50 protein-coding genes and 1 tRNA gene (2 of these 51 cut by a window edge) are annotated in these 57,671 nt (G+C 69.1%); 28 read left to right on the top strand and 23 right to left on the bottom strand.

Annotated elements, in window-relative coordinates; genetic code table 11:
- Positions 1-1,531, bottom strand: the 5' portion of a protein-coding gene (gene metG / locus AC4HOU_RS18735; RefSeq protein ID WP_194991656.1) for a methionine--tRNA ligase. 32 nt of this gene lie to the left of the window's left edge; the window shows 1,531 of its 1,563 coding nt (coding positions 1-1,531); it begins with the start codon at positions 1,529-1,531; the stop codon falls past the left edge of the window.
- A gap of 92 nt (positions 1,532-1,623) precedes the next feature.
- Between metG and AC4HOU_RS18730 the strand changes: the two genes are divergently transcribed.
- The 4 genes from AC4HOU_RS18730 to rsmA all read left to right on the top strand — a co-directional run bounded on the left by AC4HOU_RS18730 (position 1,624) and on the right by rsmA (position 6,023).
- Positions 1,624-2,451 carry a TatD family hydrolase gene (locus AC4HOU_RS18730; RefSeq protein WP_490724838.1) on the top strand — a complete coding sequence of 276 codons (828 nt, stop codon included), beginning with the start codon at positions 1,624-1,626 and terminating at the stop codon, positions 2,449-2,451.
- Between the two features lie 156 nt (positions 2,452-2,607).
- Positions 2,608-3,735 (top strand): resuscitation-promoting factor, encoded by a 1,128-nt coding sequence (locus AC4HOU_RS18725; RefSeq protein ID WP_490724837.1) that lies wholly within the window; start codon positions 2,608-2,610, stop codon positions 3,733-3,735.
- Positions 3,736-3,900: 165 nt separating this feature from the next.
- Positions 3,901-5,052: an alpha/beta fold hydrolase gene (locus tag AC4HOU_RS18720; protein ID WP_194991653.1), complete on the top strand. Its 1,152-nt coding sequence runs from the start codon at positions 3,901-3,903 to the stop codon at positions 5,050-5,052.
- An 89-nt stretch (positions 5,053-5,141) separates the two neighbouring features.
- Entirely contained in the window at positions 5,142-6,023 is an 882-nt protein-coding gene (gene rsmA / locus AC4HOU_RS18715) for a 16S rRNA (adenine(1518)-N(6)/adenine(1519)-N(6))-dimethyltransferase RsmA (protein ID WP_163811354.1), read from the top strand.
- A gap of 138 nt (positions 6,024-6,161) precedes the next feature.
- On the opposite strand, the gene AC4HOU_RS18710 is transcribed toward rsmA, so the two are convergent.
- Together AC4HOU_RS18710 and AC4HOU_RS18705 are read right to left on the bottom strand one after the other, a co-directional pair.
- Positions 6,162-7,049: a DUF8832 domain-containing protein gene (locus AC4HOU_RS18710; protein WP_490724836.1), complete on the bottom strand. Its 888-nt coding sequence runs from the start codon at positions 7,047-7,049 to the stop codon at positions 6,162-6,164.
- Positions 7,049-7,255: a heavy-metal-associated domain-containing protein gene (locus AC4HOU_RS18705; RefSeq protein ID WP_163811358.1), complete on the bottom strand. Its 207-nt coding sequence runs from the start codon at positions 7,253-7,255 to the stop codon at positions 7,049-7,051. The genes AC4HOU_RS18710 and AC4HOU_RS18705 overlap by 1 nt, the downstream gene beginning before the upstream one ends.
- A gap of 134 nt (positions 7,256-7,389) precedes the next feature.
- Between AC4HOU_RS18705 and AC4HOU_RS18700 the strand changes: the two genes are divergently transcribed.
- Positions 7,390-8,352, top strand: coding sequence for a 4-(cytidine 5'-diphospho)-2-C-methyl-D-erythritol kinase (locus AC4HOU_RS18700; RefSeq protein WP_490724835.1), 963 nt, complete (start codon positions 7,390-7,392; stop codon positions 8,350-8,352).
- A 236-nt stretch (positions 8,353-8,588) separates the two neighbouring features.
- Entirely contained in the window at positions 8,589-10,406 is a 1,818-nt protein-coding gene (locus tag AC4HOU_RS18695) for an ABC-F family ATP-binding cassette domain-containing protein (protein WP_163811362.1), read from the top strand.
- A gap of 4 nt (positions 10,407-10,410) precedes the next feature.
- On the opposite strand, the gene AC4HOU_RS18690 is transcribed toward AC4HOU_RS18695, so the two are convergent.
- Both AC4HOU_RS18690 and AC4HOU_RS18685 read right to left on the bottom strand, forming a co-directional pair.
- On the bottom strand, positions 10,411-11,319 hold the full coding sequence (locus AC4HOU_RS18690; protein ID WP_194991325.1) for an Abi-alpha family protein: 909 nt from the start codon (positions 11,317-11,319) through the stop codon (positions 10,411-10,413).
- A complete protein-coding gene (locus AC4HOU_RS18685) occupies positions 11,310-12,584 on the bottom strand; it encodes a DUF445 domain-containing protein (RefSeq protein ID WP_280212414.1) in 1,275 nt (424 codons plus the stop codon). Before AC4HOU_RS18685 ends, AC4HOU_RS18690 begins: the two co-directional genes overlap by 10 nt.
- A 322-nt stretch (positions 12,585-12,906) precedes the next feature.
- Here AC4HOU_RS18685 and AC4HOU_RS18680 point away from each other — a divergent pair, with 322 nt between their 5' ends.
- Positions 12,907-13,782 carry an Abi-alpha family protein gene (locus AC4HOU_RS18680; protein WP_490724834.1) on the top strand — a complete coding sequence of 292 codons (876 nt, stop codon included), beginning with the start codon at positions 12,907-12,909 and terminating at the stop codon, positions 13,780-13,782.
- A 173-nt stretch (positions 13,783-13,955) separates the two neighbouring features.
- The gene (locus tag AC4HOU_RS18675; protein WP_163811370.1) at positions 13,956-14,492 is read left to right on the top strand and encodes a nuclear transport factor 2 family protein; all 537 of its coding nucleotides are present in this window, start codon (positions 13,956-13,958) and stop codon (positions 14,490-14,492) included.
- Positions 14,493-14,541: 49 nt separating this feature from the next.
- On the opposite strand, the gene AC4HOU_RS18670 is transcribed toward AC4HOU_RS18675, so the two are convergent.
- Entirely contained in the window at positions 14,542-16,185 is a 1,644-nt protein-coding gene (locus AC4HOU_RS18670; RefSeq protein WP_163811371.1) for a peptide chain release factor 3, read from the bottom strand.
- A gap of 443 nt (positions 16,186-16,628) precedes the next feature.
- On the opposite strand from AC4HOU_RS18670, the gene AC4HOU_RS18665 reads away from it, so the two are divergent.
- Positions 16,629-17,234, top strand: a complete 606-nt coding sequence (locus AC4HOU_RS18665; RefSeq protein ID WP_194991328.1) for a 50S ribosomal protein L25/general stress protein Ctc — start codon at positions 16,629-16,631, stop codon at positions 17,232-17,234.
- A 22-nt stretch (positions 17,235-17,256) separates the two neighbouring features.
- Positions 17,257-17,832: an aminoacyl-tRNA hydrolase gene (gene pth / locus AC4HOU_RS18660; RefSeq protein ID WP_194991329.1), complete on the top strand. Its 576-nt coding sequence runs from the start codon at positions 17,257-17,259 to the stop codon at positions 17,830-17,832.
- Here pth and AC4HOU_RS18655 read toward each other — a convergent pair.
- The 3 genes from AC4HOU_RS18655 to AC4HOU_RS18645 all read right to left on the bottom strand — a co-directional run bounded on the left by AC4HOU_RS18655 (position 17,829) and on the right by AC4HOU_RS18645 (position 21,954).
- A complete protein-coding gene (locus AC4HOU_RS18655) occupies positions 17,829-19,475 on the bottom strand; it encodes a fatty acyl-AMP ligase (RefSeq protein ID WP_195006794.1) in 1,647 nt (548 codons plus the stop codon). The two genes, pth and AC4HOU_RS18655, sit on opposite strands and share 4 nt — an antisense overlap.
- A gap of 375 nt (positions 19,476-19,850) precedes the next feature.
- Positions 19,851-20,768: a ribonuclease Z gene (locus tag AC4HOU_RS18650; protein WP_194992833.1), complete on the bottom strand. Its 918-nt coding sequence runs from the start codon at positions 20,766-20,768 to the stop codon at positions 19,851-19,853.
- Between the two features lie 13 nt (positions 20,769-20,781).
- Positions 20,782-21,954, bottom strand: coding sequence for an aminotransferase class V-fold PLP-dependent enzyme (locus AC4HOU_RS18645; RefSeq protein WP_195006793.1), 1,173 nt, complete (start codon positions 21,952-21,954; stop codon positions 20,782-20,784).
- A gap of 194 nt (positions 21,955-22,148) precedes the next feature.
- Between AC4HOU_RS18645 and egtA the strand changes: the two genes are divergently transcribed.
- From egtA to egtD, 4 genes are all read left to right on the top strand, one after another.
- Positions 22,149-23,474, top strand: coding sequence for an ergothioneine biosynthesis glutamate--cysteine ligase EgtA (egtA, locus tag AC4HOU_RS18640; RefSeq protein WP_490724833.1), 1,326 nt, complete (start codon positions 22,149-22,151; stop codon positions 23,472-23,474).
- Between the two features lie 100 nt (positions 23,475-23,574).
- Entirely contained in the window at positions 23,575-24,912 is a 1,338-nt protein-coding gene (gene egtB, locus AC4HOU_RS18635) for an ergothioneine biosynthesis protein EgtB (RefSeq protein ID WP_490724854.1), read from the top strand.
- Positions 24,913-24,921: 9 nt separating this feature from the next.
- Positions 24,922-25,743: an ergothioneine biosynthesis protein EgtC gene (egtC, locus tag AC4HOU_RS18630; protein WP_163811386.1), complete on the top strand. Its 822-nt coding sequence runs from the start codon at positions 24,922-24,924 to the stop codon at positions 25,741-25,743.
- Between the two features lie 42 nt (positions 25,744-25,785).
- Positions 25,786-26,757 carry an L-histidine N(alpha)-methyltransferase gene (egtD, locus tag AC4HOU_RS18625; RefSeq protein WP_194989328.1) on the top strand — a complete coding sequence of 324 codons (972 nt, stop codon included), beginning with the start codon at positions 25,786-25,788 and terminating at the stop codon, positions 26,755-26,757.
- Positions 26,758-26,770: 13 nt separating this feature from the next.
- Here egtD and AC4HOU_RS18620 read toward each other — a convergent pair whose 3' ends face one another.
- The 5 genes from AC4HOU_RS18620 to AC4HOU_RS18600 all read right to left on the bottom strand — a co-directional run bounded on the left by AC4HOU_RS18620 (position 26,771) and on the right by AC4HOU_RS18600 (position 30,848).
- On the bottom strand, positions 26,771-27,646 hold the full coding sequence (locus AC4HOU_RS18620; RefSeq protein WP_490724832.1) for a hypothetical protein: 876 nt from the start codon (positions 27,644-27,646) through the stop codon (positions 26,771-26,773).
- Positions 27,647-27,699: 53 nt separating this feature from the next.
- Positions 27,700-27,960 carry a hypothetical protein gene (locus AC4HOU_RS18615; protein WP_490724831.1) on the bottom strand — a complete coding sequence of 87 codons (261 nt, stop codon included), beginning with the start codon at positions 27,958-27,960 and terminating at the stop codon, positions 27,700-27,702.
- Positions 27,961-28,140: 180 nt separating this feature from the next.
- Entirely contained in the window at positions 28,141-29,121 is a 981-nt protein-coding gene (locus AC4HOU_RS18610) for a ribose-phosphate diphosphokinase (RefSeq protein WP_036539892.1), read from the bottom strand.
- Entirely contained in the window at positions 29,118-30,608 is a 1,491-nt protein-coding gene (gene glmU / locus AC4HOU_RS18605) for a bifunctional UDP-N-acetylglucosamine diphosphorylase/glucosamine-1-phosphate N-acetyltransferase GlmU (protein ID WP_163811394.1), read from the bottom strand. Before glmU ends, AC4HOU_RS18610 begins: the two co-directional genes overlap by 4 nt.
- Positions 30,609-30,777: 169 nt before the next feature.
- Positions 30,778-30,848: transfer RNA gene (locus tag AC4HOU_RS18600), tRNA-Gln, on the bottom strand.
- A gap of 269 nt (positions 30,849-31,117) precedes the next feature.
- Between AC4HOU_RS18600 and AC4HOU_RS18595 the strand changes: the two genes are divergently transcribed.
- The 5 genes from AC4HOU_RS18595 (at position 31,118) to AC4HOU_RS18575 (ending at position 39,608) form a co-directional block, all read left to right on the top strand.
- Entirely contained in the window at positions 31,118-31,738 is a 621-nt protein-coding gene (locus AC4HOU_RS18595) for a TetR/AcrR family transcriptional regulator (RefSeq protein ID WP_163811517.1), read from the top strand.
- Positions 31,739-31,914: 176 nt separating this feature from the next.
- Positions 31,915-32,562, top strand: a complete 648-nt coding sequence (locus AC4HOU_RS18590) for a TetR/AcrR family transcriptional regulator (protein ID WP_195020019.1) — start codon at positions 31,915-31,917, stop codon at positions 32,560-32,562.
- Positions 32,563-32,840: 278 nt separating this feature from the next.
- Complete coding sequence (gene mfd, locus AC4HOU_RS18585; RefSeq protein ID WP_490724830.1) at positions 32,841-36,455, top strand: transcription-repair coupling factor; 3,615 nt, start codon at positions 32,841-32,843, stop codon at positions 36,453-36,455.
- Positions 36,452-37,189 (top strand): nucleoside triphosphate pyrophosphohydrolase, encoded by a 738-nt coding sequence (locus AC4HOU_RS18580; RefSeq protein ID WP_490724829.1) that lies wholly within the window; start codon positions 36,452-36,454, stop codon positions 37,187-37,189. The genes mfd and AC4HOU_RS18580 overlap by 4 nt, the downstream gene beginning before the upstream one ends.
- A gap of 223 nt (positions 37,190-37,412) precedes the next feature.
- A complete protein-coding gene (locus AC4HOU_RS18575) occupies positions 37,413-39,608 on the top strand; it encodes an MMPL family transporter (RefSeq protein WP_490724828.1) in 2,196 nt (731 codons plus the stop codon).
- An 89-nt stretch (positions 39,609-39,697) separates the two neighbouring features.
- Here the strand turns inward: AC4HOU_RS18575 and AC4HOU_RS18570 are convergent, their stop codons facing one another.
- The 8 genes from AC4HOU_RS18570 to AC4HOU_RS18535 all read right to left on the bottom strand — a co-directional run bounded on the left by AC4HOU_RS18570 (position 39,698) and on the right by AC4HOU_RS18535 (position 47,635).
- Entirely contained in the window at positions 39,698-40,273 is a 576-nt protein-coding gene (locus AC4HOU_RS18570; RefSeq protein ID WP_163811400.1) for a TerD family protein, read from the bottom strand.
- Between the two features lie 75 nt (positions 40,274-40,348).
- Complete coding sequence (locus tag AC4HOU_RS18565) at positions 40,349-40,831, bottom strand: hypothetical protein (RefSeq protein WP_490724827.1); 483 nt, start codon at positions 40,829-40,831, stop codon at positions 40,349-40,351.
- Between the two features lie 143 nt (positions 40,832-40,974).
- Positions 40,975-41,436 carry a flavodoxin domain-containing protein gene (locus tag AC4HOU_RS18560; protein ID WP_163811405.1) on the bottom strand — a complete coding sequence of 154 codons (462 nt, stop codon included), beginning with the start codon at positions 41,434-41,436 and terminating at the stop codon, positions 40,975-40,977.
- A 109-nt stretch (positions 41,437-41,545) separates the two neighbouring features.
- On the bottom strand, positions 41,546-42,949 hold the full coding sequence (locus AC4HOU_RS18555) for an MATE family efflux transporter (RefSeq protein ID WP_490724826.1): 1,404 nt from the start codon (positions 42,947-42,949) through the stop codon (positions 41,546-41,548).
- Positions 42,946-43,980: a PLP-dependent cysteine synthase family protein gene (locus AC4HOU_RS18550; RefSeq protein ID WP_490724825.1), complete on the bottom strand. Its 1,035-nt coding sequence runs from the start codon at positions 43,978-43,980 to the stop codon at positions 42,946-42,948. Before AC4HOU_RS18550 ends, AC4HOU_RS18555 begins: the two co-directional genes overlap by 4 nt.
- A gap of 94 nt (positions 43,981-44,074) precedes the next feature.
- A complete protein-coding gene (locus AC4HOU_RS18545; protein WP_416383072.1) occupies positions 44,075-45,496 on the bottom strand; it encodes an alanine racemase in 1,422 nt (473 codons plus the stop codon).
- Positions 45,487-46,497 (bottom strand): ornithine cyclodeaminase family protein, encoded by a 1,011-nt coding sequence (locus AC4HOU_RS18540; RefSeq protein WP_175585809.1) that lies wholly within the window; start codon positions 46,495-46,497, stop codon positions 45,487-45,489. Before AC4HOU_RS18540 ends, AC4HOU_RS18545 begins: the two co-directional genes overlap by 10 nt.
- On the bottom strand, positions 46,469-47,635 hold the full coding sequence (locus AC4HOU_RS18535) for a TauD/TfdA family dioxygenase (RefSeq protein WP_324197352.1): 1,167 nt from the start codon (positions 47,633-47,635) through the stop codon (positions 46,469-46,471). The genes AC4HOU_RS18540 and AC4HOU_RS18535 overlap by 29 nt, the downstream gene beginning before the upstream one ends.
- A gap of 271 nt (positions 47,636-47,906) precedes the next feature.
- Here AC4HOU_RS18535 and AC4HOU_RS18530 point away from each other — a divergent pair, with 271 nt between their 5' ends.
- From AC4HOU_RS18530 to AC4HOU_RS18515, 4 genes are all read left to right on the top strand, one after another.
- A complete protein-coding gene (locus AC4HOU_RS18530) occupies positions 47,907-49,421 on the top strand; it encodes an ABC transporter substrate-binding protein (protein WP_490724824.1) in 1,515 nt (504 codons plus the stop codon).
- On the top strand, positions 49,418-50,347 hold the full coding sequence (locus AC4HOU_RS18525; protein ID WP_490724823.1) for an ABC transporter permease: 930 nt from the start codon (positions 49,418-49,420) through the stop codon (positions 50,345-50,347). Before AC4HOU_RS18530 ends, AC4HOU_RS18525 begins: the two co-directional genes overlap by 4 nt.
- Before the next feature lie 85 nt (positions 50,348-50,432).
- A complete protein-coding gene (locus AC4HOU_RS18520; protein WP_490724822.1) occupies positions 50,433-53,069 on the top strand; it encodes an ATP-binding cassette domain-containing protein in 2,637 nt (878 codons plus the stop codon).
- 213 nt (positions 53,070-53,282) lie between these two features.
- The gene (locus tag AC4HOU_RS18515; RefSeq protein WP_195020016.1) at positions 53,283-53,558 is read left to right on the top strand and encodes a hypothetical protein; all 276 of its coding nucleotides are present in this window, start codon (positions 53,283-53,285) and stop codon (positions 53,556-53,558) included.
- A gap of 65 nt (positions 53,559-53,623) precedes the next feature.
- Here the strand turns inward: AC4HOU_RS18515 and AC4HOU_RS18510 are convergent, their stop codons facing one another.
- On the bottom strand, positions 53,624-53,977 hold the full coding sequence (locus AC4HOU_RS18510; protein ID WP_163811418.1) for a hypothetical protein: 354 nt from the start codon (positions 53,975-53,977) through the stop codon (positions 53,624-53,626).
- 136 nt (positions 53,978-54,113) lie between these two features.
- Here AC4HOU_RS18510 and AC4HOU_RS18505 point away from each other — a divergent pair, with 136 nt between their 5' ends.
- The 5 genes from AC4HOU_RS18505 to AC4HOU_RS18485 form a co-directional block, all read left to right on the top strand.
- Positions 54,114-54,839, top strand: a complete 726-nt coding sequence (locus tag AC4HOU_RS18505; RefSeq protein ID WP_163811420.1) for a lytic transglycosylase domain-containing protein — start codon at positions 54,114-54,116, stop codon at positions 54,837-54,839.
- 142 nt (positions 54,840-54,981) lie between these two features.
- Positions 54,982-56,265: a phosphopyruvate hydratase gene (eno, locus tag AC4HOU_RS18500; RefSeq protein WP_138450834.1), complete on the top strand. Its 1,284-nt coding sequence runs from the start codon at positions 54,982-54,984 to the stop codon at positions 56,263-56,265.
- A 25-nt stretch (positions 56,266-56,290) separates the two neighbouring features.
- Positions 56,291-56,944, top strand: coding sequence for an FtsB family cell division protein (locus AC4HOU_RS18495; protein WP_195020015.1), 654 nt, complete (start codon positions 56,291-56,293; stop codon positions 56,942-56,944).
- Positions 56,941-57,462, top strand: coding sequence for a DUF501 domain-containing protein (locus AC4HOU_RS18490; protein ID WP_163811423.1), 522 nt, complete (start codon positions 56,941-56,943; stop codon positions 57,460-57,462). Before AC4HOU_RS18495 ends, AC4HOU_RS18490 begins: the two co-directional genes overlap by 4 nt.
- A gap of 40 nt (positions 57,463-57,502) precedes the next feature.
- Positions 57,503-57,671, top strand: the start of a protein-coding gene (locus tag AC4HOU_RS18485; protein ID WP_490724821.1) for a Ppx/GppA phosphatase family protein. The gene runs 779 nt beyond the window's last position; the window shows 169 of its 948 coding nt (coding positions 1-169); the start codon lies at positions 57,503-57,505; the stop codon falls past the right edge of the window.

The raw sequence follows: 57,671 nt of genomic DNA, 5'->3' as shown, positions 1-57,671 counted from the left end.
CCGGCTCCGGCGCTGGCAGTGCCACCCCCGGCTCCAGCGGCGTCGCGATATCGGCGAAGGTCCGGTTCGGTACCGCGAGCAGATCCAGGATCTTGGCCGCCGAACCGGGCATCACCGGCTGGACCAGGATGGCGACGATGCGCACCACCTCGAGGGTCACGTAGAGCACCGTCGCCATCCGGGCCAGATCCTCGTCGGTGCCGGACTTGCGCAGCGCCCACGGCGCCTGCGCGGAGAAGTAGCGGTTGGTTTCGCCGAGGGTCAGCCAGATCGCCTCCAGCGCCAGATGCAGCTGCTGGGCGTCGAATTCGGCGCGGCAGCGCTCGAGCAGACCGTTCGCCCGGTCGAGCAGGGCGCGGTCCTCGTCGGTGAACTCACCGGGCGTCGGAACCTTGGCGTCACAGTTCTTGGCGACCATGGTCAGGCTGCGCTGCACCAGATTGCCGAACTCGTTGGCCAGATCGGCATTGATCCGGCCGACGATCGCCTCGTGGCTGTAGCTGCCGTCCTGGCCGTAGGAGATCTCGCGCAGCAGGAAGAAGCGCAGCGCGTCGAGGCCATAGGTGTCGATCAGTGCCAGCGGGTCGATCACATTGCCGACCGACTTCGACATCTTCTCGCCCTTGTTGTACAGGAACCCGTGCACGAACACGCGTTTGGGCAACTGCACACCCGCCGACATCAGGAACGCCGGCCAGTACACGGTGTGGAAACGGGTGATGTCCTTACCGATGATGTGCACATCGGCGGGCCAGAACTGCTGGAACGCCGCCGATTCGGTATCGGGGAAGCCGACGCCGGTCAGGTAGTTGGTGAGCGCGTCGACCCACACGTACATCACGTGATCGGGATGGCCCGGCACCGGGACGCCCCAGTCGAAGGTGGTGCGCGAGATCGACAGATCCTTCAGCCCCGCCTTGACGTAGCTGACGATCTCGTTGCGGCGGGTCGCGGGCGCGATGAACTCCGGATGCGTCTCGTACAGCTCGAGCAGCTTGTCCTGATACTTCGACAGCCGGAAGAAGAAGTTCGACTCCTCGGTCCACTCCACCGGCGTCTTGGTTTCGGTGGAGACGCGGCTGCCGTCGTCGAGCAGCGTGGTCTCCTCCTCGGCGTAGAACGCCTCGTCCCGCACCGAATACCAGCCGGAGTAGTTGTCGAGGTAGATATCGCCCGCCTCCAGCATCCGCTCCCAGATCGCGACGCTGGCCACCTCGTGGTCGGCGTCGGTGGTGCGGATGAATCGGTCGAAGGAGATGTCGAGCGCCTTGTGCAGTTGCTCGAACACATCCGAGTTGCGTGCGGCGAGTTCCTCCACCGGGATGCCCTCGGTGACGGCGGCCTGCTGCATCTTCTGGCCGTGCTCGTCGGTGCCGGTCATGAAGAACACGTCGTAGCCGTCCAGGCGCTTGAACCGCGCGATGGCGTCCGACGAGATGTACTCGTAGGCGTGCCCGATATGCGGCGCCCCATTGGGGTACGCGATGGCCGTGGTGATGTAGAAGTTTCGCTCGCTGCGCTCGCTGCTCATGGTGCATCTACTGTAATGCGCGTGCCATCTGACCTCCGCGTGAATATCCCCTCAGCGCACCGCCGGGTCACCGCGACGGGCGGTGCGCTCCGATGAGCGCCAAGCGTCCCGCTCCCGAACCGCCCGAGCCGCTGGCCCCGCTGGTCGACGCGCACACCCATCTGGATGCCTGCGGCGCCACCGATGCCGAGTCGGTAAAGGACGTGGTCGATCGCGCCGCCGCGGTGGGTGTCGGTCGGGTGGTGACGGTGGCCGACGATCTCACGGCCGCGCAGTGGGCGGTGCGGGCCGCGCACTGGGACGACCGGGTCTACGCCGCGGTCGCACTGCACCCGACGCGCGCCAACGCCCTCGACGACGCCGCCAAGGCCGAACTCGAGCGGCTGGCCGCCGATCCGCGCGTGGTCGCGATCGGCGAAACCGGCCTCGACTACTACTGGCCGGGCAAACTCGACGGCTGCGCCGACATCGAGACCCAGATCGAGGGCTTTCGCTGGCATATCGACCTGGCCAAACGCAGCGGCAAACCGCTGATGATCCACAACCGGGAAGCCGATCACGATCTGCTCACCGTGCTGCTGGACGAAGGCGCGCCGGAGACGGTGATCTTCCACTGCTTCTCCTCCGACACGACGATGGCGCTGGCCTGCGTGGCCGAGGGGTATCTGCTCAGCTTCTCCGGCACGGTCAGCTTCAAGAACGCCCATGAGCTGCGCGAAGCCGCCAAGGTGGTGCCCGACGAGCTGGTGCTGGTGGAGACCGACGCGCCGTACCTGACCCCGCACCCGTTCCGTGGCGCACCGAACGAGCCGTACTGCCTGCCGTACACGATGCGGGCACTCGCCGAAGTGCGCGGTCAGGACCCCGCCGAATTGGCGGAAATAAGCACCGCGAATGCGCGCCGGGTATACCGATTCTGACGTTTCCGCAGGTCGAATAAAAATGTGTCTCAGATCACTTATCGCTGAAGGTTTGTGATCTACCTGCACTGTCTATATCTGATCGTAATGTGAAAAAGTGCTGCTCCACGGCGCGCTGTTGTTCCGCGGGGACGTCTTCGTTATCGTCCTGTGACCATGTCCCCTTTAGCGCGGATCAACTCGTCTCGGTCGCCGCTGTTGTACGCGGCGATCGCGGCGCTGCTGATGATTTTGATCGTCGGCGCCGTCATGGCGATCGTGAACCGCAAAACCGTCACCGTGGTCGTCGACGGCGCGAAATCGACGCAGACGTCCATGTCGCGTGACGTGCGCGGAGTGCTGAAGGACGCCGGCTACCAGATCGGTGCTCGGGACGAGGTCACGCCCGCGCCCGACGCCGCCGTCACCGACGGCGCCACCATCATCCTCGACCGGGGCCGGGAGATCGAACTGACCCTCGACGGCCGCACCGAACGGGTATGGACCACCGGCCGCACCGCCGGCGCGGCGCTGGAGGAATGGGGTATCGACCCCGATGCCTTCGTCCAGCGCGGCCGCAGCCAGGAGCTGCCGCTCGACGGTGCCGCGCTCACCGTGGCCACCCCGCGGACGGTCTCGGTGATCGACGGCACCGCGGGGCCGAGGGAGATGCGGCTCGCCGCGCCGACCGTCGGCGAACTGCTCGACCTCGCCGGGGCTCCGCTGCGCGAGCACGATGTCGTCGAGCCGTCGGCCGACACCAGGCTGAGCGACGACATGCGCATCACGGTGACCCGCAAGCAACTGGAGACGCGGACCGAGACGCTGCCGCTGGCGCCGCCGGAGAACATCATCGAAGACCCCACCATGAACATGAGCCGCACGGTGGTGGAGAACGCCGGTGCACCGGGCGTGCACGACGTCACCTTCGAGATCACCCTGGTCAACGGCGCCGAGGTGGCGCGAAGGGAGATCGCTTCGGACGTCAAGGTGCCCGCCCAGCCGCGCACCATCCGCAAGGGCGCCAAACCGGGCACCGAGGTGCCGCCGGTACAGAACGGCGAAATCTGGGACGCACTGGCCAAATGCGAGGCCGGCGGCAACTGGAAGATCAATACCGGCAACGGTTACTACGGCGGCATCCAATTCGATCAGAGCACTTGGGAGCGCCAGGGCGGACTCAAGTACGCGCCCCGCGCCGACCTCGCCACCCGCGAAGAGCAGATCGCCATCGCCGAGGTGACCAGGGCCAAGCAGGGCTGGGGCGCCTGGCCGTCCTGCACCAGTCGTCTGGGCCTGAGCTAGCCGGGTCCGGATATCGCGAGCGCCACTTCCGACGACATAGTGGCGCTCGCGGCATATCACGAGCCTGCCCACCTGCGGGTTCGCCATCGCCCATCGAGGCCGTCCCTGCTGTCGTACACTCGTCCAGATTTGTGGATACGAGGGTCGGGGCAGAGGAGTGATTCGATGAATCTGCTGCACGTGGCCGGACGGTCGATGCTCGCCGTCGCCGTATCGGCCGCAGCCGTGCTCGCCATCGCGCAGGCCCCGGCCTCGGCCGCCCCCGCGGGCTCGGTGATCTCGGTGACCGCGCAGCCCGATGGCTGGCACGGCATGAGCGGCGGTTCGGTCATCGAGTACTGGATGAGCGGCTCGGACGGCACCCCGCGCCAGGCCAGCGGAGCGCTGCTGATGCCGGCGGGAACGCCGCCGCCGGGTGGCTGGCCGATCATCGCCTACGACCACGGCACCAGCGGGCTCGGCATGGGCTGCGGTGGCATGTCGCGGCCGGAGGCCGCGCCGTTCCCGAGCATGCAAGCACGCCAGGATCTGCTGCTTCGACGGCTGGTATCGCAGGGCTTCGCCGTGGTGGCGCCGGATTACCTCGGGCTCGGCACCTTCGACACCGGCCCGCACCCGTATCTCGAGCTGCGCACCGAGGCCACCGCCACCATCGACCTGGTGCGCGCGGCCCGCGCCACCCATCCCGAACTGTCGGCCACCTGGGCCGCGTTCGGCATCTCCCAGGGCGGGCAGGCGGCCCTCGGCACCGGGCACCTGCAGTCCTCCTATGCCCCGGAACTCGACTTCCGCGGCACCATCGCGGTCGACCCGGAATCCGATGTCGAGAAGCTGCTGCCGCTGGCCGGGCCGGGTGTCCCGTCGCTGCCGATGCTGGACGACGGGCTGAGTTTCATCGTCAGCATCCTCGCCGGGCTCCGCGAGGCACGGCCCGATATCGCCGTCGACCGATACCTCACACCGCTTGGTAAATCGGTGCTCGACGATGCCGGCGATATGTGTCTCGACCGGATCATCGAGCGGGTCGACGGGCTGAGCATCGGCGATCTGCTGGCCCGCCCGCTGTCCGAGGAGCCGATGCGTACCGCGCTGACCGAGTACATGGCGGTGCCGGTGCGCGGCTACGACGCCCCGATCCTGGTGCTGGCCAACGCGACCGACACGGTGGTGCCCTCCCCGCTGCACGGTGCGCTGATCGCCCAGTTGGCCGCGAACGGCGCCGACTTCCGGACGGTGGTCGGGACCGGCGAGCACGGCCAGGTCGATGCCCGGATGTGGGCGGCGATCGATGCGTTCCTCGCGGGCATGAAGCCCTGAGGTCGCGCCGGGCCGGGTGAGCCTGGCCTGTGGCACCAAACGCCTCCCGTGCGGACGGGCCGGGGCCTGCGGGTTGGTAGGTTCATCGGGTGTCCGATGCCGAAATCTCCGCCCGCGGAAGTGCCGCACTGCTCGGCCCCGCCGAAGTGCGGGCGCTGGCCGAACGGCTCGGCGTGCGGCCGACCAAGCAGCTCGGGCAGAACTTCGTGCACGATGCGAACACGGTGCGGCGGATCGTCGCCGCGGCCGGCGTCGGGCGTGACGATACGGTGCTCGAGGTCGGGCCCGGCCTCGGTTCGCTGACGTTGGCGCTGCTCGATGTGGTCGATTCGGTGGTCGCGGTCGAGATCGATCCGGTGCTGGCGAAGCATCTGCCGGTCACCGTCGCCGATCGCGCGCCGGAGTTGAGTGCGCACCTCACCGTCGTCGAGGCCGATGCGCTGCGCGTGCGGACCGGCGATCTGCCCGCCGCGCCGACCGCGCTGGTGGCGAACCTGCCGTACAACGTGGCCGTGCCGGTGCTGCTGCATCTGCTCGCCGAACTGCCGAGCATCACCACCTCGCTGGTGATGGTGCAGGCCGAGGTGGCCGACCGGTTGTCGGCGACCCCCGGCGGCCGGATCTACGGCGTGCCGAGTGTGAAGGCGGGCTTCTTCGGCACGGTGCGCCGCGCCGGTGCGGTGGGGCGTCAGGTGTTCTGGCCGGTGCCGCAGGTGGAATCGGGTCTGGTGCGCATCGACCGTTTCGCCGAACCGCCGTGGCCGATGGACGCCGAGCATCGTGCGAAGGTGTTCGCGGTGGTCGATGCGGCCTTCGCGCAACGCCGGAAGACGTTGCGGGCGGCGCTGTCCGGCTGGGCGGGCTCGCCCGCGGAGGCCGAACGCAGGCTCACCGCCGCTGGTATCGATCCGACCGCACGCGGGGAGACCCTCGATACCGCGGCGTTCGTCCGTGTGGCGGCGCAGGGCTGACGGCCCGCCCTTCGGGGTGCTCGGCGGTTGATGTGCTCGTCGAGGCAGGGAATGCTCGGCTCGAGGCGCCACGTTGACGATCACCCTCTGCGGGGTGGTACTCATCGGGCGAATGCAGGCCCGCCCGAACGGAACGCCTCAGTTATGGCCGCCCGGGTGTCCGCCTGTGGACGGCGCCGCATCGGAAACCTCCACGGTGAATTCGGCGGTGTGCACGGATCCGCCGTGCGAGAAGTCCAGATACAGCCGGTAGGCGCCGGCACTCGGTGCCTGCGCGTGGAAACTCACCTGCGGCCCCGGCGGTGCCGTGCCGACTTCGCCCTGCGGATGGACGTGCAGGTAGGCAAGGTCCTCGGTGCGTAGCGCGACCAGATGGGCGTAGGCGCCGAGGTAGGGGTTCAGGTCGGTGACCGGGACGCCGTCGCGGGCGATGTCGAAATGGAGTTCGCCACCCGCGGTGGTCAATGCACCGGCGCGGGTGACGGTGTAGCCGTCGACGGTCGCGGTGGCCGAGGGCGGTGGAAGTGGTTGCAGTTGCACGGTTCCGGCCACCGTGACCGTCCGGCTCAGTACCAGATCGCCAGGGCTGTCGCCGGCGGCGGGCACGAAGTCGGCGAAGACCCGGTAGCTGCCTGGCGCGTCCCAGGTCCAGTCGATCGACCAGGTGCCATCGGCGGCCATGTCCGGATGGGCATGCCGGTACTCGGTGGTGTCGGAGCGCGCCACGATCAGATGCAGCTTCTTGTCGTGCTGAGTGGTGAACTCGGTGACGGGCGCGCCGTCGGGTCCGGTGATATGGAATCGCAGCGTGCCCGCCCGGCCGGGTGTCTCCGGCGCGCTGATCTCGGACAGCGTGTAACCGGCCACGTGCTCGGTGAGGCCGAGCGCGTGGCCGGCGGGCGCGGTCGGCTGCCCGTCCGGCGCCGGCTCGGTCTGGTCGCCCACCAGGGCGCCGATACCGAGCGCGACGCCGAACAGCAGCAGCAGCGCACCGCCCACCGCGGCGAACTTGCGGCGATCCGACATCAGCTCGCGATCGCGTAACCGGCCTCGTCGACGGCCGCGGCGACGTCGGCGTCGGCCAGCGGCGCCGCGCTGTCGACCGAGACGCGACCCGAAGCCAGATCGACGTCCACGCTGGTGACCCCGTCGATCTTGCCGATCTCGGACTTCACCGAGCTGACGCAGTGCCCGCAGGTCATCCCGGTGACAATGTAGGTGCTGGTGGCCATGTCCCACTCCTTCGCTCGCGGTAATTATACGGTCTGGGGGTATCCCCGACACAAGTGAACATACCCCCTCGGGGTATCGAGCGCAAGCCGTCGGCGCGCGCACCTGTCGTGATCACCCATTACGCTTGGGCCTCGTGCTGTCCGTTGTGCCGAGCCCCGTCACCGTGCGTGCGCCGTCGAAGGTGAACCTCCATCTCGGAGTCGGTGACCTGCGCCCGGACGGATACCACGATCTCACCACCGTGTTCCAGGCGCTGTCGCTCAGTGACGATCTGGAAATCGCGCCCGCGGCCTCGCTGACGGTGCGGGTCACCGGCGAGGGCGCGAGCGAAGTGCCCACCGACCGCACCAATCTGGTGTGGAAGGCGGCGGTGCGGCTGGCCCATCTGGCCGGGCGGGCGCCGCTGGTGGAGATCTCGATCAGCAAGGGCATCCCGGTGGCTGGTGGCATGGCCGGTGGCAGCGCCGATGCCGCCGCCACCCTGGTCGGGTTGAACGAACTGTGGGATCTGGGCCTGTCCCGTGAGGAACTCACCGCGGTGGCGGCCGAACTCGGCAGCGACGTTCCGTTCTCGCTGCACGGCGGAACCGCGCTCGGCACCGGACGCGGCGAGCGGCTGTTGCCGGTGTTGTCGCGCAACACCTTCCACTGGGTGATCGCGCTCGCCAAAGGCGGTCTGTCCACACCGGCCGTCTACCACGAGCTGGATCGCCTGCGCGAGATCGGCGATCCGCCACGGCGGGGCGCACCGCAGGAACTCATGCAGGCGTTGGCCTCCGGCGACCCGAAACAGCTCGCCCCGCTGCTCGGCAACGACCTCCAGGCGGCGGCGGTGTCGCTGAAACCCGAGCTGCGCCGCACGCTGCGGGCCGGGGTCGGCGCGGGTGCGCTGGCGGGTCTCGTCTCCGGTTCCGGCCCGACCTGCGCGTTCCTGTGCGAATCGGAAGAGTCCGCCGTCGCGGTGGCCGCGGAGCTGGCCGGTGCCGGGGTGAGCCGCAGTATCCGCACGGCCACCGGCCCGGTCCCCGGCGCCCGGGTGGTCGGGGGTGAGGGTCCGCATCCGCAGCCGCGGCGCGAGGGCGGCAAGATCGGCTGATCCGCGGGTCGTCGACGGGTGCAGCGAACTCGACGGCGGTCGATGCGATGGTGCGGTCGAAGGTCGGCATTCGTCCACACCTGAGTAATCGCGGTTCGACGGGCGCACGGTGGGCCCCGCCGATTGCCGGACGGGGGCGTTCACAGTCCAGTCGGTACCCTTGCTCGGGGCAGGCGAGTCGACCGGCCTCCACGGGGGTGGACCACACAACGCCCGGTAAGGCACGGAAAGGTTTCATGTCCAACCTGATCAACCTCGAACAGGTCAGCAAGAGCTTCGGCATCAAACCGCTGCTCGATGACGTCTCCCTCGGCGTGCACGCGGGCGAGCGCATCGGCGTCGTCGGCCTCAACGGCGGCGGCAAGACCACCCTGCTCGAGGTGCTGACCGGCATCGAGGAACCCGACAGCGGTCGCGTCAGCCGGGTCGGCGGGTTGCGCATGGCCGTCGTCACCCAGCGTGGGGTGCTGCCCGAGGGCGCCACCGTCGGCTCGGTGGTGCTGGCCGGATTGGCCGACGACGCCCTGACCGATTCGGTGGCCGAACACGAATGGGCCGCCAACCCGCGCATCCGTTCGGTGATGGAGGGCATCGGCATCGCCGGGCTCGGCCTCGACACCACGGTCGACAACCTCTCCGGTGGTGAACGCCGCCGCGTCGCGCTGGCCGCCGCGCTGGTGCGTGATCTGGATCTGCTGGTACTCGACGAGCCGACCAACCATCTCGATGTGGAGGGTGTGCGCTGGCTGGCCGATCATCTGCTGGCCCGCCGCAGCGCGCTGGTCGTGGTCACCCACGATCGCTGGTTCCTCGATACCGTCGCCACCCAGACCTGGGAGGTCGTCGGCGGCAAGGTGGAAAGCTATGAGGGCGGCTACGGCGACTGGATCTTCGCCCGCGCCGAACGCGCACGGCAGGCCGACGCCTCCGAGGCGCGCCGGCGCAACCTGGCTCGCAAGGAGCTGGCCTGGCTGCGGCGCGGCCCGCAGGCCCGCACCTCCAAACCGCGCTACCGGGTGGAGGCGGCCGAGGCGCTGATCGCCGATGTGCCGCCGCCGCGTGACAGTGTTTCGCTGAGCGCGTTCGCCCGTAAACGGCTGGGCCGCGTCGTCATCGAACTCGAGGACACCACGCTCACCACGCCCGACGGACGCGAATTGGTGCGCGATCTGACCTGGCGGCTCGCGCCGGGCGAGCGGGTGGGCCTGGTCGGCGTGAACGGTTCCGGCAAGACCACCTTGCTGCGCGCCCTCGCCGGTGACGCGGAACTCGCCGCTGGCAAGCGGATTCAGGGCCAGACCGTGCAGATCGGCTGGCTGCGACAGGAACTCGACGATCTGCCCACCGATATGCGGGTGCTGGAAGCGGTGCAGCAGATCGCGATGCGGATCATGCTCGGCGACAAGGAGATTTCGGCCGGTCAGCTGGCCGAGCGGCTCGGTTTCACGCCGGCTCGCCAGCGCACTCCGGTCGGCGATCTGTCCGGTGGTGAGCGCCGTCGTCTGCAGCTGACCCGGATCCTGATGTCGGAGCCGAATGTGCTGCTGCTCGACGAGCCGACCAACGACCTCGACATCGACACCCTGCAACAGCTAGAGGATCTGCTCGACAACTGGGCCGGAACGCTGGTGGTGATCAGCCACGACCGGTATCTGATCGAGCGGATCTGTGATTCCACCTGGGCGCTGTTCGGCGACGGCAAACTCACCAACCTGCCCGGCGGGATCGAGGAGTACCTCACCCGTCGTGCCGCACAGCAGACGACCCGCTCGACCGCGCCCAAGCCGGCGTCGGCGAGCGCCGGCTCCACCTCGGCGGCAGCCGCAGCACCGGTGACCGACTCGGCCGCCTACCGCGCCGCGCGCAAGGAATTGACGCGCCTGGAACGCTCCATCGACAAACTCACCGAACGCGAGCAGCGCCTGCACACCGCGCTCGCCGACGCCGCCACCGACCCGGACAAGCTCCTCACCCTCGGCGCCGAACTGAAGCAGGTGCTGGCCGAAAAGGAAGCGGCCGAGCAGCGTTGGATGGAACTCGCCGACGAAGCGTGAACCGTCAGCTGGTCTCGGCCGCGGGCCCCTCGTGCAGCACCACCGGCAGACAGGTCTGCACGAACTCCGCACCGAACCCGGTGAGGATGATGCTGCGATAGGACACCTTGGTGCCGAATCCCGAGCGCTTGAGCAGCTCGCGCACCGGTGACTGCGCCTCGAGCAGCTGGTAGCGATTCGGGTTGCCGACCGGTTCCTTGGCCAGCTCGATCAGGCCGAGCCTGCGCAGGTTGGTCAGATAGTGCTGGATGCGGTTGGGGAACCGCAGCCCGGCGTGCTCGCCGAGCAAGGTGAGACCCGATTCCTGGCGCAGCCCGAGCCGTTCGGCGCCGAGGCGGCTGAGCCTGCCGCCGTGCACCTCGATGGACGGCTGCGGACCGTCGGTGCGCAGGTAGCGCAGGATGCGGGCCTCGTCGGGAGTGATCTCGGCGAGGATGTTCGCGAACGCGGGATGCCCCTCGTCGCCGGCGTGGGTACTGGCCGACAACCGCAGCAGCGCCGCGCCCTGTTCCCGCAGGGTGGGCGCACTGAGGGGGCGCCGGGGCTGTTCTGTCTCGGAAAGTCCGAGCGCGCGCCGGAGCGCGGCCCGCACCTCGGCCTCGGCTTCGGCGCGGATCTCGGCGGGCGGCACCCCGGCCGCGCTGCGGCGGACCACCGTCCCGGTCACGTCGAGGACGGTGCCGACGCCCCAGCCCGCGGCACCGGCGACCGTGGACAATGCCACCCGAACCACCCCGCTCGCCGTGCGCACGGTGACGATCGGACGGCGCAGGGGATTGGCCCGCACGGCGGGCGCCTTGGGCTCCGCCCCGTACTCGAAAAGATGCGCTACCTCGGTGGATGTGCTGACCGGCTCGTCCGCACCGCCGGGATCCGAGGACGCCGACGATGCCGCTGAGCCGGTTACATCCATGTAGTCGCCACTCCTGTCCCGAAGACCAGAATGTGAGCGTAACCGGCGAAGAGCCCGAGCACACCGCCATGGACGAAAAGCAACCATTCGTCCTGTTTGATGGCCGATCGCAGCATTTCCACGAAGTCGTTGGGTGAGAGCACCGACATTTGTTTGGCGATGTAGTCGTTGATCTGCTTGCCCTGCCGGATGTTGAAGTCCGGGTCGGCGAAGGCGATCGGCGCGATGGCCATGGCCTCGCTGGTGATCGTCGATTGCAGGGCGTCGTACTCGCGGCTGCCGAGCACGAACTTGACCGCGCTGCGGGCCGGGCCGAGCGCCCGGTCGGCGGCAGGCCGCAGGGTGTCCTCCAGCATCTGCATGGTGCGATCCGACCGCGGGCCGTTCAGCAGCTCGTCGCCGATATTGGCCACCGTGACGACCTGGCCGGACACCAATTCGGCGTAACCGGCGGTGATTTCGGGCTGCCGTTTGATCAGCAGCCCTTGCCGCCACGGGCACCACCATTTCGGCTCGGCGGGCGCGAAGATCATGTTGATGCCGACCCAGTTCACCACCCAGCCGATGATCACACCGCCGATCGGCAGCACCGCCAGCGTCGGCCATCCGGTCAGATGCAGCACCGCGACGAGGACCGCGCCCATCGGGGCGCCGAAGTAGAAGCCGAAATTCTGCATGAACCGCAGTTCCTTGGCGCCGAGTACCTGGAACAGCTGGTTGAGCAATTGCGGGCGGGCCTGAAAATAGCGGATGACCATTTGCTTGACGTCGAGCAACTGATCGATGTTCTCGCCGAGTTCCACGGTGAGCTGGCGCAGAATGTCGGGCAGTTGCGCGCGGACGCGGTCGTGCACCATCTCGCGCACCTGGCTCGGCAGGTTGTACCAGAGCTGCGGATGTTCGCGGCGCAGGATTTCCTCGACGATATCGCGGATCTGATCGTCGGCGATGCTGGCCAGATGTTCGGCGAGAGCGTCGGGTTCGAGTTCACGATAGAAATCGGCGACGCTGCCGAGCTTGGACAAACCTTTGTCCACGGCGATGCTCGCCATTTTGTCCGCACGCGAGGGCACGATTCCCTGCCAGCCCATGCGTCCGTCGTAGCTGAGCAGCGGCAGCACCTGAATTCGCTTGGGCAGAAAAGGATAGACGGCGCGCAGGCCCGGAACATGGATGCCGTGGAATGCGATCGGCCGAAACAGCATCAGCACACCGGTCCAGTTGGTGATGTAGCCGATGACGCCAGTGAAAAGCGGAATGGTCACAAGCTCGAGGAGGATCGTCGGGTGAATCCCGAACACACTCTCTAACACGACACCCTCCTGCCGATACCCGGTGATCGCCGCCTCACCGGCACCTCAAATTAGCACCCCGTCGGCAGCAGGACCCTATGTGACGTGCGGCTCCGACTCCAAGCGCGAGTGCCACGCACCACAGGAGGTGTCTGAGACGTTTACCACAGTGCCCTCCTGTGGTGTCGTGGTTCTACGCGGGGGTGGGGACAATGACCACCACCACATCTGTTCGTGACTGGTGGGCAATAATCTGTGAGCGGAATCGTTCACCTGGCGATACATCGGAGTAGACGTGGCAGACGACAGGACCGGACAGGACGTGGCCCGGGCCGGTTTCCGTGCTGTGGAACGCAGCTCGGATGTCGAACAGCGGCAGATCAGCAATGAGGCCCGGCTGATTCGCGGCGTGTTCCGGGCCGCGGGGCTGGCGGCGGGCACGGTGGTGCGCGGCGGCCAGTGGGCGGTAGAGACCTCCTATGAGATGACCCGCGAGATCACCCAGGCCGCGCTCGACGGTGAGTCCTCCGCCGAGATCGCCGAGCGCACGGGTAACGCGCTGCGCTCGATGGCGCGCAGTGCGCTCGGGGTCACCGAGGGGTCGGTGCGCGAGATCGTCAGCTATGTGCCCAATCCGCAGGGGCCGGGCCAGCAGGCCATCGGGGTGGGCTCGTACCTGCGCTCGGCCACGGTCGACGAACTGCGCAGGCGCGGTGACGCACTGCTGGCCCGTTCGGCGGATGTGTACTTCACCGAAGAAGTGCATCCCGCCTACGACCGTATCCTCGACGAACTCGCGCCCGACGAGGCGCGCATCCTGCGTTTCATGGCGCTCAACGGGCCGCAGCCCTCGGTCGATGTGCGCACCAACCGCCCACTGGGCATCGGCTCGGAGCTGGTGTCCGGTGATCTGACCTCGGTGCCCGAACAGGCCGGGGTGCGCTACCCGGATCGGGCCCGCTCGTATCTGATCAACCTCAACCGGCTCGGCCTGACGCTGACCTCCGACGATCCCGTGGTGCTGAGCCGGTACATGGTGCTCGAGGTGCAGCCGGTGGTGGAGGCGGCGCTGAAGAAGGCCGGCCGCGCGCCCAAGATCGTGCGCAAGAGCCTTCGGCTGACCGAATTCGGCGAGGACTTCTGCCGCACCTGCTTCACCATCGGCGGCTGACCGGGCCGCGGCCGCGAATTCGCTGGGTGATAGCGATCTGATACAGATCTCGTCAAACGTTCGGTATGCCCGGTGCCGGGTGGGATCGTTGAGGTATGGACCAGGACGAGGAGCGTAGGGACTCCGAGTCGGGCGCAGAGCGGGAACCGGTCGGCCGGGTTCTGTTCGGACGGATGCCGGGTTCGATACCGGCACCCGAGAACGGTGCGCGCGACGACGTGTCCGAGATCTGCCGTTTGAAGTACCGGTATCTGCGCACGCTGGATACCAAGCAGTGGGACGAGTTCGCCGACACCATGGTCGCCGAGGCGACGGCCACCTACAGCGAGTACCTGCAATTCGAATCCCGCGAGGCGTTCATCGCGTTCATGCGCAATACCCTCGGGCCGCACGTCATCACCGAACACCGCTGCGATCACCCCGAGGTCGACGTCGACGGCGATACCGCCACCGGCACCTGGTACCTGGCCGATACGGTGCTCATTCCGGAGCACAACATGCTGCTGCGCGGCGCCGCGTTCTACTCCGACCGCTATATCCGCTGCGACGACGGGCGCTGGCGGATCTCGCACACCGGCTACGAACGCACCTATGAGGTGGTGCTCTCGCTCAGCGATCTGCCGAGCCTGCGCCTGACCTCGAGCCGGTGGGGACTGATCGCAAGGGATTCCGGGCTCGAATCGGTCGAGCGCGAGCCGGAGGCCGGCTGACCACTCGGTTCGCGGCTGTACCGCCCGGCCAGGGCCGGACCACCCGGGTTCAGTCGGCGGTGGCGACCAGCGGTTCCAGGGTCAGGCCCGGATGCTCCTTCTCGATGTACTGCAATCGCCATTTATCGCTGAACAATGCGAGCAGCACGCCATCGCTGCGGGTGAACACCTCGACCCCGCGCTGGCGGCCGAGTTCCTCGGCGGAGCCGGCGTCGGTGCGCCGGGCCAGCGTGTAGGGCAGATGGTCCATCTGCGTTTCGACGTTGTATTCGGCCTGCATCCGGGCGGTGACCACCTCGAACTGCATCGGGCCGACCGCCGCGAGCACGGGGGAGGCGTCGCCGCGCGCATCGTTGCGCAGCACCTGCACGACGCCTTCGGAGTCGAGCTGGTCGATGGCCTTGCGGAACTGTTTGTACTTGCCGGCGCTCTGGGCCCGCAGCACCGCGAAATGTTCCGGCGCGAAGGAGGGGATCGGCGGGAACTCCACCTTCTTGTCCACGAACAGGGTGTGCCCCGGCGCCAGCGCGGTCGCGTTCACCAGGCCGACCACATCGCCGGGGTAGGCGGTGTCGACGGTGGCGCGTTCCCGGCCGAACACGGTGAGCGCGTACTTCGTCGCGAACGGGCGCCCGGTCTGCGCGTGCGTCACCACCATGCCGCGCTCGAACTCGCCCGACACGATCCGCATGAACGCCAGCCGGTCCCGGTGCGCGGTATCCATGCCCGCCTGCACCTTGAACACCACCGCGCTGAACGGATCGGTCGTCTCGCGGACGCCACCATCGACGTCGCGGCGGCCGGCCGGCGCCGGGGCCAGCGCCACCAGCGTCTCCAGCAGCTGACGCACACCGAAGTTCAGCATCGCCGAGGCGTAGATGACCGGTGAGGTCTGCCCGGCCAGGAACAGTTCCTGATCGTGGTCCTGACCGGTGGCCGAGAGCAGTTCGCTCTCCTCGGCCGCGGTCTCCCATGCCTCACCCTCGCGGGCCTGCGCCTGCTCCGGGGTCAGCGATTCCTCCGGCGCGATGGTCGCGCCGCCCGCGGTGCGGGTGAAGTGGATGTACTCGACCGCCTCGCCGCCAGGGCCGCGCCGCAGCAGGCCGCGGAAATCGCCCGCGATGCCGACCGGAAGGAACAGTGGTGTCGGGGTCAGGCCGATCCGCTCGTCGATCTCGTCGAGCAGCTCGAGCGGGGCCCGGCCGGGCCGGTCCCACTTGTTGATCACGGTGATCACCGGGATACCGCGGTGGCGGCAGACCTGGAACAGCTTCAGTGTCTGCGGCTCCAGACCCTTGGCGGCGTCGATCAGCATGACGGCCGCGTCCACGGCGGTCAGCACGCGGTAGGTGTCCTCGGAGAAATCCGAGTGGCCGGGGGTATCGACCAGGTTGATCACATTGTCGATGTCGGAGCCGGCGGCGCGATAGTTGAACTGCAACGCGGTCGAACTGACCGAGATGCCGCGCGCCTTCTCCATCTCCATCCAGTCCGACACGGTGGACTTGCGCCCAGCCTTGCCGTGGATGGCGCCCGCCTCGGAGATCATCTTGGCGTGCAGCGCCAGCGCCTCGGTGAGCGTGGACTTACCGGCGTCCGGATGGGAGATGACGGCGAAGGTCCGCCGCCTCGACACCTCGGCGGGCAGCCCGCGTGAACCGGACGAGACAGCGCCGTCAGTGGAGGCGGTCAACAGCGACAACCTTTCGGGGGAGTGCGAGAATGTGGCAACCGGACAGTGCCTATTTTGCGCTGCCTGCGGTCGCGCGTGTTCACGGCCCCTGTATGTCCCGCGTTTGCGCTGCCACTCGGCCTGCGCGGCGACAGGGCGAACGCGAGGCGGGCCGCGCACTCGCAAGGTTCGGTGGTGTCTCGCTCGACATCGGTGGCACGACCGCCCGTCGCTGCCCGGTGACCACCCGATTCTGGTACTCCGCCCGGGTTGCGCTATGGTGTTCAGGTTGTCTCGGCGAGGGTGACCGCAGACTTTTTGCGACACCGTGATCGACGCGGCTCGGCTTCCGGCCGTCCTCGTTGTTGTCTTCGCCCGACGAGTAGACCAACCGAGCCAGGGCTCCCACGTTCCCTGGCGCCACCGTTGACCAGCCCGGAAGAGCCGTAGGAGTAGATCAGGTCATGTCCGACGCCAACCTTCTCGAAGCCGCAGTCCGCACCGAGTTCGGCAAGGGCGCGGCCCGCCGCACCCGTCGTGACGGCAACGTTCCCGCCGTCCTGTACGGCCACCAGACCGATCCCCAGCACCTGGCGCTCAACGCCCAGGCGTTCGCGGCGATCCTGCGTGAGCACGGCACCAACGCGGTGCTCAACCTCGTCATCGACGGCAAGAAGCAGCTGGCGCTGACCAAGTCGGTCGTCGTGCACCCGATCCGTCGCTACATCGAGCACGCCGACCTGCTCGTCGTCAAGAAGGGCGAGAAGGTCACCGCCGACGTCACCATCACCATCGTCGGTGACGCCGCCCCCGGCACCCTGGTCACCCAGGACGCCACCACCGTCTCCATCGAGGCCGACGCGCTGAACATCCCCGAGACCATCGAGGTCTCGGTCGAGGATGTCGAGGCAGGCACCCAGATCAACGCCTCCGACCTGCAGCTGCCCGAAGGCGTCGACCTGGCCGTGGATCCCGAGACCCTGATCGTCAACGTCATCGCCGCGCCGGCCGCCGCTGCCGAGACCGAGGGTGAGGGCGAAGCCGAGGCCGAGGGCGAGAGCGCCGAATAAGACTCGCGCATCGGTTGTCTCGATGACCGACTCCACGCCCGCGCTCGTCGTCGGGCTCGGTAACCCCGGGCCCGAATACGAGCGCACCAGGCACAATGTGGGCTTTCTGGTCGCCGACGTGCTCGCCGAGCGCGTCGGCGGCCGTTTCAGTGTGCACAAGAAGTCCGGTGCCGATCTGCTGACCGCGCGCTTGGACGGCCGTCAGGTGCTGATCGCCAAGCCGCGCTCGTTCATGAACCTGTCCGGCCGCCCGGTCGCCGCGCTGGCCCGGTTCTTCTCGGTGCCCGCGACCGAGGTGATCGTCGTGCACGACGAACTCGATCTGCCCTTCGGCGCGATCAGGCTCAAGCGCGGCGGCGGCGAAGGCGGGCACAACGGCCTGCGCTCGGTGTCGCAGGCGCTGACCACCAAGGACTATCTGCGCACCCGCATCGGCATCGGCCGCCCGCCCGGCAGGCAGGATCCAGCGGACTTTGTGCTCAAGCCGTTCTCCGCGCCCGAACGCAAGGACGTGCCGGTGCTCGTCGAGCAGGCCGCCGATGCTGTGGAGTTATTGCTGCGGGTGGGCCTGGAAACCGCGCAGAACCAGCTGCACTAGTGCAGATGCACCGCGGTGGCGGCCCGGCGCAGCTTGCCCGATGACGTCTTCGGCAGGGCGCCGGGGCCGAGCACCGCGACGGTGCGCGGGCGCACGCCCACCTCGGAGAACACCGCGTGCACGATCTCGCGTTCGATCCGCTTGACCTCGTCCGGGTTCTGGTGGTCGTTGCTTTCCACCACCACCGCGAAGCTCTCCCGCTTCTGCCCGGCGTCCAATCGCACCGCGACCGCATTGCCCGGACGCACGCCCTTGACCCGCATCGCCGCCCGTTCGATATCGGTGGGGAAGATATTGCGGCCGGCCATGATGATGACGTCCTTGATCCGGCCGCACACCACGATCAGCCCTTGTTCGGTGAAATAGCCGATATCGCCGGTGTCGAGCCAGCCGTCGGCATCCTGTGCCGACCGGAAGCCTTCGACGGTCACATAGCCGGAAGTGACGGCGGGACCACGCAATTCGATCACGCCCACCGAACGGGTGGGCAATGGCTGACGTTCGTCGTCGACGATGCGGCCCTCCAGATCGTCGACCAGGTAGCCGAGGGTCGGCAGTCGGCGGATATTGCCGTGATGCGAGTGCTGATCGTGCACCGGGACCGCTTTGCCGAGGGCTTCGAGCAGATCGGCGTCGACCAGGTCGAGCACCTGGCCGTGCCCGGGATCGGGGATGGAGACCGCGAGGGTGGTCTCGGCCATGCCGTAGACCGGGGTGAGCGCCATCGGGTTGAGCCCGAAACGCTGCCCGGCGGCGGCGAGTTTCTCCATGGTGTCCGGATCGACCGGCTCGGCCCCGTTCCACATATAGCGCACGCAGCTCAGGTCCAGGTTCGAGCCCTCGGCCTGATCGAGCCGGCGAGCCAGCAGTGAGTAGGCGAAATTCGGTGCCGCGGTGACGGTGCCGCGATACTTGTCGATCAGCTCGGCCCACAGGATCGGCCGCTGCAGGAAGTCCATCGGCGTCACGCACACCACCTCGGCGCCGAATTGCATCGGGACGCTGAGGAATCCGACCATGCCCATATCGTGGAACAGCGGCAGCCAGCTGACCATCACATCGTTGTCGAGCTGGAACTTCACCCGGTTGAACATGGCGTGCGCGTTGACGAAGAAGTTCTCGTGGGTGATCCGCACGGCCTTGGGCGAGCCGGTGGAACCCGAAGTCAGTTGTTGCAGCGCGATATCGGCCTCATCGGTGGGCAGCGGATCGGTATCCTGGCCCTCGCGCAACTGCTCGACCAGCACCACGGTGATGCCGCGTTCGCGCAGCAGCGGCTCGGCCGCCTCGAACGGCGCGCCGAGGATCACCGCCCGCGCCTCGATCATGCCGAGCACGGTTTCGGTATCGCGCGCCCACACCGCGAGATCGGTGCGCGGGGTCGGCTGATGCAGCATGGTGATCGAGCCGCCGCGCATCCACACGCCCTGACAGGCGGGCGCGATATCGACCGGCATCCCGGCCAGCACCCCGACCGCGTCGCCGTGCCCGATGCCCGCCGCGGCCAGACCGCCCGCCATGCGCCGCGCGATCCGATGGATTTCGCCCCACGTCTGCCGCAGTGGTGCATCCGGTTCCCCGGTCACCAGCCCGCGCGTGGTCTCGCGCGCCGTCGCGTACATCTCCTCGGTGAACCTGCTCAACGCACCCGCTCCTCACCGGCCACACGGGCCGCCGACCGACCTGCCTCAACTATCCCGCTGTTCGAGCCCCGCGTTAACCCCCTCCGTGTGCGCGCTGGTCAGCGCCACATTCACGCCTGAAATGGCGGATGCGTCCGCAGGTGTCCGAATGGCCGCCCCTGACCCGCGTGCCCGAACCCCGCCGCACCGCCTACGCCGTTCGCGCGGCATGACCGCCGACCGGCTCAGGGATAGTAGCCCGGGCCGCCGTGAGCCGGGCGCGCGCGGCCTCGGCGTGGCGCGGACCGAACACGCCGCCGACACCGGCGCGCCGGACCCGACACGCGAATTCCGTTGGCGTCGTGCCGGTATCCGCCCGTTCCGCGATCGGTGATCTCAGCGGCGTGGCGGCAGCGGGATCCGGGTGAGGTCGGCGGCGACGACGATGGGGCCGCTGAATTCCCTTGCCGCCTCGGCGAAGTGTTCGTCAAGGGTGCGGTAGCGCTGGGAGAAATGGGTCAGCACCAGGGTGCGCACGCCTGCCTCGGCCGCGACCCTCGCGGCCTGGCCCGCGGTGAGGTGGCCGTGCTCCTCGGCCAGGTGCGCGTCGGCGTCCAGGAACGTCGCCTCGATGACCAGCATGTCCACCCCGGCAGCGAGTTCGGGTACGGCCGGGCACATACGGGTGTCCATGATGAACGCGAAACTCTGTCCGGGACGGCGGGTGCTCACCTCGTCGAGGGTGACGGTGCGGCCGTGCCAGTCGATCCGGCCGTCGCGCTGCAACCGGCCCACCGCGGGGCCGTGCAGGCCGATCGCCGCCAGCCGCTCCGGCCGAATGCGGTGGCCGTCCGGTTCGGTGATCCGGTAGCCGAAGGCCTCCACCGGATGCGAGAGGCGGGCCGCGGTGAGATGGAACGGCGCACCCGGCGCGTCCAGCGGGCCCGGTTCGGTGATCGGATGTCTGGTCAGCTCCACGGTGCGGTAGTAGACGCTGGCATCGCACAGCCGCTCGAAGTAGTGCTCGCCGGAAGCCGGGTAGTAGGCGTCGATCGGGTGCGGCACCTGGTCCAGATTGATCCGCTGCACCACGCCGGCCAGTCCGAGACAGTGGTCGCCGTGGAAGTGGGTGACCGCGATCCTGGTCAGATCGGTGACCGACACCCCGGCGTGGATCATCTGCCGCTGGGTGCCCTCGCCCGGATCGAACAAGATCCCCTCGGCACCCCAGCGCAGCAGGTAGCCGTTGTGGTTGCGCTGTTTCGTCGGCACCTGGCTGGCGGTGCCGAGGACGATCAGTTCGCGCTGCGACATCGCCGCGGGCCCGTCAGAGTTCCGCTACCGCGGCCAGGAACCGGTCCAACTCGTCGAAGGCGACGAAACAGTGCGGCGAGGCGCGGACCACGGCGTCGAGGGCACGTCCGGACATATCCAGCAGAGTGGAGCTGCGGTGGCTGACGGTGACGGTGATGTCCTGGGCGGCCAGCCGATCCCGCACCTCGATCGGGGCCACCGTGTCGACGGTGAACGACACGATGCCGCTGTGCCGGATGCCGAGATCGCGCACGGTGACGCCGGCGATCTCGGCCAGGCCCTTGCGCAGGTACTCCGCGCGGGCGGCGATCGCGGCGTAGACCTCGTCGGGACCCAGCCCGAGCAGGTAGTCGACGGCGGCGCCGAGGCCGAGCCTGGCGGCGACGTCGTGTTCCCAGAATTCGAACCGGCTCGCGTCCGGGGCCAGTCGGTAGTCCTCGGGTGCGGTCCATTCCGCGCTGTGCAGGTCCAGGCGGGCCGGCTCCATGGCCGCCGCCAATTCTGGACGCACGTACAGGAATCCGGTGCCGCGTGGGCCGCGCAGCCATTTGCGACCGGTGGCCGACAGCGCGTCGACGCCGAGCTCGGCGACGTCGAGCGGGATCTGCCCGGCCGACTGGCAGGCGTCGAGCACGACCAGCGCACCGGCCTCGTGCGCGATCCTTGTGGCCTCGGCGGCCGGATTGACCAGGCCGCCGTTGGTGGGTGCGTGCAGCAGCGACACCAGCTTCACCCGGTCGTCGATCAGGGTGGCGAAGGCATCCAGATCGAGCTGGCCGGTGCCGTCGCTGGGGATGTGCTCGACCGTCGCGCCGCTCGCGCGCGCCCGCTGCAGGGCTGCGATGGCATTGCTGGCGTAGTCGGAACCGGAGATGAGGACGCGGTCGCCGGGCCGCAGCGGCACCGAGTAGAAGAAGTCCGCCCAGGACCGGGTCGCGCTGTCGCTGAGCGCGATGCTCGCGGGCGTGGCATTGATGAGCCTGGCGATCGACTGTTTGACCGCGGCCAGATCGTCGAGGCGCTCATTGGCCGCGCGATAGCCGCCGACCTCGGCCTCACGGCGCAGATGGGCGATGACGGTGTCGGTGACCACCCGCGGCGGCAGCGACGATCCCGCGCTGTCGAGGAAGACCAGACCGTGTCCGACACCGGGGGTGTCCTCGCGTATCCGCTGCTCGTTCAGCATGCCGACGACGATATCCGCTCGATCCGCCGAACGCTTGCCCGGTACTTGTCGGTGTCCCTCGCTACCCTGGAATCCACCGACGACGCCGCCGGAACACCCACACGCCGTACCGCACGCCATATCGCAGCACCGAATATCCCGACGATCCACGCGCCGCATATCCACCGCGCACCGGAACCACCTGGAGGTCGAGCATGGCGGTCACCCTCGAGCGCAGGCAGGCGGGGCAGATAGCCGCCGACGGGGAGCTGTCCTCGCGCGCGGCGGCGGAGGCCTACATCGGCGGCGTCTGTTTCAAACTCGGGCCACCCGGTTTGATCGGCGCCGAACTCGAATGGCTCACCACCCACGGTGAGTGTCCGGCGTCAGGCCAGACGGCCGCCCCGCGTCCGCCACTCGACGTCGTCGCGGATGCCCTCGGACCGTACGCACCACGGTCCATCGCCCCCGATTCGCCCGCGCTGGCGCTACCGGGCGGCAGCCGGGTCACCATCGAACCCGGTGGTCAGATCGAACTCTCCAGCGCACCGTACGCCACCGCCGCCCAGCTCACCGAGCAGCTGCGTGCCGACACCGAGACGCTGCGCGAACTCCTCGAAACCCAGTGTGTCGGCATGGTTTCCGCGGCCGCCGACGCCGATCGTCGCGCCCGCCGGGTGCTGCGACTGCCCCGCTATCAGGCCATGGAGCGATACCTCGCCGGTCTCGGTCCCTTCGGCAAACTCATGATGTGCAACACCGCGGCCACGCAGGTCAGCGTCGACGCGGGTGCCGATCACGCCGAGGTCGCCGCCCGCTGGACCGCGCTGTACACCATCGGCCCCGCACTGCTGGCGGCCTTCGCCTGTTCCCCTGAGCTACGCGGCGCGCCCGCGGGGGAGTGGGCCTCGCAGCGGATGCGTACCTGGCTCCGGCTGGACCACTCCCGCACCCGCCCACCGGTCGAGGACTGGACCGACCCGATCGGCGGCTACGCCCGCTGGGCGCTGGACGCGCCGCTGCTGTGCGTGCGGTCCCGAGAGCCGCGGACCGGGCCCGCCGGTCGCGACGGTTCAGCCGAATGCTCATGGGCCGCCCCGCCCGGCGCCACGTTCGCCGACTGGCTGTCCGGCGCGTTGGACGACGAGATCGGCCGCCGCCCCGACCGCGGCGATCTCGACTACCACCTGACCACCATGTTCCCGCCCGTGCGGCCCTCGGGGCACCTCGAGGTTCGCTACCTGGACGCGCAGCCGGAGGCGAGCTGGACCGTCCAGATCGACGTCATCGACGCGGTGATGTCCACCCCCGCCGCGGTCGCCGAGGCCACCGCGATCGGGGCCCGGACGGCAGGCCGCTGGCTCGACGCCGCCCGTTGCGGACTGGCCGATTCCGAGATCCGGGCCGTCGCCGCCGAACTGCTCGACGCCGCGGCCACCCATGCCGCGACCCCGGACGCGGCCGCGTCGATCCAGGACGCTGCCCGGCGCTGCCGCAGTGCCAGGCAGCCGGGCCGGCTCGCGGCCGGGAGCGCCTCATGAGCGGGGCGATCACCCGAGACCGGCGGCTTCGACCGCTGTCGCGCGAGCCTCGCGCGCTGATTTTCATCGACCCACCAGTACCCGGAGTTCCATCGTGACCATCCACCTGCCCGCCGATGACACATCCGAGACCGAACGACTTCGTTCCCGCATCGCCGACACCCTGACCCGCGCCAGGTCCCGCACCGCCGCGCTCACCGACTGCCTCGACGAGGCCGAACTCGTCGCCCAGCATTCGCGGCTGATGAGCCCGCTGGTGTGGGATCTGGCCCATATCGGCAATCAGGAAGAGCTGTGGCTGGTGCGTGATGTCGGCGGGCGCGAGCCGGTGCGCGCCGACATCGATGAGCTCTACGACGCGTTCAAACACGCGCGCGCGAACCGTCCGTCGCTGCCGTTGCTGAACCCGGGCCAGGCCCGCGAGTACGTCGGCACGGTCCGCGACAAGGTATGGGATGTGCTCGATCACAGCACCCTGCGCGGTGCGCCGCTGGTCGAGGGCGGGTTCGCCTTCGGCATGATCGCCCAGCACGAACAGCAGCACGACGAAACCATGCTGGCCACCCATCAATTGCGGGCAGGTCCGCCGGTGCTGTCCGCGCCGTCGGCGCCCACCGGCATCGCCGCGGTGAGCGGTGAGGTGATCATCCCCGCGGGGCAGTTCACCATGGGCACCTCCACCGACCCCTGGGCGCTCGACAATGAGCGGCCCGCCCATCTGGCGTATGTGCCGGGCTTCGCCATCGATGCCGCGCCGGTCACCAACGAGCAGTACCTGACCTTCATCGCCGACGGCGGCTACGACCGTCCGGAGCTGTGGTCCAAGCGTGGCTGGGATCATCGGCTCGAGGCAGGCCTGGTGGCGCCGCAGTTCTGGGAGCGCGATTCCGGCGGCCAGTGGTGGCGGCGGGTATTCGGCGTGCTGACGCCGTTGCGGCCGCATCAGCCGGTGGTGCACGTCTGCTGGTTCGAAGCCGAGGCCTACGCCCGCTGGGCGGGTAAGCGCCTGCCCACCGAAACCGAATGGGAGAAGGCCGCCCGCTACGACCCGGACACCGGCCGGTCCCGCCGCTACCCGTGGGGCGAGGCCGAACCGGACGTGGCGCACGCCAATCTCGGCCAGCGCCATCTGGAACCGGCCGATGTCGGCGCGTACCCGGCGGGTGCGTCGCCGGCCGGCATCCATCAGCTCATCGGCGATGTCTGGGAGTGGACGGCCTCCGGTTTCGACCCCTATCCGGGCTTCCGCGCCTTCCCGTATCGCGAGTACTCGGAGGTCTTCTTCGGCGGCGATTACCGCGTCCTGCGTGGTGGTTCGTTCGGCACCGATCCGGTGGTCTGTCGCGGCACCTTCCGCAATTGGGATCATCCGATCCGGCGCCAGATCTTCGCCGGTTTCCGGCTGGCCCGCGACCTGAAGCCGGGGGAGGCAGCGTGATCGGCCGCCATGTGTAGACACCTGGCATATGTCGGCCCGCCCGCGCCGGTCGGCGACCTGCTCACGCGTGGTGTGCACGCCCTGCGCACACAGGCCTGGGCGCCTCGGGATATGCGCGGCGGCGGCACGATCAACGCCGACGGATTCGGTGTCGCCTGGTGGCGCCGCGCCGACGATTCCGGCCGCGCCCTGGTCAGCCGCTACCGCAATGCGGCGCCGATCTGGACCGACCCGGCGGTGGAGGAGGTACTACCGCAGATCGAATCCGCCGCGGTAGTCGCGGCCGTGCGCTCGGCGACGGTGGGGATGCCGGTCGAGCGGGCTGCCTGCGCGCCGTTCACCGATGACGGCTGGGCCTTCAGCCACAACGGCGTCGTTCAGAATTGGCGCAAAGCGCTCACTGCCGCCCTGGCCGATCTGGACAGTGCCGCGACTCGCGCCGGCGCCACCCGGATGTTCCAGACCGCCGACCTGCTCGATGCCGAATCCGCCACCGATTCGGCCGCGCTGTGGGTGCTGCTGCGCGGGCTGCTCACTCCCGGTGCGCCACCGGATCTGGTGACGAGCCCGGCCGACGCGCTCCGCCTGTTGCTCACCTCGGTGCTCGCCCACGCACCGGCCGCCCGGCTGAACTTCCTGCTCGGCGACGGTTCGACCATCTGGGCCACCGCGTGGGAGCACGCGCTCTCGGCCCTGGTCACCGACGATTACGCGATCGTCTGCTCCGAACCGTATGACGCCGACCCCCGCTGGCGGCCGATCCCGGAGCACAGCTTGGTGCTCGCCGCCCCGGGCCGCCTGACCATCGAGTCGCTCGACCGTGAGCGGTGAACGCATGACACCGGATTCGCCGCCGACGCAAAGGATGCCGCCATGACCGAACCGACGCTGGAAGTCCATCTCACCGACGCCGATCTCACCGCGGCGCTGCGCACGGACGCCCGGCGCGGGCTCACCGCCGATCCGAAGTGGCTGCCGCCCAAATGGTTCTACGACGCGCGCGGCAGTGAACTGTTCGAGCAGATCACCGAGCTGCCCGAGTACTACCCGACCCGCACCGAACGTGCCCTGCTCGAACGGGTGGTCGGCGAGATCGCCCACGCGGCCCAGGCGGAGGTCCTGGTCGAGCTCGGTGCGGGCTCCGCGGTGAAGACCCGGCTGCTGCTGTCGGCGCTCACCGCGCAGGGGCCGCTGAAAACCTACGTGCCCCAGGATGTCTCGGCCGCAGCGCTGCGCGCGACCGCCGCCGAGGTCGCGCGCGAGTTCCCCGGCCTCGCGGTGCACGGGGTGGTCAGCGATTTCACCGATACCCTGCACAATCTGCCGCGCGGAGGCCGCCGGATGATCGCCTTCCTCGGCGGCACCATCGGCAATCTGGTGCCCGCCGAACGCGCCGAATTCCTCACCGACATCCATGACGTGCTCGAACCGGGAGAACACCTGCTGCTCGGCGCGGGCCTGGTGACCGACCCGGCGATCCTGGTGCCCGCCTACGACGACGCGGCCGGGGTGACCGCCGAGTTCAACCGCAATGTGCTGCACGTGCTCAATGCCCGCCTCGCGGCCGACTTCGTTCCCGACGACTTCCGTCATGTCGCCGTCTGGGACGCCGAGAACGAGTGGATCGAGATGCGGCTGGAAGCCACCGAGAACATGCGGGTCGAGGTCGCCGATCTCGACCTCGTCCTGGACTTCGCGCGCGGCGAGCAGCTGCGCACCGAGATCTCGGCCAAGTTCCGCCTGGAAGGCCTCGACACCGAACTGTCCGCGGCCGGATTCACCCTGGACAAGGCATGGACCGACCCGGACAGCCGCTTCACGCTGGTGCTGGCGACCCGCGCCTGAGCGCGGGCCCGCGCTAGTTCTGTTCGGGCACGATATCGGCGTTGAAGAACGCGAAGGCGAGGATCAACCCGATCGCCATCGCCACACCCGCGGCGACGGCGGCCCATTTGCCGAGCGGTTCGCCCTTGTTGTGGCCGATGATGCCGAGGATGATGCCGGCGGGCCCGAACAGGATCGGGCAGAACAGCAGGCAGATGCCCGCGCAGACGAACCCGATGATGGAGAACACCTGCGTCCCCGAGCGCTGCGGCTGGGCATCGTAGGGCTGGAAGGATTGCTGCGGATAGGACGGGAACCCGCCGCCCGCCTCACCGCCGGGACCGCCGGAGGCCGGCGGATAGGCTTCGGGATACCCGGATGTCCCGCCGGGGCCTGTGCCCCACTGCCCGCCCCCGTGCTGCCCCTGCGGGTACGGCTCACCATAAGGCTGCCCTGCGCCGGTGCCCCAGGCCTGATCACCCGACGGCGGTTGCCCGGACGGCGGCTGTTGCGAGGATGTCGAACCCACTCCGCCCGGCTGCGCACTCCACGCCTGCCCCGGTCCGCTCTCCTGCGGCTGCTCCCGCCACGCCTGCTCGGGCACCTCACCACCGGGGGGAGTGCCGTGCCCGCCGGACGGCTTGTCCAGCCTCGGCGGCTCGGTCCCCGCGCCCTGGCCCGGCGCCGAACCGGTCACCTCCTCGCCGGGGCGCGCTTCGCCGCTCGTGGGCTTCCGCAACGTGGGCGGCTCGGTCCCCGCGCCCTCGCCCGGTGCGGAGCCGGTCACCTCTCCCGACTCGCTCGACGGCTCCGGAGTGTCCGGTTCCCGCTCCGGTGGCGTCGCGCGCGGCTCCCCGTCCTGCGGCCGGTCCCCGCTGCCTGGGTCCTGCGGATGCTGCGGCGTGGTCATAGCGCTCTCCTCATTCGTCCGATCGGGTTCGGCTGTGGAGCAGGTCGAGCGGTCTACTGGTCGGGTTCTTCCACGATCTCCATGGCGGCGAGTTCGGCGGGCCGGTCGTCATCGTCGGCGAGTTCGGCGGCGCGGCGGCGCGGGGTCCACTCCTGGTCGAGTTCTTCGTCGATGCCGAGGCGGCCGTCGTCGTCGCCGGGGCGATTGCGGATCCGCAGGTCAGCGGGCGGATCTTCGACGGCGTCCTGGTAGGCGCGGATCTCGTCGGCCTGTTCGTCGTCGCCCATGTCCTCGTCCAGCGGGTCAGGGTCCATGTTCGCCAGTATGCGCCGATCGGCGCACCGATCGCGGGAACCCGAACACAAAAAATGACGGGCCCGGACCACATTGGTCCGAGCCCGTCGCAAACTGACCGGGTCAGGCGGTGTTCGATGTGCCTGCTCCGGAGGCCCTGCGTGGTGACGCTTCGCTACCGCCTCCGGGCCTTGACCGGGTCAGGCGTTGCCGTTGAACAGCCCGGTCACCGAGCCGTTCTCGAACACCTCGCGGATGGTGCGGGCCAGCAGCGGCGCGATCGACAGCACGGTCAGCTGCGGGAACTTCTTGTCCTCGGTGATCGGCAGGGTGTTGGTCACCACGACCTCCTTGGCGCCGCAGGCGGCGAGCCGCTCGGCGGCCGGCGAGCTCAGCACGCCGTGGGTCGCGGCGATGACGACGTCACCGGCGCCGGCTTCCTTCAGCACGCTGACCGCGCCGGCGATGGTTCCACCGGTGTCGATCATGTCGTCGATCAGGATGCATGTGCGGCCCTCGACCTCACCGACCACGCGGTTGGACTTGACCTGGTTGGGCACCAGCGGGTCGCGGGTCTTGTGGATGAACGCCAGCGGCGAGCCACCGAGGGAGTCGGCCCACTTCTCGGCGACGCGCACGCGGCCGGAGTCCGGCGAGACCACGGTGATGTGCTCGAGGCTGTAGTTGGACCGCACGTACTCGGCCAGCTGCAGCTGCGCGTGCATGTGGTCGACCGGGCCGTCGAAGAAGCCCTGGATCTGATCGGTGTGCAGGTCGACGGTGATGATGCGGTCCGCACCCGCGGTCTTGAGCAGGTCGGCGACCAGGCGCGCCGAGATGGGCTCACGGCCGCGGTGCTTCTTGTCCTGGCGCGCGTACGGATAGAACGGCAGGATCGCGGTGATCCGCTTGGCCGAACCACGCTTGAGCGCGTCGATCATGATGAGCTGTTCCATCAGCCATTCGTTGAGCGGCGCGGGGAAGCTCTGCAGCACGAAGGCGTCCGAACCACGGACCGACTCCTCGAAGCGTACGAAGATCTCGCCGTTGGCGAAGTCGCGCGCGGTCTGGGGTGTGACGTGGACGTCGAGTTCCTTGGCGACCTGCTCGGCCAGCTCAGGATGCGAACGTCCGGCGAATAGCATCAGGTTCTTCTGATTATCGATCCATGACGCGGTCACTGCTGTTTGCCATCCTTTAGCTCGATTGCCTGACTCGACATCTCGTTTGCCGCGATGGCTTCTGCCGCCGCGCGCGCCGCAGCGGTTCCGGGACGATACCGCTGCACCCAGTTCTCAATATTGCGCTGTGGTCCACCCGACACGGCGAGCGCCCCCGGCGGAACGTTTCTGCGCAGTACAGTACCCGCCGCCGAATAGGCGCCGTCACCCACGGTGATGGGCGCGACGAACATCGTGTCGCTGCCCGTGCGCACATGCGAACCGACGGTGGTGTGGTGTTTGTTCACCCCGTCGTAGTTCACGAAAACGCTGGACGCGCCGATGTTGCTGTGCTCGCCGATGGTGGCGTCGCCGACGTAGGTCAGATGCGGCACCTTGGAGTGCGCGCCGACGGTGGCGTTCTTGGTTTCGACGAACGCTCCGAGTTTGCCGGACTCGCCGAGGACTGTACCGGGGCGCAGGAAACTGAACGGCCCGACGGTCGCGGCGGGCCCGATCACCGCGCCCTCGCCGTGCGTGCGCACCACCTTCGCGCCCTCGCCGACGATCACATCGGTGAGGGTGGAGTCCGGCCCGACCTCGGCGTCCTCACCGATGACGGTGTTGCCGAGCAGCTGCACACCCGGCCGCAAGGTCACATCGCGGCCGATCCGCACCCCGGCGTCCACCCAGGTGGTGGCCGGATCGATGACGGTCACGCCGGCGCGCATATGCCGTTCCAGGATGTAGCGGTTGAGCGTGCGGGCGGCCGCGGCCAGCTGCACCCGGTCGTTGACGCCGGTGACCTTGGCCGAATCGACCAGCCGCGCACCCTGCACGGGATGGCCCGCCTCGTGCGCCAGCCGCAGCACATCGGTCAGGTAGAGCTCGTGCTGGGCGTTCGCGGTGGACAGCCGCCCGAGCATGGTGCGCAGCACCGTCGCGTCGAAGGCGTACACACCGGAGTTGACCTCGGTGATCTGGGCCTGCTCCGGGGTGGCATCGGCATGTTCGACGATCTCGGTGACCTGGCCGTCGGCGTCGCGCACGATCCGGCCGTAGCCGTTCGGGTCGTCCGGGACGAAGGTCAGCACCGTCACCGCTGGACGTTCGGCGTAGCTGCGGTGCTCGTCGAGCAGGGCGGCCAGGGTGTGCCCGTCCAGCAGCGGCACATCGGCGGAGGTGACGAGCACGTCACCGGTGAAGTCGGCGGGCAGCGCGGTCAGCCCGCACTGCACGGCGTGGCCGGTGCCGAGCTGCTGCTCCTGCACGGCCGGAATGATCTCGCGGGCCTGTTCGGCGGCCACCGCCGCGGCCGCGGCGCCGACCTGCTCCCGGTCGTGCCCGACCACCGTGATCAGATACGCGGGGTCGATCTCGTTCGCCGCATGCAGCGCGTGCGCGAGCATGCTGCGGCCGGCCAGCGAATGCAAAACTTTGGGGGTCTTCGACCGCATTCGTGTCCCGGCACCGGCTGCGAGAACGACGACGGCGGTCTGCTGTGGCATGAATCTCCCTCGGCTGCCTGTCATCGTGCTGGTCAAACCTTCGGCCCACGCAGTGCTCACACTGCCCGTGAGCCGGCACCGTGTCCGTGGCAGGCCACCGTGCCAACGGCCGGCACCGCACCCGTGCGCTGGACACCGTACCCGCGAGCTGATCCGCTGTGCTCGCGTGCTCCGCCGCCAGGACTCGAACCTGAACTATCTGAACCAAAATCAGAGGTGCTGCCATTACACTACGGCGGATTGTCGCATCGACGGGACACATACGCGCCCGCCAGTGCGCCTCGGCACGGCAACGATACTCGCATGCCGACCTCGGATCCGTCGAACCGTGGGCGTGATTCGCGCGCCCGGCTGCGCCCGCGCGCGAGCTGTCTGGAACAGTTGTCCCATACCAATCGCCGGCGTAGGTAGGGAGGCCAATGCACGAGACACCCACGACCGGCGAGAATCCGCGCGTCAGCGCATCCGGCGACAAAACGCGCCGGGGCGGCCAGTCGCCCCGCCCCCGGATGACGGGCACGCAGCGGCGTCAGCAGCTGATCGAGATCGGTCGCGCGTTGTTCGCCGAACGCGGCTACGACGCCACCTCCATCGAGGAGATCGCCCAGCGCGCGCAGGTGTCCAAGCCGGTGGTCTACGAACACTTCGGTGGCAAAGAGGGTCTCTACGCCGTTGTGGTGGACCGTGAGATGTCCATGCTGCTGGACATGATCACCTCTTCACTGACCCAGAATCGGTCCAGGGTCCGGCTCGAACAGGTGGCGCTGGCGCTGCTCACCTACATCGAGCAGCGCACCGACGGCTTCCGCATCCTGGTCCGCGATCAGCTGCCGCAAACCGGCGACGGGCGCTATTCGAGCCTGCTCAACGAGGCCGTGAACCAGGTCGCGCACATCCTCGCCGGCGACTTCGAGCGCCGCGATCTGGACACCAGCTTGGCCACCCTGTACGCGCAGGCGCTCGTCGGCATGGTGTCCACCGCGGCGACCTGGTGGCTCGATGAACGCACCCCCTCGAAGGAGGTCGTCGCGGCGCATCTGGTCAACCTGTGCTGGAACGGTCTGCGCCACCTCGAGGCCGATCCGCAACTCAGTTCGGAGTGGCCGGCCGGGACCGAGAACCGGCCGTGATAGTTAACCGGTGAATTGCGAACGAGCTTGCACCACATACTCGAATCGTCTGCCGAGCGGCGCGCTGGTGGTACGGTTCACCCATCCTTTGGGTGCTGTTCGGGCGGTATGTCGGTCAAATTCGGGATGTCGGTCTACTTCAGGATGGCTGGTTTTTGGGATGACAGGCGGATCTGATGGCTAGGCAAGCGCGCGCGGAGATCACCCGCGACTCCGTCCTGGCGGGCGCGGCCGATGTCTTTCTGCGCTTGGGCTATGCGAACGCGAGCCTGAGCGAGATCATCGCGCAGTCCAACGTGACCAAGGGCGCCTTGTACTTTCACTTCGGTTCGAAGGAAGAGCTGGCCCGCGCGGTCGTCGACCAGGGCAACGAGCGCCTGGTGAGTTCCTGCCAGGGCTTCTTCGATCCCCGGGTGCCCGCGCTGGAGGCCTGCATCGGCATCACCTACGTGGTGGCCGATCTGTCGATGAACGACCCCATGGTCGGCGCGATGCTCAAGCTCACCCACCAGATCGGCGACTACCGCGGCGCCGCGGGCGACAACATCGCCAAATCCTGGGGTGATACCTACCGCCTGCTGGCCGAGCGCGCCATCGCCCAGGGCGATCTGCTGCCCGACCTCGACCCGGAAACCATCGGCCTGCTGTTGCAGGGCGTCACCACCGGCGTGCATATCGTCGCGGTCGGCACCGAAGCCATCGACCAGATGGCCACCCGCATGGAACGCGCCTGGTACTTCCTGCTGCCGGCGATCGTGCCGCCGGAGAAGATCTCCTACTTCCGCGAGTTCGCCGCCCGCCGCCTGCGCCGCTACGTGCCGTGATGGTGCGCGCGGCCGCTCGATCTCGCTTCGCTCGACATCGGGGCTGACCGGCCGTTGTGCCGGGTTGCGCGGCGAGGTTTCGCATGACCGAGCGCGCATCGGGGTCATCACGTCACCGGCGCCCGTCTTGTCGACGCCGGAGGGGCGACTTCGAGGAGCCCCGTTCGCGGCCCGGCCCCCGGAAAACCGAGCCATGAGGGGGCCGCGAACACGCCGCGACGAAGGAGCGGCAGAATGGCAGGGCCGGTCGATTCGCCCGTTCGCTTCAGGAGTTGAGCATGTCTGCCCCACGTCCACCTCTGGCGGGCCTGGCCGCCGCGGCCGGCGCCGATATCGCGCTGCGGACCGTATCCGACCTGGTCGGCACGTCGCGGGTGGAGTTGGTCGCACCGGCGGCGGCGCGGGCGTTCGTGGCGGGGACGGTGGCGGCGAGCAAGCCGGTGGTGGTGGTGACGGCCACCGGACGCGAGGCCGACGATCTGACCGTCGAGCTGACCGAGATCCTCGGTGATGCGGTCGCGCAGTTCCCGTCCTGGGAGACGCTGCCGCATGAGCGGCTCTCACCCGGCGCGGACACTGTCGGCCGCAGGCTCGCGGTGTTGCGCAGGCTGGCGCACCCGGAAGACCCGGTATTCCCGGAACCGCTGCGCGTGGTGGTGACCACGGTGCGTTCGCTGATGCAGCCGATGGCCTCGGGGCTCGGCGATATCGAGCCGATCGTGCTGCGCGTCGGCACCGAGATCGACTTCGACGAATTGCTCACCCGCCTGGTCGAATTCGCCTACACCCGGGTCGACATGGTGGGCAAGCGCGGTGAATTCGCGGTGCGCGGCGGCATTCTCGATGTGTTCCCGCCGACCGCCGATCATCCGGTGCGCGTGGAGATGTGGGGCGACGAGGTCAGCGAGCTCCGCCCGTTCTCCGTCGCCGATCAGCGCTCGCTGCCGGAGCTGAACATCGACGTCGTGGTGGCGCAGCCGTGCCGGGAGCTGCTGCTCACCGAGGCGGTCCGCGACCGCGCGGCCGAGGTGGCATCGGCCAATTCCGCCGACGCCGCCCTGGTGGAAATGCTGGAGAAGCTGGCCCAGGGCATCCCGGTGGACGGCATGGAGGCGCTGCTTCCGGTGCTGCGGCCGGGCGCGTTGAGCCTGCTCACCGAGGAACTGCCCGAGGGCACCCATCTGCTGCTGTGCGATCCGGAGAAGATCCGCACCCGCGCCGCCGACCTGATGCGCACCGGCGCCGAATTCCTCGAAGCGTCCTGGACCGCCGCCTCCTTCGGCGGTGACGCGCCGCTGGGCGCACACGGCCTCGACCTGGCCGCCTCCGCCTACCGTGCGCTGCCCGACATCCACGACAGCGCCACCGAACATGATCTGCCCTGGTGGACGCTGAGCCCGCTGACCTCGGGCGATCCCGCCGAAGTGGTGCTCCCGGTGCAGGCGGGGCCGACGGCGCGGGGCTCCGACGAGCTGGTCGCGACGATCTTCGCCTCGCTGCGCGCGCACGTCACCACCGGTGGCCGGGCGGTCGTGGTGGTGGCCGGTCACGGTACCGCCCAGCGCGTGCTCGAACGGCTCGCCGACGCCGACGTGCCGGCCGCCGCGCTGGACAGCGGCGCCGAACCGGAGACCGGTGTGGTCGGGGTGCTGTGTGGTTCGCTGCACGACGGCGTCATCTTCGACGATGCGGGTCTGGTGGTCGTCGCCGAATCCGATCTCACCGGCAACCGGGTCACCGCGCCCACCGAGGGCAAACGGCTGCCGGCCAAACGCCGCAATCAGGTCGATCCGCTGGCGCTCAACGCCGGCGATATGGTCGTGCACGATCAGCACGGCATCGGCCGCTTCGTCGAGATGATCGAACGCACCGTCGGCGGCGCGCGGCGCGAATACCTGGTCATCGAGTACGCGCCCGGTAAGCGCGGCCAGCCCGGCGACCGGCTGTTCGTGCCGATGGAATCGCTGGATCAGCTGTCCCGCTATGTCGGCGGCGAGATGCCGAGCCTGTCCAAGCTCGGCGGCTCCGACTGGGCCAACACCAAACGCAAGGCCCGCAAGGCGGTGCGCGAGATCGCCGGCGAGCTGGTGCAGCTCTACGCCGCCCGCCAGGCCGCGCCCGGCCACGCCTTCGGCCCGGACACGCCGTGGCAGCAGGAGATGGAGGACGCGTTCGCGTTCACCGAGACCGTCGACCAGATGACCGCCATCACCGATGTGAAGGCGGATATGGAGAAGCCGGTCCCGATGGACCGGGTCGTCTGCGGCGACGTCGGTTACGGCAAGACCGAGATCGCGGTGCGCGCGGCGTTCAAGGCGGTGCAGGACGGCAAACAGGTCGTCGTGCTGGTGCCGACGACGCTGCTGGCCCAGCAGCATCTGCAAACCTTCACCGAGCGCGTCGCCGGTTTCCCGGTGACGGTCAAGGGCCTGTCGCGCTTCACCGATCCGGCCGAATCCCGCGAGGTGCTGGAGGGCATGGCCTCCGGCGAGGTCGACATCGTGGTCGGCACGCACCGGCTGTTGCAGACCGGTGTGCGCTGGAAGGATCTCGGCCTGGTCATCGTCGACGAGGAACAGCGCTTCGGTGTCGAGCACAAGGAACACATCAAGGCGTTGCGCACCCACGTCGACGTGCTCACCATGTCCGCGACGCCGATCCCGCGCACCCTGGAGATGAGTTTGGCGGGCATCCGGGAGATGTCGACCATCCTCACCCCGCCCGAGGAACGTCATCCGGTGCTCACCTATGTCGGCGCCTACAGCGACAAGCAGGTCACCGCCGCCATCCGGCGTGAGCTGCTGCGCGACGGCCAGGTGTTCTACGTGCACAACCGGGTGTCCTCGATCGACAAGGCCGCCAAGCGGATCCGGGAGCTGGTGCCGGAGGCGCGGGTGGTGGTCGCACACGGTCAGATGAACGAGGACACCCTCGAGAGCACCGTGCAGGGCTTCTGGCAGCGGGAATTCGATGTACTGGTGTGTACCACCATCATCGAGACCGGGCTCGACATCTCCAACGCCAATACCCTGATCGTGGAACGCGCCGACGCGCTCGGTCTATCGCAGCTGCATCAGCTGCGCGGCCGGGTCGGGCGCAGTCGCGAGCGCGGGTACGCCTACTTCCTGTATCCCCCGGAGAAGCCGCTCACCGAAACCGCCTACGACCGGTTGGCCACCATCGCACAGAACTCCGATCTCGGCGCGGGCATGGCGGTGGCGATGAAGGATCTCGAGATCCGTGGCGCGGGTAATGTGCTCGGCGCCGAACAGTCCGGTCACGTCGCCGGCGTCGGCTTCGACCTGTACGTGCGGCTGGTGGGCGAGGCGGTGGAGGCCTATCGCGCCGCCGCTGACGGCAAACCGATCACCACCGAGGAAACCAAGGAGGTGCGCATCGACCTGCCGGTGGACGCGCACATCCCGCCCGACTACATCACCAGCGACCGGCTGCGTCTGGAGGCCTACCGCAAACTGGCTGCCGCACACGATGATTCGACGCTGGCCGCGGTGGTGGAGGAGCTCGTCGACCGCTACGGCCCGCTGCCGGTGGAGGTCGGCAGGCTGGTGTCGGTGGCCAAGCTGCGGCTGCTCGCCCGCGAGTACGGCGTCACCGAGATCGCCGTCACCGGGACCACGGTGAAGATCTCGCCGCTGAACCTGCCCGATTCCAAGCAGTTGCGGCTCAAGCGGATCTACCCCAGCGCCACCTACAAGGCGGCCAGCGGGGTGGTCGGTGTTCCGCTGCCGCGGGTGCAGGACAGCGTCGGCGCGGACCGGTTGCGCGATGTGCCGCTGCTGCAATATCTCGCCGATCTGCTGCTGGCGCTGGACGGCAAGGCGCAGGGCGCCGTCGATCTCACCGTCGCCACCGAGGCCACGGTCGCCCGATGAGCCCGGCACCCGATTCACGTCCGATGCCCGACGCGCTGCGTGTGCAGACCGATACCGCCACGCTCGCGGCCGGGCTCGCCGAGGCCGTCGAGGTGATGGACCGACTGTGGCATTTCGGCGGCTGGGAATCCACCCAGACCCACGATTCGCTGCGCCCGTATCTGCTCGAGGAGACCTACGAGCTGCTCGACGCCATTCAGCACGAGGACGCCGAGACCATCAAGGAGGAACTCGGCGATCTGCTGTTGCAGGTGCTGTTCCATTCCCGGATCGCGCAGGCGGCGGGGGAGTTCACCGTCGACGATGTGGCGGCTGCGCTGGTCGCCAAGCTGGTCAACCGCAGCCCGCATCTGGTCGCCTCCGAGCTGCCGCCGGACGCCGGCGTCGAGGAGAAGATCGCCGCGCAGGAAAAGGCCTGGGAGGAACGCAAATCCGCGGAGAAGGCGCGCCGATCGTGCCTGGACGGCATCGCGATGGCGCAACCGGCGCTGGCCCTGGCCGAGAAGGTCCTGCAGCGCAGTAACCGGGCGGGGCTGCCGGAGGATCTGATTCCGCCCGCGCTGCGCATGGTCCGCCTGGGCGGACGCGACAGCGCCGAGGAACGGCTGCGCAAGGCCACCCTGGCCTTCGCCGATGCGATCCGCGCCGCCGAGGACGCCGCCGAAGCCGACCGCGGCACCCGCGCTCCGCTCGATGCCGCCGCCTGGCGCAGGTACTGGCAGGCGAGCCGCTGACAGCTCCTGTCGCGCCCCGAACCGCTTGTCCGTTCCGGCGGTGTGGTCGGCCGTGACCGCTGTCCGGCCGGATCGGCTCTTCGGTCGGCCACGGCGGTCCGACCGTCGCCACCGCCCGGTGACTGTGAGCTGCACCGCAGCGACGACCGAAGCCATCACATCCGCGTGCGCTGTCTCGTCCGAGTCGTGTATCCACCCGCACTGACGCGACTAGGAGGCAGTAATGCCGGCGGGACTGATCGATCTCATCATGCGGCGCAGACGTGCCGTACTGGTTCTCTTCGCGGTACTGCTCATGCTGGCCGGAGCAGGTAGTTCGACCTTGTTCGACAGGTTGAAGGGCGGCGGATTCAACGATCCGGGCGCCGAGTCCGGTGTGGCGGCCGAGGTGCTGCGCGACCAGTTCGGGCAGGGCCAGCCGAACCTGGTGCTGCTGGTCGACGGCGGCTCGGTCGACGATCCCGGCACGACCGCGGCGGCGACCGCGCTGGTGCAGCGGCTGACCGGCGAAGCCGACGTCACCGGCGTGACCTCCTACTGGACCTCGGGCAAGCCGCCCGCGCTGCGCAGCGCCGACGGCTCCACGGGCCTGGTGGTGGCCACCATCCTCGGTGACGACGACGCTGTCGAAGACCGGATCACCGATCTGGCGCCGCGCTACTCCGGCACCCACGACGGCCTCGACGTCCAGGTCGGCGGGTACGCCATGCTCCAGCACGAGATGGTGGAGCAGTCGGAGAAGGACGCGGTGACCGGCGAATCCATCGCCTTCCCGATCACCCTGATCGCGCTGGTGCTGGTGTTCGGCAGTGTGATGGCGGCGCTGCTGCCGTTGGCGGTCGCGATGGTGACGGTGCTGCTCACCATGGGGGCGATGTGGTTGCTGGCCGGGGTGACGGATCTGAACGCGCTGGCCATCAATGTCGTCACCTTGCTCGGGCTCGGCCTGGCGATCGATTACAGCCTGCTGATCGTGAGCCGCTACCGCGAGGAACTCGAGGCCGGGGTCGACCCGGGGCAGGCCTTGCGCAACACCATGAACTCCGCCGGGCGCACGGTCGCGTTCTCGGCGGTCACGGTGGCGGTGGCGCTGTCGGGCCTGGTGTTCTTCCCGCTGCTGGCCGTTCGATCGGTGGGTTACGCGGGTATCGCGGTGGCGCTGATCGCCGCCCTGAGCTCGCTGACGGTGCTGCCCGCGCTGCTGGCGATGCTGGGCACCCGAGTCGACAAATGGCGAATCCGCCGGCGCAACAACGAGTCCAGGCAACTGCACGAAGGCCGCTGGCACCGGCTGGCGATGTTCGTGATGCGCAGGCCTGGAACGGTGGCGATCACGGTGACGGTGGTACTGCTGTTCCTCGGCGCACCGTTCCTCGGGCTGAAGCTCGGGTACCCGGACGAACGGTCGATGCCGGAAGCATCGGCGTCGCGGCAGGTCGCCGAGACGGTGCGCGCGGAGTTCGATACCAGTGAGCAGAGTGCGTTGAGTGTGGTACTGCCGCAGGGCGGTTCGGGTGTGCCCGAGTACGCGCAGCAGCTGTCCGCGCTGCCGGATGTGCAGCGGGTCGATACCGTCAGCGGCAGCTATGCCGATGGTGCGCAGATCGCGCCGCCGTCCGCACTGAACGCGCGATTCGCCGCCGACGGCGGGGTGTACCTGTCGGTGGTGCCCGCCACCGACGATGCCGCCGTGCTCGAGGATCTGGTCGGCACCATCCGCGATGTCGACGCGCCGTCGGAGGCGCTGGTCGGAGGCGTGTCGGCGGTGAGCGCCGATGCCACCGAGGCCCTGCTGGACCGGCTGCCGATCGCCCTCGGCGTGGTGCTGGCGATGATGCTGATCCTGCTGTTCCTGTTGACCGGCAGCGTGTTCCTGCCGGTGGTCGCGGTACTGCTCAGCTGCCTGAGCCTCACCGCGACCTTCGGTGCGCTGGTCTGGATCTTCCAGGACGGGCATCTGTCGGACCTGCTCGGCTTCACCGTCACCGGGACGCTGGCCTCGACCGTGCCGATCATGCTGTTCGGGGTGGCGTTCGGCCTGGCCATGGATTACCAGGTGTTCCTGCTGTCGCGGATCCGCGAGGAGTACGAACGAACCGGTGACGGCACCGCGGCGGTCGCAGTCGGTTTGGAGCGAATCGGCCGGATCGTCACCGCGGCGGCGGTGCTGATCTCGGTGGTGTTCCTCGGCTTCCTGGTCTCCGACATCACCTTCATGAAGGCGTTCGGTATCGGGCTGCCGCTGGCCGTGCTGGCCGACGCCACCTTGATTCGTGGGTTCCTGCTGCCGGCCACCATGAAACTCGGTGGACGCTGGACCTGGTGGGCGCCCGCCCCGCTGCGGAAACTGCACGACCGCTTCGGTATTCGCGAAAGTGCGGGCCCGCGGGAGCGGGACGGGGATCTGGTCGGCGCCTGAAACGGTACGCCGGAAGGCGGGTACCCTCCAACAGAGTACGGCGGGTGCGTGAAATCCTCACGCACCCGCCGTCTTCGATTGCGGACAGCTCAGATATTGACGCCGTAGTCCCGCGCGATCCCCGCGAGCCCGGAGGCGTAACCCTGGCCGATGGCGCGGAACTTCCACTCCCCGTTGTGCCGGTAGAGCTCGCCGAAGACCATCGCCGTCTCGGTGGAGGCGTCCTCGCTGAGGTCGTAACGCGCCAGTTCCGAGCCGGTGGTCGAATCCACCACCCGGATGTAGGCGTTGCGCACCTGGCCGAAGGACTGCCTGCGGGTATCGGCCTCGTGGATCGAGACCGGGAAGAAGATATTGGTGATCGTGGGTGGGGTGGCCGCCAGATCGACGTTGATCACCTCGTCGTCGCCGTCGCCCTCACCGGTGAGGTTGTCGCCGGTGTGCTCGATGGATCCCTCCGGCGAGCGCAGGTTGTTGTAGAAGATGAAATGCTGGTCCGACAGCACTTTCAGGTCGGGTCCGGTGGCCAGCGCGCTGGCATCGAGGTCGTAATCGGCCCCGGTGCTGGTACGCACGTCCCACCCGAGGCCGACGGCGACTTTGGTCAGATTCGGGGCCTGCTTGGACAGCGAGACATTGCCGCCTTTGGCCAGTGTGACGCTCATGTTCCCCTTCCTCGCGGCGCTGACGCTGCGCCCTTGCCCACGATTATGTCGAACGGCAGGCGACGCCGCCGTGGTTCAGCTCTCGCTCTGCGCCCAGGACCGCAGGGTGGCCACCCGGCCCTCCAGCGCGTGCAGTTCGGTGGCGTCGAGCACGGTGCGCTGAATCCCCTTGTCCACCTGGAACGCCGACTGGCGGTGATCGTCGATCACGTCGACGTCGATGCGCACCGCCACGTAGTCGGTGGCGTCCGGCATTTCCTCCGCGATCACCTTCGCGGTGCCGCGCGCGCACAGCGCGACATTGCCGCCGGCCAGGATCAGCAACGCCACCTCGGGCCGTTCCCGCAGCCGGGCCAGCGAGCCGCGGTCGAACTTCAGGCTCAGCAGAATCGCGCGGTCACCCGCGCGCACGGGCCAGGACACCGGAATCGCGTGCGGCGCCGGATCGGTGGTGACCAGCACGGCGATGGTCTCGGTGGGCCATTCCGGCAGCACGTCCAGCTCGGGATGATCGGTCGAGGGGTCCTGATGTTGCGCAGGGCTGACTCCGGCTGCCATGTTCATCACCTCATGAATCGACGCGCGCGACGGGCTGTGCCGCACTCCGCACCCAGTTTACGGGCTGACCCCGACAACCGGCCCGGGATGAGCGGTCGGCCGCCGCGAGCGCGCGCGATCAGATCGGCTGCGGTGCACCGCGATCAGACCGCGGCCAGTGCCGCCTCGTCGGTGATGCGCAACCCGCGCGCCCATTCACGGGCCATCGCAGTGGGCTTGATCTCGGTGGACGCATCGTGGCGGGCGTGCTCGCCCACCTGCACCGCACCGCATTCGGCGAGCTTCTCGGCGATGATCTCGCCGCCACGGTTGAAGGTGTCGCCGTAGACGGAATCGCCGAGCCCGAACACCGCGAACCGCAAGCCCGCGAGGTTCGGTGTGCGGGCGTTCAACGCGTCGAAGAACGGTTCGGCGCCGGTCGGCAGTTCGCCATCGCCGTAGGTGGAGCAGACGATGATGTGGAAGTCGCGGACGTCGAGGTCGTCGATATCGACATCGGTCATGTCGTAGACCGACACGTCATGAGTGGCGAGCTCGTCGGCCACGCTTTCGGCGGCGGACTCGGCCGTACCCATCTCCGACCCGAACAGAATGACGACGCGCACCGCGACTCCCTTCTTCGTGCAAGTATGGTGAGGCTAGCCTAATATTCGGGGGGACCGTAGGCAATATCGTCGTCCTGCGGAAACGATCCTCGCAGCGATCGGCCTCTGCTCAGCCCGGTGTACCGAGCGCCTGTGGGAGCATCCCGGGATGTTTACGCGCAGCCGTATTCAGCAGCGTGAAGTAGCGCCGCAACATCAACCCCGCCGTGGCCGCGAGGCCCGCGGTGAGCCCCCACCACACACCCGCGGCGCCGAGCCCGGCCGGGAACGCCAGTAGCAGCGCCGTCGGCAGGCCGACCAGCCAATAGCCGACCAGTGACAACCGGAATCCGGCCTTGGTGGCCTTCAACCCGCGCAGCAGTCCGTTGCCGATGTTCTGCGCGGCGTCGAAGAACTGGAGCACGATGCCGATCAGCAACAGCGTCTTCGCCACCTCGATGGTCGCGGTGTCGCCGGGATCGAGGAACGGCCGCAGCACCAGATCGGGGATCACCACATAGGCCACGCCGGTGACCGCGGCGATCACCGCGGCATGGCGCAGCGCCAGCCACGCCAGCGCCCGCGCATGGTCGAATTCGTCGCGTGCCACCGCATGACTCACCAGGATCGACGCACCGTGCGAGAGCCCGATCGCGACCTGGAACACGATGTAGATGACCTGATAGACGACGTTGTGCGCCGCCAGAGCCGCGGGCCCGATGCTGCCCATGACCAGTGCGAGCACCGAGAACATGCCCGCCTCGGAACCGTAGGTGAGCGAAATCGGCACCCCGAGCTTCAGCTCGGCGCGCACCGTCGTCATCCGCACCGGCCACGGCCGTAGCGACAGGCCCGCCGCGAGTTCCTGGTCGCGGCGCACCATCGCCCAGAACACCGCGAAGGTGATCAGGAAGACCAGCGACGTCGCCACGCCGATGCCGGTGAGCCCGAGTGCGGGCAGGCCGAGCCAGCCGTGCATGAAGGTCAGCGCGAGCACCAGATTCAGCGCCACCGAACCGAGCGTCACCAGCAGCAGCGCCTGCGGTTTCTGCATGCCGACGGTGTACTGGCGCAGCACCTGGAACCACAGGCAGGGCAGCAGCCCGGGTGCCAGCGCCACCATCATCGGGCGCGCGTCGGCGAGCACACCGGCGTCCTGGCCGAGCCATTGCAGCGACCAGCCGAGCCCGACCAGCACGACGCCGCCGAGCAGGCCGGCGAGCGTGGCGATCAGGAAGCTCGACCGCACCACCTCGCGGACCTCACGGTCGGCGCTGACGCCGCGTTTGCCCGCCGCGCTCACCGCCGAGGCGATCTGGTTCCCGCTGCCGGTGATCAGCCCGACGCACATGGTCCGGATCTGGTTGAACAGCACGATCGCCAGACCGCCCGCAGCGACCTGACGCACGCCGAGGCTGCCCATGAGGGCGATATTCGTGGTGGAGACCGCGATCTGTGCCAGCTGCGTCAACGCGATCGGCGTCGCCAGGGCGGTGAGCCGTTTGCTGTCGGCGCGGAAGTCGGACAGATTCACCGCGCCTCCACCAGATGATTTCGGCGGGCGGCGGGCGTGTAACGGGCGAGCATGTCCTTGACCTCGCGTTCGGTCTCGGGATCGAGCAGGTCCCTGGCCCGCATCCAGTCGTCGTCGAAGACGGTGTCGAGGTATTTCTCGCCGCCGTCGCACACGATGGTCACCACGGTGGAGCCGGGCGGGAACTCGTCGAGCCGGGTCAGCGCCGCGTGCACCGAACCGCCCGCCGAGCCGCCGAGCATCAGCCCGAGCTCGGCGGCGACGGCGCGCGCGGTGGCGAAGGCCGCCACATCGCTCACCTTCACGCCCTCGTCGAGCAGCGAATAGTCGACGGCCGTGCCGATGGTGGCGCCGGGCGGAGTTCCGGTGCCGGATTGCCAGTACGGGCCGCCGGGCCCGCCGAACGCGATCGAACCGACCGGCTCGACGCCGATCACCCGCGGCACGCACCCGAGCTGACGCAGCCGGGTGGCGGTGCCGAACAGCGAACCGCCGGTGCCGACCGCGGACAGCAGGATATCGACGCGTTCGACGTCTTCCAGCAACTCTTCGGCCACCGCGTAGTAGCCCACCGCGTTGGCGTCGTTGTTGTGCTGTTCGGTGAAGTAGGCGTCGTCCTCGGCGGCGGCCATCGACTCGGCGAGGTCCTCGCGGGCCGAGGTGGCGAGGTTGTCGTCGCCGTCATCGGCGACGAACACCAGTTCCGCACCCATTGCTCGCATCGCGCGCAGCTTGTCCTTACATGCGTGGTGGTCGACCACCGCGGTGAAGCGGTAGCCGCGTTCGGCGGCAACCACCGCCAGGCCGAGGCCGGTGTTGCCGGATGTCGATTCGATGATATGCCCGCCATCGCTCAGCAAACCTCTTCGCTCGGCATCGAGCACCATTTCGCGCGCCATCCGGATCTTGGCGGCGCCGGTAGGGTTGAACTGTTCGAGCTTGAGCAGCAGCCTGGTGCCGGTCGCGGTGGCCGCCAGCTCGAACAACGGGGTGCGGCCGATCAGGTCCGTCACACGCGTGACGAGCGGCATGGAAGGTCTCCTCGGTCGGTACGGTCCCGGAGCTGAGCCGGGGTCGATGGGAACGGGGGGCGCGCGGCAGCGTCGGCGGCCGTGCGCCGGTTACTCACTCGGTGTCGAGCTTCCAGCGGTACCTGCCGCCCGGCGCGTCGTGCAGCGTCACCTTGGGTGGGATCGGCAGTTCGTGGAACGCGGACTCGTTGGAGTCCATCTGATAGCCGGCGGTGTTCGGGTAGACGAGCAGATCGCCGGGCTCGGCCGCGCGCGACAGCGGGATCCGGCGCCAGCTGAGCATGTCCGATTCCAGACAGGTCGCCGCGCCGACCACGGTGGGCGTGACCGTGCCACGGCCCGGCGGCCACACCACCGGATCCGGCAGGTATTCGCTGTCGAACCACTGTTCGGACAGGCTCAGGCTGCTGCCGTCGACGGTCAGGATGCGATACGGATGTCCGTGCGCGAGCCGGGTCTTGCTGCCCTGCACCCGGAATACGGTGCTGCCGGCGCGGTCGAGCAGTGCCCGGCCGGGTTCGATGGCCAGGCGGATGCCGTTCTCGCGCAGGCTCTCGGCCAGGCCGTCCCGCGCGAGGATGGTGGTGAGCATGGCCGGTCCCGGGGCGGGGCAGTGGTACGGGTAGTAGCTGTCGAACTTCTTGCCGGTGTGGAACCAGCGGCGGCTGGCCTCGTCGGTGAAACCGGACCAGGCTTCGGCGGGCACATAGTCCACGCCGAAGCCGCCGCCGATCGATATGGTGTCCGCCGGATGACCGAGCGTGCGCGCGTACCGGCACCGGCGGACGAGCTCGGCGGCCAGTTCGGCGCGCGGCACCGGGTCGTAGCCGGACAGGTGGAAACTGAAGCCCTCCAGCCGGATCGAGGCCATGGCGGTCGCCGCATCGAGGGCCTGCTCGAGCTCGGCCTCCGTCATTCCGAACCGGCTGGCCGAGGCGGGGGGAAGCACCCGGAGCAGCACCCGGACCGCGAGGCCGAGCGCGGCGATCCGCTGGAGTTCGCCGACGCTGTCCACCGCGATCAGCGCACCGTGCCTGGCCGCGAGCCACAGCAGATCATCGGATTTCTCCGGCCCGGTCACCATCAGGTCGGTGCCGCGAATGCCCTGCGCCAGCGCCGCCGTGAGCTCGCCGGTGGACGCCACATCGACGCCCGCGCCCTGCTCCGCGCACGCCCGTGCCACACACGCGGCCTTATTGGCCTTCTTGCCGAAGTAGACGAAACCGTCGACGCCCGCCTGCGCGAACGCATCCTGGAAGCCGCGGACATTACCAGCGACCCGTGCCGGATACATCAGGTGGAACGGCCCGCCGACGGCGAAAGCGATGTCGCCCAGCAGGTTCGGGTCGTCGAGCACGCGCTGTTCCCACTCGTCGCGGTACGCGGGCAGCGCCGCGGCCATGATCGAGCCGGCTCCGGGGTCGGGCTCGACCGTGCCGATCACCCGATGCCCGGCCGCTGTGCCATCGGCCTGCGCGGCACCGGTGCCTACCGGTTGCGCCTCGGTCAATCCCACAGCGGTACCTCCGTGCCGCGCCCTTCGGCGATGGCGCGTTCGGCGAGTGCGTGCGCGACGGCGATATCGGTGAGGACGAGCCCGCTGTTGTAGACGAAGATCCGCTCCTTCTCCGAACGCCTTGCGACGGCGCGACGGCTGAGGATCTGCGGTAGCTCGGCGTCCACCGGCCGCAGCACGCCGTCGGGGCCCGCCATATCGGTGCCGGTCACCGCCATTTGCGCGGCGCTGGTGGCGACGACGCGGTCGGCGTCGTTCAGGGTGGACGGTGCCAGCCCGTACCCGACCAGCACCGCCACCGAACCGGCCTTCAGATCACCGGATTCGAGCGCCACCTCGGTGCCGGGCCCCGCCGTCGCCAGCACGACATCCGCCGCAGACGCGGCGGCGCGCGGATCGTTGACCGTCTCCAGCATCGCGTGCGGATGATGTTCGGCCAACTGCCGGTGCACCGCCTCGATCCCTTCCGGATGGGTGCCGTACAGCATGAGCTTACGCAGCCCGGGATTCGCGGCGAGCAGATGCGGCAGCGCGTTGCGGCCCTGGGTGCCGGTGCCGATGAGCAGCACGGTATCGGCGTCGCGGCGGGCGGTTTCGCGCACCAGCAGGGCCGAGACCGCCGGCGTGCGCAGCGCGCCGACCCGGGCACAGTCCATCATCGCGATCGGGGCGCCGGTGGTGTCGTCGTAGAGGGTGATGGTGGTGTAGTACCGCTTGGTGCTGCGGTCGTGACCGGGATCGAACTTGTAGGAGGTCTTCATCGCGACCACCCGGCGGCGGCCGTCGCGGCCGAGCATGGCGTAGGCCACCGACCAGCCATCCGGATTGGCGACGCTCAACTTCCGTGGATTGTCCGAATCTCCCGCCGCGAAGGCGAGATACGCGTCTTCCACCGCTCGCACCACGGCCGACGGCGAGATCGGCACGTCGGCGAGGTCGCTTCGGCTCAGCACCCGCAGCGGGGTGACTCGATCACGCGTGCTCAAAGGATCCTCGATCATCTGCTGTGCCGTCCCGCTCTACTTCCGCCGGAACCGTTTCCGGTCCGGCCGCCCGGAATGGGCGGACCAATAGCTGTCCATACCCATTCTCACCGGCCTCGGCGTCGGGCCGGCGTCGATCGGGTAACCGGATGTTCACTCGTTTGAGCCAGCGGTCGGTGCCGTCGTAGCGGGCGGTGAACGGCACCCGGCCGTGCACGGCGACGTCGTTGTCCACCAACAGCAGCTCACCGGGTTCGAGAGCCGCGGTGACGCAGACGCGTTCGAGCTCGTCGGTGAGGTGCGCGTAGGCCGAGCGATATTCGGGATCGGCGTCGTCGAGCGGGGTGTAGGCGGGGTCGTACCGCATCGTCAGATCGCCGGTTTCCCCGTGGTTTTCGCTCGCGCTCCACAACGTGGGCACCGGTGTGGCGGTCGCGCGATCGTAGCCGGAGCCATAGGAGACATCGGGCAGGATCGGCAGCACGGGTGTGCTGAGAAGTCGCCGCTGTCGCGCGCTGAGCTCGACCCGGCGCACCGAGGAGACGGTGGTACCGACGCGGTCGGGATTGCGCAGGCACGACAGCATCAGCAGATGCGCGCGGCCGGGATGGAAGGCGTCTTCGGTATGCGGGCTGAGCAGGGTTTTGCTGCTCGCGCCGGATTGTTCGTGCTCATGGCCTGCCGCGGGGACGATGTTGTTGACCAAGCGTCCGTCTTGCTGACCCTGCCAGCCGAACGGTTCGCCCGCCGATCGGGCCAGCAGCAGCATGACGATGTCGAGTTCGAGCGAACACGAGCGCGTGCTCGAATCCCCGCTCCACAGCGCGGCTTCGCGCCAGCTGGGCGGGGTCGGGCCGCATTCGGCGTCGTCGAGCGGCAGTCGGCTGACGATGGCGGCGCCGGCCGAGGTCTGCGGCGGGCGCATGGCGTGGCGCACCTCGGCCGGCAACTCGTGCGCGCGGGCCGCTACCTGGGCGACGAGAGCCGGGTCGGTGAGCGTGCGCGCGGCCTGCGCGCCGGCGACGCCCGAATAACCGAGTGTGTCGCCTATCACACGAGCCAGCTCGCGCACCGCGCGTGCGGCGGCCAGGGGAAGCTCGCGTCGTTCGATCATCTGGGGGTGAAGCGTCTTACGTTCGGAGAGAACGCTTTTCACCAGGTATTCCCTTCTTCGCATCGGGTCGAAAAGCGAGTGGTGACGATTCGAACTGCGAAGCTAGTGCTTCCCTCGAGCTAGGGCAAGGCTTACCTAACTTTGGCGATTGGATAGCGATGTAGCATAACCGAGCCGAAGCGCAGCTAGTGGGCGGTATCACCCAATTCGCACATCGGCCGCCGAGAGACGCAGAACACGATTAGGCTAGCCTTCCCTGGGTGATTTCTCCAGGGTCGACGGGCGGGTGTGTTTCGGTAGGGAAGGCGGCGCAATGGGTTTGAACCGACGACAGTTGCTGCGGTCCGGTGTCGGTGTCGGCGCCGTACTGCTGGCGGCTGCCTGTTCGAATGGGGCAGAATCGGCCGGTCCACCGCGGTCTGGCGGCACCTTGCGGGTCGGCGCGCTCGGCACCCCCGCACGCCTGGAACGCGATCCACACGCCAACCTCAGCAATGACAGCGATTTCCTCGTCACCTCGCTGGTCTACGACCCGCTGACGGTGCCGGCGGCGAACCCGACCGTGGCCGCGCGGCTGGCCACCGCGTGGGAACCGGACGCCGCGGGCAAGCGCTGGCGGTTCACCCTCGCCGAGGGCGCCACCTTCCACGACGGTAGCCCGGTCACCTCCGAGGACGTGGTCTGGTCGCTGCGCCGACTGCGCGAGCAGGGCGGGCCGTCCAAAATGCCCGTGGCGGCCGAGGACATCACCGCCGACGGACCGGGCCATATCGTGCTCGCCACACCCGAACCCAACTCGCAGATCCCGTTGCTGGTGCGTCTGATGACGTTCACCGTCAAGAAGGACACCACCGACTTCACCCAGCCGAACGGCACCGGGCCGTTCCGCTTCGAATCCTTCGAGGGCGGCACCGCCCGGCTGGTGCGCAACGAACGCTGGCACGGCACACCCGCACTGCTCGATGCCATCGAGGTCACCATGTTCGACAGCGTCACCGCGCTGGGCAACGCTGTGCTCGGCAACCAGATCGACCTGGCCTCCAATGTGGGGGCGATCGCCGGGCGCACCGCGGCCGGGCGCGGCGATCTCCAGGTGGTGCGCAGGGCGAACGACACCGTCGTCGGGGTGGCCATGCGCGCCTCCGACGGGCCATTCGCCGATCCACGGGTGCGCACCGCGGTGCGCCTCGGCGTCGATCGCGGCGCGCTGGTCGACCAGGTGCATTCCGGAAACGGCACCGTCGCCAACGACATCCTCGGCACCGGGGATCCGTTGTACGACAAAGCCATTCCGCAGCGCTCCCGCGATATCGACCGCGCGAAGAACCTGCTGCGTGAGGCCGGGTTCGACACCGGCCGCGGCTACCAGCTGGTGACCAAGGCGGAGGCTCCGGGCGAGGTGGAGTCGGCGCAGGTGATCGCCACCCAGCTGGCCGATATCGGACTGCGGGTCGAAGTGGTGACGCAGGAGCCGAACACCTTCTACGACCAGACCTGGCTGCTCGCGCCGTTCTACACGATCTCCTGGGGCACCAACGATTCCACATTGTTCTTCGCCAACAGCTTGATGTCGAGTGCCTCCAACCGCAATGAAACCGCCTTCCGCGACCCGGCTTTCGACGCCGCCACGGCGAAAGCGCTGGCGGCGCAGAACCCGGCCGATCAAGCCGACGCCGCACGCGAGCTGCAGCGCATCCAGCACGAGCGCGGCGGCTACCTGGTGTGGGGCATGGCAGACGGCATCGATATCGCGACCACACGGGTACACGATCTGCCCACGCTCGGCGGTTACGCGCGGGTGCAACTGGAACGCGCCTGGTTGTCGTGATCAGGTTCGCCCGCCTGTTGATCCGGCGCGTCGCCCTGCTCGTCGTCTTGCTGGCGGCGGTGTTCGCGGCCGTCGATCTGCTGCCGGGCAGCACCGCCCGCGCCGTCCTCGGCCGTGACGCCACCGAGGCGGCGGTCGCGGCGAAGGAACGCGAACTCGGCCTGGACCGTGCGCTGCCGGTGCGCTTCGGCGATTGGCTCGCCGGCGTGCTCACCGGCGATTTCGGCCGGACCGCGCGCGGCAGACCGGTCGGTGAGCTGCTGGCCGACACCTTCCCGCAGACGCTGCTGCTCGGCGGCCTCGCTTTCGCGGTGACGATTGCCGCCTCCTTGGCGCTCGGGGCCTGGTGGTCGGTGCGACCACGCGGTACGCTCGGCCGCGTCCTGCAACCGAGTACCACGACCGCCGTCGCGGTGCCGGAGTTCGTGGTCGCGACGCTGCTGATCCTGGTGTTCTCGCTGGCCACCGGCTGGCTGCCGGCGGTGACCATCACCGGCCGTTCCGGATTCCCGGTCTCGGCCGACATGCTGGTGCTGCCGGTGCTCGCCCTGGCCATCCCGCAGATCGGCTGGAACACCAGGGTCGTGCGCGCGGCCCTGGCTGACGCCGCCCGGCTTCCGCATGTGGAAACGGCTGTGCTGGACGGGCTTCCGGAGCGCACGGTGCTGACCCGGCATGTGCTGCCCTTCGCTCTGCCGACGATCGTCGCGAGCTTCGCTACCACCGTCGGCATGCTGCTCGGCGGTGCCCTCGTGGTGGAGACGATCTTCAACTATCCGGGGCTCGGGGCGCTGCTGGCCGCATCGGTCGCCGACCGGGACACCGCACTGATGGCGGCGGTCGTGGCGCTGACGGGTGTGGTGATCATGGTGATGCTGGCCGCGGCGGATGCGGTGCGGACCTGGGCGCTGCGGGGGCGGATGTGAACGCCGCGCGGGAGTTCCTTCGCGGCCGCGGATCGCGACGTCGACGGCCGGCCGGCCGCGCTCGAGCTACGGCGGTGATGCGGTGATGAACTTGCGGCGGATCGCGGCGGTGGCGCCCGCTGTGCTGGTGGTCGTGCTCGCGGTGCTCGGCCCGAGTCTGGCCGCGCGCGGTGCCGAGCAGCCCGTCGGGATCCCGTTCGCCGGCCCGAGTGGTGCGGCGTGGCTCGGCACCGACCGGCTGGGCCGGGATGTGCTGAGCCGACTGCTGTACGGCGGCTGGGGCCTGTTGTTGACGGCCGCGGTGATCGCCGTCGTCGTGACCGTGGTGGCCGGCGTGCTCGGCGTCGTGGCGGCGCTACGTCCACGCGCGGGTGCGGTGATCGAACTCGGCATGGATTTCGTCATCCTGCTGCCCGCGGTCCTCGGCATCCTGCTCGTGCTGACGTCCTGGCCGGATGCGGGGGTGGCCGGCTTGATCGTGCTGGCCCTGCTCTTCGGCGCGCCCTACTGCGCCCGCGTGTTCGCCGCCGCGGCCGCGGGCGTGGCCGCCAGTGGCTATGTGGAAGCCGCACAGGCCAGCGGGGAAACACTGCTGCACCTGGTATTCCGCGAGGTGATGCCCAACCTGCGCGAGGTGTTCGCGACCCAGCTCGGCCTGCGTTTCGTAGCCGGTGTCTACCTCGTGGCCACCGCCTCCTTCCTGCAACTGCCCACCACCCTCGGCGCCACCAACTGGGCCGTCATGGTCCGCGACAACACCTCCGGCCTCCTGCTGAACCCATGGGCAGCGCTGGCCCCGAGCCTCGCCATCGCGATCGTGGCGGTCAGCGTGAACCTCGCGGTCTCGGAATTCGGCCGGGACGTGGCGCCGAACGCCACGACGTCTCCCGGTGCCCGGCCCGCAGCCACCGGACCGTTCGAGGGTGTTGGGGCTGCTGGGTTTCGCGACGATGCGGGTGCGCGTGCTGCTGGTTCGAGTGCGGGAGCCGGAGGGGCGCGCGACGATTCGAGTGCGCGGGCTGCTGAGTTGAGCATGGGAGCCGTTGGGGATGCTGGGTCGCGCGATGTGGCAGGTGCGGCCGTGGTGGTTGCTGGGCGGCGCGACGGTGCGGGTGTTCCGCCCAACGCCGCCGATACCGGCGCGGGGGTAGCTGGTCGGGGCGACGTCGCGGGGGCTGGTAGCGGTGTGGGTGTGCGGGCGGCGGCCGGTGATGCGGTGCGACGGGTGGATGACGCCGCCGTGGTTGTGGACGGTGTCGTCGTGGTCGGATCGGGTGGGCAGAAACTGTTGGGGCCGATCTCGTTTCGGGCGGGGCCGGGTGGGGTCACTGCGTTGACCGGGCCGTCGGGATGCGGGAAGACGACGTTGCTGCGGTTGCTATTGGGGCAATTGCCGGAGGCGAATGTGCGCGTCGAGGGCGGGTTGACCATGGCCGGGCGCTCGGTGTTGACGCTCGAGCAGGCGCAGTTGCGGGCCTTGCGCCGCGATCGGATCGCTTATGTCGGGCAGGATCCCGGTTCGGCGCTCAATCCGCTCATGCGGGTGCGGACGTTGCTGGCCGAAGTCGCGCGCGACAGCTCGGGCACGGCCCTGACGCAGGCGCTGGAACAGGTCGGCCTGTCCGCCGCACACCTGGATCGCAGGCCCGACGAGCTGTCCGGCGGGCAGCAACGCCGCGTGGCCCTGGCGCGTGCGCTGGTCCGTGGCACCGGCATCCTGGCGTTGGACGAGCCGTTCGCCGGGCTGCACGCCGCGCTGCGCGCCGAGATCGCCGGCGTGATCTCGGGGATTGCGGCGACCGGCGTCACGGTTGTGCTCACCGGTCACGACACCGAGACCGTGCACTCGATCGCCGATCAGGTCGTCGAGCTCGGCAGTGTGTCGGCCCGCCGAGTGCGCGGCGACGCTTCGGCGTCCGGTGCCGAGCCGATCGTCCTGCGCGCGCAGCAGGTGTGCGCCTCGATCGGTGGTAAGCCGGTGTTGTCCGGGATCGACTTCACGCTCGCTCGCGGGTCGGCACTGGCCGTCGTCGGTGCCTCCGGCGCGGGCAAGACCACCCTCGCGCGGGTGCTGGCCGGCCTGCACCGGGAGGGCTCCGGTTCGCTCGAACTGGAGGGCGCGTCGCTGCCGCTCATTGCCTCGCGTAGGGATTCGCACGCGCACAACCGGATTCAGCTCGTCACGCAGAATCCGAGATCCGCGCTCAATCCGCGCCGCACCGTCGCGCAGACGCTGGCTCGCCCGCTGAGCCGGGTCGCGAAACGTCGGGCGCACGCCCACCGGGGGCAGTTCGATCGGGTGCAGGCGCTTCTCTTCGATCGTCGATCGAAACAACAACTGCGGCAACAGATCTCCGAATTGCTGGCGTCGGTCGAACTGGATCCCGCGCTCGCCACCCGCTATCCACATGAGCTCTCCGGCGGCCAACGTCAACGCGTGGCCCTGGCCCGCGCTCTTGCCGCCGAGCCCGCCGTCCTGTTGTGCGACGAGATCACCGCAGCGCTCGACCACGCCACCGCCGACGCCATCTTGTCCCTGCTCGACCGCATCCGCACCGAGCGCGGCACCGCCCTGCTGCTCATTACGCACGATATGGCAGTCGTCGCTGCCAACTGCCCCGACATCCTGGTCCTCGACCACGGCCGCCCGGTCGAGTCCGGCCCGAGCGCGACCGTCCTCGCCGCCCCGGACCACGCGGCCACCCGCGAGCTGCTGCACTGACCCGGCCCTGCGCACTCCACCGGCCGTCCGGGAGCTCCCACCGGACGAGGTCGGCGGCGATCGATTCATGCGCCGCCTCGACCCGGCGTTCGGGCTGTGCGGGAAACGGCCGAGCGCTCTCACGCCCGCGCGGGAAGGCCTACGCCGGCCCGCCCGAACTTGTCGTACCCCTCTGCCACACTGCTGAGGAACCAGAGGTCACAGGGGGTTTTCATGGCTCATTCCTTGGCAATCGCCGGCATCGCCATCTTCAGCACGGTCGCGGTCGCGGCGCTGCTGACGGGTGCTGTCGCGCACGTGCTCGGTGCCCGCGCGCGGCGCAGCGCGGATTTCTGTTTCGTCGGCGACTGGATCCCCACCTCCGGGTATTTCCGGCACCGTGAACGTCACCGGCATATCGCGCGAATCGAGTTCTGGTCCAACCTGATCGGCCTGCTGTGCACTCTCGGCGGGCTGGCAACACTCGTCTTCGCTCTCGGCGCCGGATAGGGCCGGGCGCGGGATCGGCATGAGGCGGGTGCCCGCAACACACGCGCCGGAAGCGGGCCGCCGGTTCAGGTCGCGCCGATGGACCGCGCGCCCATGGCGATATAGAACATCGTCAGCGTGAACAGGAACCATCCGGCGCCCTGCCAGATCACCCAGTTGCTGCCCCGTCGCCATTGCCGAAGCGTCTGCACGAAGGCGCCGATCCCGCCGAGCAGCGCCACCACGGTCGGCCCGATCAGGATCGCCGACTGGGCGGGCGCATCGCACATCAGCGGCTCGTGCTCACCGCAGTGCGCGCTCGCCCAGAACGCGGCGATGCCGAAGACGACGGCAGCCGCCCCGATCACGGACAGCGCGTACACCGCCGCCCGCCGGTAGGTTCCCTCGTCGGTCCAGCGTTTCTCCACGTCATCGGTCATATGCCCGCACCTCGACTGATCGGATATCTGCCGAATTGCCGCAACCCTCTGTCGCAAACGTGTCCGGCGGGGTCCGAGTGACCCACCCCACCGCGCGGCGCCTCTCACCGGCCGCACCGATCTGGATGATGGAAGGGTGCTCTCGAAGAAGACCGGCGCGATCGCCGTAACCCTCGCCGCGCTGGTGCTCGCCGGTTGCGGGATCGACCGCGACCTGGTGCCGATCCCGGAGGGGCTGCCGCCCGGCCCGGGCGCGCCGCTGCCCGTGATCGATATCGACGCGCCCGGACGCACCGCCGCCCAGCTGAACGCCTGGGCCACCGAACACGCCGACACGCTGCGCATCCCGGTGCCGGCGCTGGAGGCCTACGGGTACGCGGCCGCGGTGATGGTGCGTGCGCGGCCCGATTGCGGCATCGCCTGGACCACCCTGGCCGGGATCGGCAGCGTGGAGAGCAAGCACGGCACCTACCGCGGTTCGGAGGTGAGCGGGACCGGCCGTGTCGAGCCGCCGATCATCGGCATCGCACTGGACGGCTCCCCTGGCGTCGCGCGCATCCCCGACACCGACAACGGCGCCCTCGACGGCGATCCGGTGCACGACCGTGCCGTCGGCCCGTTGCAGTTCATCCCGGAAACCTGGAAGCGCTGGGGCGTGGACGCCAACGGCGACGGCGTGATCGATCCGCACAGCATCGACGACGCCGCCCTCACCGCCGCCCGCTATCTCTGCGACAGCGGCGGCGTGCTCACCACACCGGAGGGCTGGTCCAAGGCGCTGTTCACCTACAACCGCTCCGAGAGCTACATGATGGACGTGCGCGACCGTGCCGCCGCCTACAGCGTCGGCAGGCGGGTGTGAGGCCGCCCACGTGCGCGGCGCCGCCGAACAGCGCTGCACCCGGAGTGCCGGTTACTCCCACAGCGCGGTGGGCGTTAGGCTCGCAGCGCACGGCCAACACGTCAGCAACCACCGTGCCAGCAGCCGAAGGAGTGTCGTTTTCGTGGCCATCATCGAACAGGTCGGAGCTCGCGAGATCCTGGATTCGCGCGGAAACCCCACCGTCGAGGTCGAGATCGCCCTCGACGACGGCACGCTGACCAGGGCGGCCGTGCCGTCCGGCGCGTCCACCGGTGAGCACGAGGCGGTGGAACTGCGCGATGGTGGCGACCGCTACCTGGGCAAGGGTGTGCAGAAGGCCGTCGAGGGTGTGCTCGACGAGATCGCCCCGGCCGTCATCGGTCTGGACGCGGTGGAGCAGCGCACCGTCGACCAGGTGCTGCTGGATCTGGACGGCACCCCGGACAAGTCGCGCCTGGGCGCCAACGCCCTGCTGGGTGTGTCGCTCGCGGTGGCCCGCGCCGCCGCCGAATCCTCGGGTCTCGAGCTGTTCCGCTACCTCGGCGGCCCGAACGCGCATGTGCTCCCGGTGCCGATGATGAACATCCTCAACGGCGGCGCGCACGCCGACACCGGCGTCGATGTCCAGGAGTTCATGGTCGCCCCGATCGGTGCGCCCACCTTCAAAGAGTCGCTGCGCTGGGGCGCGGAGGTCTACCACGCGCTCAAGTCGGTGCTCAAGTCCAAGGGCCTGGCCACCGGCCTCGGTGACGAAGGCGGTTTCGCCCCCGACGTGGCAGGCACCCGTGAGGCGCTGGACCTGATCAGCTCCGCGATCGCCAAGACCGGCCTGAAGCTGGGCAGCGATGTCGCGCTGGCGCTGGACGTGGCCGCCACCGAGTTCTACTCCGACGCCGGCTACAAGTTCGAGGGCAACGTCCGGACCGCCGCCGAGATGGCGCAGTTCTACGCCGACCTGCTCACCGCCTACCCGCTGGTCTCCATCGAGGACCCGCTGTCGGAGGACGACTGGGACGGCTGGGTCGCGCTGACCGATCAGATCGGCGACAAGATCCAGCTGGTCGGCGACGACCTGTTCGTCACCAACCCAGAGCGCCTGGAAGAGGGCATCAGCAAGGGCGCCGCGAACGCGCTGCTGGTGAAGGTGAACCAGATCGGCACGCTGACCGAGACCCTCGACGCCGTCGAGCTCGCCCACCGCAACGGCTACAAGACCATGATGAGCCACCGCTCCGGCGAGACCGAGGACACCACCATCGCCGACCTGGCGGTGGCCGTCGGCAGCGGTCAGATCAAGACCGGCGCGCCCGCCCGCAGCGAGCGCGTGGCCAAGTACAACCAGCTGCTGCGCATCGAGGACGCCCTCGGTGATTCGGCGCGTTACGCGGGCGACGTCGCGTTCCCGCGCTTCGCGTTCGAGGACTGACAGCAGCGATACATGGGGTAGGGATATGACGGAGCGACGTGCGCGTGGTACCAGTCCAGCCGGACGAGGCGACCGCCGCACGTCGCGTGCCGCCCGCTCCCGCCCCGCCGCCGATCAGCACGGCCGGGCCGCGGCGCCGAGCCGGACCGCGCGGCGCCGCCCCGACGACAAGGCCGAGCCGCGCAAGATCAGCGCCCGCAAGAAGAAGTCGGCGGGCAAGGACACACCCGAACGCACCATCCTCGGTTTGTCCACCGGGAAGGCGGTCATCCTGGCGATGGTCGTGTGCGCGCTGGCGCTGACCCTGGCGGTGCCGATGCGCACCTATTTCAGTCAGCGGACCGAGGCCGCGCAGCTGGCTCAGGAACGCAGGCAGCTCGAAGACGATCTGGCCCGGTTGCGTGATCGTCGCGCGCAGCAGCAGGATCCGGCCTATATCCGCTCCGAGGCCAAGGACCGGCTGCGCCTGGTGATGCCCGGTGAAACGCCGTACATCGTGCAGGTTCCCGGCATCGAGGCACCAGCGCGTCCGGGCCCGACGACGCCGTCGCGGGAACCGGATCCATGGTATACCGGCCTGTGGCGCAGTGTGTCCGAACCGCAGCCCGCCCCCGAACCCGCACCGGCGACAACGACGCCGCCGGCCGCGCCCGCGCCGAACCCGGAAGGACCCAGGTGACCGAACCCGACGACCGGGATCTGCGGATCATCGCCGAACAGCTGGGCCGCACCCCGCGCGGGGTGCTCGCCATCGCCTACCGCACCCCCGACGGTGTGCCCGCGGTGGTGAAGACGGCGCCACGGCTGCCCGACGGCACCCCGTTCCCGACCCTGTACTACCTCACCGACCCGCGGCTCACGGCGGAGGCGAGCAGGCAGGAATCGGCGGGCGTGATGCGCGAGATGACCGAACGCCTCGGCAGCGACCCCGAACTGGCCGCCGCCTACCGCGCCGCCCACGAGAGCTACCTGGCCGAACGCGACGCCATCGAGCCGCTGGGCACCGATTTCACCGGCGGCGGCATGCCGGAGCGGGTCAAATGCCTGCATGTGCTGATCGCGCATTCGCTGGCCAAGGGCCCCGGTGTGAACCCGCTCGGCGACGAGGCCGTGGCGCTGGCCGCCGAACACGGCCTGCGTGGGACGGCGGTCCCGGCGGATTGGCCGCGATTCGAGCGGGCGGATCAGGACGCATGAGCCGGTCGGCGCGTTTCGGCCGGGTGCAGGAGGACACAGCATGAGTGACAGGGTCGCCGCGGTCGATTGCGGCACGAACTCGATCCGCTTACTGATCGCCGATATCGGCGCCGACGGCAAGCTCACCGACGTGCACCGCGAGATGCGCATCGTGCGGCTCGGCCAGGGTGTGGACGCCACCGGCAGGCTCGCGCCCGAAGCCATCGAAC

This window comes from Nocardia sp. JCM 38205 (assembly GCF_058222935.1).
Note: the sequence above shows the minus strand (reverse complement) of the source record. Positions and strands in the feature narration are given on the sequence as shown.

What these genes read in the sequence shown, in the direction of transcription:
- AC4HOU_RS18575 (WP_490724828.1), top strand. Translation starts at nt 37,413, where the DNA reads ATGCCGGCGGGACTGATCGATCTCATCATGCGGCGCAGACGTGCCGTA.
- egtC (WP_163811386.1), top strand. Translation starts at nt 24,922, where the DNA reads ATGTGTAGACACCTGGCATATGTCGGCCCGCCCGCGCCGGTCGGCGAC.
- AC4HOU_RS18495 (WP_195020015.1), top strand. Translation starts at nt 56,291, where the DNA reads ATGACGGAGCGACGTGCGCGTGGTACCAGTCCAGCCGGACGAGGCGAC.
- AC4HOU_RS18725 (WP_490724837.1), top strand. Translation starts at nt 2,608, where the DNA reads ATGTCCCCTTTAGCGCGGATCAACTCGTCTCGGTCGCCGCTGTTGTAC.
- AC4HOU_RS18650 (WP_194992833.1), bottom strand. Translation starts at nt 20,768, where the DNA reads ATGTCGCAGCGCGAACTGATCGTCCTCGGCACCGCCAGCCAGGTGCCG.
- AC4HOU_RS18540 (WP_175585809.1), bottom strand. Translation starts at nt 46,497, where the DNA reads ATGATCGAGGATCCTTTGAGCACGCGTGATCGAGTCACCCCGCTGCGG.
- AC4HOU_RS18550 (WP_490724825.1), bottom strand. Translation starts at nt 43,980, where the DNA reads ATGCCGCTCGTCACGCGTGTGACGGACCTGATCGGCCGCACCCCGTTG.
- AC4HOU_RS18565 (WP_490724827.1), bottom strand. Translation starts at nt 40,831, where the DNA reads ATGGCAGCCGGAGTCAGCCCTGCGCAACATCAGGACCCCTCGACCGAT.
- AC4HOU_RS18620 (WP_490724832.1), bottom strand. Translation starts at nt 27,646, where the DNA reads ATGACCACGCCGCAGCATCCGCAGGACCCAGGCAGCGGGGACCGGCCG.
- AC4HOU_RS18590 (WP_195020019.1), top strand. Translation starts at nt 31,915, where the DNA reads ATGGCTAGGCAAGCGCGCGCGGAGATCACCCGCGACTCCGTCCTGGCG.
- AC4HOU_RS18695 (WP_163811362.1), top strand. Translation starts at nt 8,589, where the DNA reads ATGTCCAACCTGATCAACCTCGAACAGGTCAGCAAGAGCTTCGGCATC.
- AC4HOU_RS18530 (WP_490724824.1), top strand. Translation starts at nt 47,907, where the DNA reads ATGGGTTTGAACCGACGACAGTTGCTGCGGTCCGGTGTCGGTGTCGGC.
- AC4HOU_RS18645 (WP_195006793.1), bottom strand. Translation starts at nt 21,954, where the DNA reads ATGCTGAACGAGCAGCGGATACGCGAGGACACCCCCGGTGTCGGACAC.
- AC4HOU_RS18510 (WP_163811418.1), bottom strand. Translation starts at nt 53,977, where the DNA reads ATGACCGATGACGTGGAGAAACGCTGGACCGACGAGGGAACCTACCGG.
- AC4HOU_RS18720 (WP_194991653.1), top strand. Translation starts at nt 3,901, where the DNA reads ATGAATCTGCTGCACGTGGCCGGACGGTCGATGCTCGCCGTCGCCGTA.
- AC4HOU_RS18665 (WP_194991328.1), top strand. Translation starts at nt 16,629, where the DNA reads ATGTCCGACGCCAACCTTCTCGAAGCCGCAGTCCGCACCGAGTTCGGC.
- AC4HOU_RS18520 (WP_490724822.1), top strand. Translation starts at nt 50,433, where the DNA reads ATGAACTTGCGGCGGATCGCGGCGGTGGCGCCCGCTGTGCTGGTGGTC.
- AC4HOU_RS18595 (WP_163811517.1), top strand. Translation starts at nt 31,118, where the DNA reads ATGACGGGCACGCAGCGGCGTCAGCAGCTGATCGAGATCGGTCGCGCG.
- AC4HOU_RS18515 (WP_195020016.1), top strand. Translation starts at nt 53,283, where the DNA reads ATGGCTCATTCCTTGGCAATCGCCGGCATCGCCATCTTCAGCACGGTC.
- pth (WP_194991329.1), top strand. Translation starts at nt 17,257, where the DNA reads ATGACCGACTCCACGCCCGCGCTCGTCGTCGGGCTCGGTAACCCCGGG.
- AC4HOU_RS18730 (WP_490724838.1), top strand. Translation starts at nt 1,624, where the DNA reads ATGAGCGCCAAGCGTCCCGCTCCCGAACCGCCCGAGCCGCTGGCCCCG.
- AC4HOU_RS18710 (WP_490724836.1), bottom strand. Translation starts at nt 7,049, where the DNA reads ATGTCGGATCGCCGCAAGTTCGCCGCGGTGGGCGGTGCGCTGCTGCTG.
- AC4HOU_RS18675 (WP_163811370.1), top strand. Translation starts at nt 13,956, where the DNA reads ATGCCGGGTTCGATACCGGCACCCGAGAACGGTGCGCGCGACGACGTG.
- mfd (WP_490724830.1), top strand. Translation starts at nt 32,841, where the DNA reads ATGTCTGCCCCACGTCCACCTCTGGCGGGCCTGGCCGCCGCGGCCGGC.
- egtD (WP_194989328.1), top strand. Translation starts at nt 25,786, where the DNA reads ATGACCGAACCGACGCTGGAAGTCCATCTCACCGACGCCGATCTCACC.
- AC4HOU_RS18690 (WP_194991325.1), bottom strand. Translation starts at nt 11,319, where the DNA reads ATGGATGTAACCGGCTCAGCGGCATCGTCGGCGTCCTCGGATCCCGGC.
- AC4HOU_RS18580 (WP_490724829.1), top strand. Translation starts at nt 36,452, where the DNA reads ATGAGCCCGGCACCCGATTCACGTCCGATGCCCGACGCGCTGCGTGTG.
- AC4HOU_RS18705 (WP_163811358.1), bottom strand. Translation starts at nt 7,255, where the DNA reads ATGGCCACCAGCACCTACATTGTCACCGGGATGACCTGCGGGCACTGC.
- glmU (WP_163811394.1), bottom strand. Translation starts at nt 30,608, where the DNA reads ATGCCACAGCAGACCGCCGTCGTCGTTCTCGCAGCCGGTGCCGGGACA.
- AC4HOU_RS18615 (WP_490724831.1), bottom strand. Translation starts at nt 27,960, where the DNA reads ATGGACCCTGACCCGCTGGACGAGGACATGGGCGACGACGAACAGGCC.
- egtA (WP_490724833.1), top strand. Translation starts at nt 22,149, where the DNA reads ATGGCGGTCACCCTCGAGCGCAGGCAGGCGGGGCAGATAGCCGCCGAC.
- AC4HOU_RS18570 (WP_163811400.1), bottom strand. Translation starts at nt 40,273, where the DNA reads ATGAGCGTCACACTGGCCAAAGGCGGCAATGTCTCGCTGTCCAAGCAG.